This is a genomic window from Dechloromonas sp. ZS-1, assembly GCF_039649255.1.
GTDB lineage: Bacteria > Pseudomonadota > Gammaproteobacteria > Burkholderiales > Rhodocyclaceae > Azonexus.
The window spans coordinates 56,234-113,904 of sequence record NZ_JBDIYD010000005.1; the positions used below are offsets into that span (position 1 = coordinate 56,234).

Sequence of the window (57,671 nt, forward strand, 5' to 3'; positions counted from 1 at the left end):
TATCGAGAAGATTTTCGCGCCCTTCTACACGACCAAGCCGGAAGGGATGGGAATCGGCCTCGCGATCTGTCGCTCGATCATCGAGTTTCACCAGGGCCGGCTCTGGGTGGAGGCCCGCCGCGAAGGCGGCAGCATTTTCCGTTTTACCGTACCGATGATCGAGGACGACGAAACCGATGAGTGAGCTGACGCAAACGATCTATGTCATCGACGATGACGAGGCCATGCGCGACTCGATGACCTGGCTGCTGGAAGGCGAAGGCTACCGGGTCGCCTGCTTCGACTCCGGCGATGCCTTTCTCGGTGCGCTGCGCCCCGACCTGCGCGGCTGCATCGTTCTGGATGTCCGCATGCCGGACATGAGTGGCCTGGAGTTACACGAAAAACTGCTGGCGCTGAACTGCATGCTGCCGGTGATTTTCGTCACCGGACACGGCGACGTCCCGATGGCGGTCTCCGCCCTGCAACGCGGCGCCTGCGACTTCATCGAAAAGCCATTCCACAACGAAGACCTGCTCTCGCGCATTCATCGTGCGCTCGCACTGGACACGGAAATTTCCGCCCGCCGTCAGCGTGACCACGAAATCAGCCACCGGCTCGATCAGCTGACACAACGGGAACGCGAAGTCATGCACCTGGTGGTTGCGGGCAAGCTGAACAAACAGATTGCCGACACTCTGGACATCAGCATGAAGACCGTCGAAGCGCACCGCGCCCGCGTCATGGAAAAAATGGGGGTGCGCACCCTGGCCGAACTGGTCAAGGCGGTCATGAGCTTCGAGGATCAAACGCGCGGCACGGCCTGAGCCGTCGCGCCGATGACGCGGGATGCGGCAAGGCGGCCGCATCCGCGCCTGCCATCAAAGACGAATGATGTCGTCGCCGTCCCCGCCGAGGCCGCTGTCGTACTGCAGCTGATCACGCACTTCCTTGCGGCGTAGCAGCTTTTCCTGAACTTTGCCGGGCAGGTCGGTAAACAGGATGATTTCCTTGGAAATCAGCAACTCGATCGTATCTTCGATGACGCGGACGAAATCGCGGTCAAGCTGGGTCAGCTCGTTTTCGCGCCAACGGTCATGAATGAACTGCAAGACCTCCGGATTGTCCGCAGGCAAGGCCTCCTGAGCCTGACCGATCGGCATGGGATGCAACTCGCTGATCCGCCCTGCTGAATCTCTCGCTACGTACAACATCCGGACATTCTCCTATTCATCATCAACGTGAAGTCTGCAACAGACTGTAGCGCTTTGCAACGCCCACACCCCAGTTCAGTAGTTCTTGTAATTGCCTTTGGGGGGCATTTTCGGTGTGCCGAAATACGTGGCAGGCGGTACCTTGAATACCGGCTTGCCCTGCTCGTCGTAATTCAGCTGCACCGACTGGGACTGCGGCTTCTGGCGACTGGCCGAAATATCGAGGACGGGCGCCCGTGCTGCAGCCGGACGATCGAGCTCGGTACGGACAATCCGCACGCGCTCGGCAGCGATCCGCTTGTCGATGGTGTCGGTCGACATCCCTCGTGCCACCAGTTTTTCGCGCATGCCGAGCAAATCGTCCAGTTCCTTCGAGTTCTTCAACGAACGACGCGGCTCACCCCAGGTTTCCTTGGGCTTGCTCACGGCAATATTGAACTCCTCGGGATTACTCACCATACGGGCCAGCCCAAGACGGTTATGGCGCATCGCCCACTCCAGGGCACCATCACCCCAATCGTTCTTGACCGTGCGGTCCGCCCCTTTTTCGATCAGCTTGCGGGCAATATCCTCGCGCCCCTCATAGACGGCCATCATCAGGACGCTGGAGCCATTCGTCGTCTGGGCATTGATATCCGCCCCCTGGGCCATCAGGTTATCGACCAGTTCGGCATGCCCGGCAAAGGCAGCGTAATGCAGGGCTGACCATTGCTTCGGGCCGGCATTGATGCGCGCCCCCCGGTCAATCAGCCATTGCACAGCCTTGCTCTGGCCACGCCAGGCAGCAAGCGCCAATGCTGATTCACCATTGTCATTTACCCGGTTGATATCCGCCCCCCGCGAAAGAAAGAGGCGCATCAACTCCAGATTGCCTTCCCAGGCGCCAATCATCAGACCAGAACCGATACGGCTGCCCATAAAATCCGGCGGCAACCCATTGTCCAGCCAGGTTTGCGCCTGAGCGACATCTCCCAGTTCCATGTTCACGACAAAGCTCACCGGATCCGGCAGTTTTCCCGCAGAAACAGCGATGCCCGGCAAAACCAGGCCCAAGCCGATTATCATGGCGGCCAGTGCATTTCCCGGTCTGGTCGTACGTGTCCGTTTCATTCCCTCTTCCTTGCCTTGAGCAACTGCCGATTTTCTCATGACCCGGCGCGATTTTCGGCTGGCCGCCGCCCTTTTCTGCTCCCTGATGTTGCATGCAGCCCCGATGCTGCCGGCGCTGCTGAGCACGCCCTCATCCGGCAAAAACCCCCCTGCGCCGCCGTTGACCGTCGAACTCGCCCCGGCACGCCCGAGCAGCCCCGCACTCCGACTGGACCCACCGCCCAAGGCCGATACGGCAGCGACGGCGAAAGCCACGCCGCCCAAACCATTGCCGCCCACCAAAGTAGCAGCGCAGGGCCCCAACTGGGTTCGCCAGGTACGCGAGCACCTGCAGAAGCTCGATCAGCAAGGGCAGTTCTACCCGAGGGAATCCATTGCATTGGGCGAACAGGGCGAAGTGTTGGTTTTGTTAATTTTGAACAGCGAAGGCCAGGTCGTCGGCAGCCGCATCGAACAGGGTAGCGGCTACCCCCGTCTCGATGAGGCTGCCTTGCGTGCCGTCCGCTCATTGCGCGGATTGTCGGAGGATGCCCCCCGGGAAACACTGATTCCGGTCCGATTCCGTCTGAAATAGGGACTACGGGGAAATACCACTTTCCTTCCCTTCATAAGCGTGCAATGATGGGAAAACGACATTAATAACAAAACAGGAGAGGCCCTATGTTCGCAAATGCCACCCTACGCACACGCTTGTTCCTGATTGTGCTGGCCGCCTTCCTGGGCATGGCCATCCTCGCGGGGATCAGTGCCTACAACGCCCGTGAAGCCCTCATGGAGAGCCGCAAGGCGCTCATCAAGGCCGGTGTTCAAGGGATGTACAACGCGGTCGCCGAACTGCAAAAGCTCGAATCCGAAGGCAAACTGAGCAAGGAAGACGCCCAGCGCTTTGCCCGCGACACCCTGCGCAGCGCCCGCTACGGCGGTACCGATGGCAAAACCGAGTATTACTACGCGTGGACCATGGAAGGGGTTGGCGTTTCGCACATCAAGCGGGAGCTTGAAGGCCAGCTGATGATCGACAAGATCAAGGATGGCCAGGGCCGTTACACCATCCGGGACATCATCAGCGCCCTGAGCAGTGCCTCCGAAGCCTTTGTCGAAACCTCCTTCCCCCGCCCCGGCGGCAAGGAAGCCCTGCCCAAACTCCAGTTCGTCATGAAATTCCCGGCCTGGAACTGGCTGATCGGCACCGGCATCTACACGGACGATATCGACGCCGAATTCCGGCAGATTCTGATCCACCATCTCATCACGGCATTGGGACTGACGGTGCTGATCGCGCTGATGAGCTTTGCCATTGCCCGCAGCATCCTGCGTCAGATTGGCGGCGAACCGAGCGAAGCCGCCGCCGTGATGCAGCAGGTTGCCTCTGGCGACCTGACCGCAAAACTGCCGACCACCGTTCCGGGCAGCCTGATGGCGGCACTGGATGGCATGGTCAAATCGCTCCATGACCTGATTCATCAAGTGCGCGGGCACGCCAACACCCTGGTTCAGAATGCCGAGCAGATCAAGCATGCCTCGGACGAAGTCGCCGTCGCCGCCGAGCATCAGTCCGATGCCACCTCGGCCATGGCCGCGGCAATCGAAGAGCTCACCGTCAGCTCGAACCACATCTCCGACAGCGCCCGCGAAACCGAGCAGGATTCCCGGGATGCCATGTCCCTGGCCGATGAAGGTTCGCACCGTGTCGATCAGGCAACCCATGCCATCCAGAAGATCGCCAACACAGTCAGCGAGGCATCCAACCGCATCCGCGCCCTTGAAGAGCGCGCCAGCCAGGTGTCCACGATTGCCAACGTGATCAAGGACATTGCCGGACAAACCAATTTGCTGGCGCTGAATGCCGCCATCGAAGCCGCCCGCGCCGGCGAGCAGGGCCGCGGTTTTGCCGTCGTGGCGGACGAAGTCCGCAAGCTGGCTGAACGTACCGCCCTGGCCACGACCGAAATCGAGCAGATGATCAACGGCATCCAGACCGAAACGGTCGGCGCCGTCGATGCGATGAGTGCCGCCCTGCCGGAAGTCGAGCAAGGGGTGCATTTGGCGGGTCAGGCCTCCGAGTCCCTGCGCAGCATCGAAGCAGGTGCCACGCGCACCCTCGATCGTGTCGGCGAGGTCGCCAGCGCCACCCGCGAGCAAAGTGCAGCCAGCACCGCCATTGCACAGCGCGTTGAAGAGATTGCCCAGATGGTGGATGAAACGACTGCCACCATCCGGGGCACGGCGGAATCCGCCACGGACCTGGAGCACATTGCCCACGACCTGATGCGCCAGATCGACCGTTTCAAGGTCTGACCCTCCCTGCGCACATCCAAGGCCGGCTGATGCCGGCCTTTTTTATTGCGCTCGTGCTGCACCGAAATAGGGGAAATCCACAGCAGCAAGCCGGTACAAAGGCTGGCAAACTCGTCTATAACAAAAGTTATAAACCTGCCTTCCAACCCCGGAGGAGACCATGGCACTGTTCAATCGCATGAACATTTCGACCCGCATGCTCATCATCATGCTGCTGAGCGCCATTGGCTTCATCGCGCTGAGCACCATGGCACTGGTCGAGATCAAGACCACCATGATGGAGGACCGGAAGACCAAAATCCGGAATCTGGTCGAATACGCCCACACCCAGCTGGGCTTCTACGACACCCAGGTCAAGACAGGCAAACTCACGCTGGAACAGGCTCAGAGCCTGGCCAAGGATGCCCTGCGTGCCGCCCGTTACGACGGCAAGGAGTATTTCTGGATCAATGATTTCCACCCCACAACGCTGATGCATCCCATCAAGCCGGAGCTGGAAGGCAAGGACCAAACCGGCAACAAGGACGTAAACGGGAAGGCCTTGTATGTCGAATTTGTCAATGTCGTGCGCGCTCAGGGCGCAGGGTTCGTCGATTACTACTGGAGCAAGCCGGGTAGCGATGCCCCTGTTCCCAAGCTCTCTTACGTCAAAGGCTTCGAACCCTGGGGTTGGATCATCGGCACGGGAATCTACATCGATGATGTGGATGCAGCCTTCAAGAAGGATGCCCTGCTGCTCGGCAGCCTGTCAGCGGTCGTCCTGTTTGTCCTGATCCTGCTCGGTTATCTGGTCCGTACCAGCATCGTGCGCCAACTGGGCGGCGAACCGAATGAAGCGGCTGCCATCATGCATCAAGTGGCCGCAGGCGACCTGACGGCCAGCGTCAGCAATGCGCCTTCCGATAGCCTGCTGGGCGCACTGGACAACATGGTGCGCACCCTGCGCGGCCTGATTGGCGAAATCAACAGCGGCGCCAACCAACTGGTCGACAATGCCGAGCAGATCAAGCACGCCTCGGAAGAGGTGGCGATTGCCGCCGAACGCCAAGCCGATGCCACCTCGGCCATGGCCGCCGCCATCGAGGAACTGACGGTGAGCTCCAACCACATTTCCGACAGCGCACGCGAGACCGAACATGACTCGCACGAAGCCATGAGCCTTGCTGCACAAGGCAGCGAGCGTGTCGAAGAAGCCACCCTGGCGATCAAGAACATCGCCAGCACGGCGACCGAGGTCTCGGCCCGCATCCACGCCCTGGAGGAGCGCGCCACGCAGGTGTCATCGATTGCCAACGTGATCAAGGACATCGCCGGACAAACCAATTTGCTGGCCCTGAACGCCGCCATCGAAGCCGCCCGCGCCGGCGAACAAGGGCGTGGCTTTGCGGTGGTCGCCGATGAAGTCCGCAAGCTCGCGGAACGCACCTCGCTCGCCACCACGGAAATCGAGCAGATGATTTCCGGCATCCAGGGTGAAACGGTGGACGCCGTCAGCGCCATGAACACAGCGCTGCCCGAAGTCGAGCGCGGCGTTGAACTCGCCGCGTATGCCAGCGACTCGCTGCGCAGCATCGAAGCCGGGGCGCACCGGACGCTGGATCGGGTCGGCGAAGTGGCCAGTGCGACGCGCGAACAAAGCGCAGCCAGCACCTCGATCGCCCAACGCGTCGAGGACATTGCACAAATGGTGGATCAAACGACTGCAACCATCCGGGGAACCGCCGATTCAGCCGGTCATCTGGAAGGCATCGCCTTGAACCTGAAGCAGCAAATCAGCCGCTTCAAGATTTGATCCGCATCGCGGCGCAAGGGCGGGTACCGGCCCGCCCTGCCCTTCAGATGGCCCCGTCGGCGCGCATCCGGGCAATCTGTGCCGGCGGATAGCCCAAGGCCGCCAGCACGTGCTCCGTATGCTCGCCCAGCCCCGGGCCGATCCACTCGGTGCCGCCCGGCGTGGCGGACAATTTGGGCATGATGCCGGGCATCTTGAAGGGCTTGCCGTCCGGCAACTGTGCGGTTTCAAACATCTGGCGCGCGATGAATTGCGGGTCTGCAAACATGTCGACCGCCGAATAGACGCGCGATGCGGGCACTTCCGCCGCCTCCAGCACACGCAACACCTCGGCTTCGTCGTGCGCGCCCACCCAGGCATCGATCAGGGCGTACAGTTCGTCACGGCGCGCATCGCGCCCCGCATTGTCGGCCAGCCCGGGATCGTCGGCCAGATCGTTACGGCCCATGGCACGCATCAGGCGCAGGAAGATGGCATCGCCGTTGGCGCCGATCGTGACGTGCTTGCCGTCACGGGTCGTATGGGTGTTCGAAGGCGTGATCCCCGGCATGATGTTGCCGGTCCGTTCGCGCACGAAACCGAAGACATCGAACTCCGGCACCATCGACTCCATCATCGCGAACACGGCTTCATAAAGCGCCACATCGACTACCTGCCCGGCCCCGCCGTTCACTTCCTTGTGGCGCAGCGCCATCAGGGCGCCAATGGCCCCCCAGAGCGCGGCGATCGAGTCGCCAATCGAAATCCCGGTGCGTACCGGCGGGCGATCGGGGAAACCGGTGATGTAGCGTAACCCCCCCATCGACTCGCCGACTGCGCCGAAGCCCGGCTGATCCTTGTAAGGCCCGGTCTGGCCGAAGCCGGAAAGGCGGACCATGACCAGGCCCGGGTTGTCGGCCTTGAGTTGCTCCCAGCCCAAGCCGAGCTTTTCCAGCACGCCCGGACGGAAATTCTCGACCAGGATATCGGCCTCGGCAATCAGGCGGCGCACAAACTCACGCCCGTCCGGATGCTTGAGATTGGCCGTGACCGACTGTTTGTTGCGGGCCTGCACGTACCACCACAGGGAGGTGCCTTCATACAGCTTGCGCCACTTTCGCAGCGGGTCGCCGCCATCCGGCGACTCCACCTTGATCACCTCGGCGCCGAACTCAGCCATGATGCGGGTGCAGAACGGGCCGGCAATCAAGGTCCCCAGTTCAACGACCTTGAGCCCGGCCAGGGGTTTTTGTGTTTCGCTCATTTCAGGGTTCCCAATGTTCAACCTGCATTTTCTGCCCGAGCAGACGGTCGACCGTCGCCGCCACCTGCTGCGGCGCACCGCTGGTCGCGATGCGCACCTGGCCGCCCCCCTGCCCCTGCAACCCTGCCCCGGCCAGCAGCCGCTCCAGTTGGCGGGCCACGGCTTCACCGGTATCGAGCAGGCAGGTGCCGGGCGGCATACGGGCGGCGATGGCCTCGGCGACCCAGGGGTAATGCGTGCATCCGAGGACCACGACATCGGCCCCGGCCACGCGCAATGGCGTCACATAGGCATCCAGCAGGGCGGCCACGGTTGCACTCTCCGTGCCGGCTTCCTCGATGGCATCGGCCAACCCCGGGCAAGGCTGGGCAATCACCTGAATACCCTGGCCGTGGGCATCGACCAGACGGCGAAAACGCTCGCTCTGCAAGGTGCGCGTGGTCGCCAGGACGCCGATGACGCGACTTTGGGTCAGCGCGATCGCCGGTTTGACGCCGGGCTCCAAGGCCACGATGGGCAGATCGATGGCCGCCCGGATTGACTCTGCAGCGGCGGCCGTTGCCGTATTGCAGGCCACCACCAAAGCCTTGCAGCCGCGCTCGGCCAGGCGTTCGGCAATACGCACGCCACGCTCGCGCAGAAAGGCTTCCGGCTTCTCGCCATACGGCAGGAAACGGGTATCGGCAAAATAGAGAAAGTCCTCGTGCGGCAGGCGCGCCCGCAGTGCCTGCAGGACCGTCAGCCCCCCCAGGCCGGAATCGAAGACTGCAATCGGTTTGGCGTTCAAGAGTGTGTTTCTGCAAAAAAGAAGCCCCCTCACGGGGGGCTTCATTCAACCATAAAAGCGGCTGACTTACATGCGCTCGATCATCGCATCGCCAAACTCGGAGCAGGAAATCTCGTTCGCACCAGCCATCAGACGAGCGAAGTCGTAGGTCACCTGCTTGTCGCCGATGGCGGCTTCCATGCCCTTGATAACGAGGTCGGCGGCTTCCTTCCAGCCGAGATGACGCAGCATCATCTCAGCGGAAAGGATGAGCGAGCCCGGATTGACCTTGTCCAGCCCGGCATACTTGGGTGCCGTACCGTGGGTGGCTTCGAAACAGGCATACTTGTCCGAGATGTTGGCACCCGGCGCGATGCCGATGCCGCCCACCTGCGCGGCCAGCGCATCGGAAATGTAATCGCCGTTCAGGTTGGTGGTGGCGATCACGTCGTACTCGGCCGGGCGCAGCAGAATCTGCTGCAGGAAGGCATCGGCAATCGAGTCCTTGATGGTGATTTCACGCCCGGTCTTCGGGTTGGTGAAATGGCACCACGGGCCACCGTCGATGAGTTCGGCGCCGAACTCATCCTGGGCCAGCTTGTAAGCCATGTCACGGAAGAGACCTTCCGTGAATTTCATGATGTTGCCCTTGTGGACGATGGTCACCGACTTGCGGTCGTTGTCGATGGCGTACTGGATCGCAGCGCGCACCAGACGCTGGGTGCCCTCGACGGAGACCGGCTTGATGCCGATGCCGGAAGATTCCGGGAAGCGGATTTTCTTGACGCCCATTTCCTTCTGCAGGAAATCGATGACCTTCTTCACCTGCTCGCTGTTCGCGGCCCATTCGACACCGGCATAGATATCCTCGGTGTTCTCGCGGAAGATGACCATGTTGGTCAGTTCCGGATTCTTCAGCGGGCTCGGGACGCCCTTGAAATAACGCACCGGACGCACACACTGGTAAAGGTCCAGTTCCTGGCGCAGAGCGACGTTGAGGGAACGGATGCCGCCGCCGACCGGGGTCGTCATCGGCCCCTTGATCGAGACTGCGTATTCCTTGAGCGCATCGAAGGTTTCTTTCGGCAGCCACTCGTCCGGACCATACAGGCGGGTGGATTTTTCGCCGGCGAACACTTCCATCCAGTGAATTTTCTTCTGGCCGCCGTAGGCCTTTTCAACCGCTGCATCGATGACCTTGATCATCACCGGCGTGATGTCGATCCCGATGCCGTCCCCTTCAATGAACGGAATGATCGGATTGTTCGGGATCGGCTGACCCGGAACGATTTTCGCACCACCTTGCGGCACTTTGATGTGAGAAGTCATAGCCACACTCCATGGATTGTGATCGGGCGACGGTGATCGTCGGATAGCCCTGTCTGACAAGGACAACCCGGCCCCGGTCTCGGGGGCCAGTTCAGTGGCGAGATTATGCGGCAAAAACTTGGCGGCTGTCAGCCGAGGCGCCCAAACGAAAACGGCCCGCCGACCGCAGACGGTCGACGGGCCGCAGGGGCCGGATTTCAGGCTCAGGCAGCCAGCACAGCCTTCAGTGCCGCATTGAAGGTCGGGCTCGGACGCATGATCGCCTTGCACTTGTCGGAATCGGCCTTGTAGTAACCGCCGATGTCGGCCGGCTTGCCCTGAACGGTGGTGAACTCGGCCACGATCTGGGCTTCGTTTTCGGTCAGGGTCTTGGCCAGCGGGGCGAACTTGGCAGCCAGTTCTGCATCTTCGGTCTGGGCAGCCAGTTCCTGGGCCCAGTACATGGCCAGGTAGAACTGCGAGCCGCGGTTGTCCAGCTCACCGGTCTTCGGCGACGGGGACTTGCGGTTGTCGAGCAGCTTGCCGGTTGCGGTATCCAGGGTCTTGGCCAGCAGCTTGGCGCGCGGATTGTTTTCCTTGATGCCCAGGTCTTCCAGGGAGACGGCCAGGGCCAAGAACTCACCCAGGGAATCCCAGCGCAGGTGGTTTTCCTCGGTCAGCTGTTGCACGTGCTTCGGTGCAGAACCGCCGGCACCGGTTTCGTACATGCCGCCACCGGCCATCAGCGGAACGATGGAGAGCATCTTGGCGGACGTGCCCAGTTCCATGATCGGGAACAGGTCGGTCAGGTAGTCGCGCAGGATGTTGCCGGTCACCGAGATGGTATCCAGGCCGCGGGCAACACGCTCCAGCGTGAAGCGCATGGCGCGGACCTGCGACATGATGCGGATTTCCAGGCCGGTGGTGTCGTGATCCTTGAGGTAGGTCTCGACCTTCTTGATCAGCTCGGCTTCGTGCGGACGGTACGGGTCCAGCCAGAAGACGGCCGGCATGCCGGAGTTGCGGGCACGGGTAACGGCCAGCTTGACCCAGTCGCGGATCGGAGCGTCCTTGACCTGGCACATGCGCCAGATGTCGCCCTGCTCGACGTTCTGCGTCAGCAGCACTTCGCCGGTGTCGATATCGACGATGTTGGCGATGCCGTCTTCAGCGATTTCGAAGGTCTTGTCGTGTGAACCGTATTCCTCGGCCTTCTGGGCCATCAGACCGACGTTCGGCACGGTGCCCATGGTCTTCGGATCGAAGTTGCCATGCCACTTACAGAAGTTGATCATCTCCTGATAGATGCGGGCGAAGGTGGATTCCGGCATGACGCACTTGGAGTCGTACTGCTTGCCGTCGGCACCCCACATCTTGCCGCCCTGACGGATCATGGCCGGCATGGAGGCATCGACGATCACATCGTTCGGCGAGTGGAAGTTGGTGATGCCCTTGGCGGAATCGACCATGGCCAGCTTCGGACGGTGTTCCTGGCAGGCGTGCAGGTCGCGGATGATTTCGTCGCGCTTGGATTCCGGCAGGGTCTTGATCTTTTCGTACAGATCGACCATGCCGTTATTGACGTTGATGCCCAGTTCGCTGAACAGCGCGCCGTGCTTCTCGAAGGCTTCCTTGTAGAAGATCTTGACGCAGTGACCGAACACGATCGGGTGCGAGACCTTCATCATCGTCGCCTTGACGTGCAGGGAGAACAGGATGCCGGATTCGCGGCAATCTTCCAGTTCCTGCTCGTAGAAGTCGCACAGCGCCTTCTTGCTCATGAACATGGAGTCGATGATTTCGCCGGCCTGCAGGGCAACCTTCGGCTTCAGGACGGTGATCTTGCCGCCCTTGGCGATCAGTTCCATGCGCACGTTGCGGGCCTTGTCGAGGGTCATCGACTTTTCGCCGTGGTAGAAGTCACCGTGGTGCATGTGCGACACGTGGGTGCGCGACCACTGCTTCCACTCACCCATGGAGTGCGGGTTCTTGCGGGCGTAGTTCTTGACGGCGAGCGGTGCGCGGCGATCGGAGTTGCCTTCGCGCAGAACCGGGTTCACAGCGGAACCCAGGCACTTGCCGTAACGGGCAGCGACATCCTTCTCGGCGTCGCTGGTCGGGTTTTCCGGATAGTCGGGGATGGCGTAACCCTTGGCCTGGAGTTCCTTGATACAGGCCTTCAGCTGAGCCACGGAAGCCGAGATGTTCGGCAGCTTGATGATGTTGGCGTCCGGATCCAGGGTCTTCTTGCCCAGTTCAGCCAGCGTGTTCGGAACGCGCTGTGCTTCGGTCAGGTATTCCGGAAACTCGCCCAGCACACGGGCAGACACGGAAATATCCGCTTTTTCGATCTCGATGCCAGCCGGCCCCGTGAAAGCACGGACAACCGGAAGAAAGGCACAGGTCGCGAGCAGCGGTGCTTCGTCCGTGAGGGTGTAGATGATTTTCGACTTCTCACCTGCCATGAGTGTATCCCCTTGCGTTTGGATTGGATTATTCGGGCCTGCGGCGCCCGTTTTCTTGCACTTCGGAACAGCAAACCCCGAAGTTTGCGCCCCTATTCTTTCTCAGTCAACGAAATGACTTTTCACATTGTGATTCAAGGACATCCGCACAATCGACAAAGGCACTTGGGGTGTTAATATCGCCGCAGTTTTCGCCTCCCAACCCTCATGAAGATTTCTGTCGGCCTCTACGGCTCCAACGCACACCAGATTGCCCTGGCCATGATTCAGGGCTTCAACAAGCATTACACCCTGTTTCGCCAGACCTGCCGCGAGGCCAAGACGCGTTTCGAGCAGGGTGACTGGCTGGGCGTGCACAAGGCCGTCAAGGAACGGATCCGCTTTTACGACGACCGCGTCGATGAGTGCGTGGCGCGCCTGTGCAAGGAGTTCGATGCGGAAAACCTGGACGATGCAAGCTGGCAGCAGGTCAAGCTGCTCTACATCGGGCTCCTGCTCAACCACAAGCAACCGGAACTCGCCGAAACCTTCTTCAATTCGGTGACGACCAAGATCCTGCATCGCACCTACTTTCACAACGATTTCATCTTCGTCCGCCCGACCATCTCGACCGAGAATCTGGAAGGCGATATCGATGCGATCTATCGCAGCTATTACGTCCACGCGCACGGCCTGCGCGGTGCCATCCGGCAGATCGTGCAGGACTTTGGCTGGCAGCGCCCCTTTGCCGACCTCGAGCGCGATGTGAATTACGTGTATCACGCCATCCGCCGGCATCTGAAAGGCATGCCGACGCGCGACGTGAATTTCCAGATCCAGGTGCTGGGCGCGGCCTTCTACCGCAACAAGGCGGCCTACATCATCGGCAAGGCGATCAACGGCGCCACCGAATACCCCTTCGCCATCCCGGTCATGCATGACGAGGCCGGGCAGCTTTATCTCGACACCATCCTCCTCGACGCCTGGCGGATCGGCCTGCTCTTCTCGCTGTCTCGCGCCTATTTCATGGTCGATATGGAAGTGCCGTCGGGCTATGTGCAGTTCCTGCGCTCGATCATGCCCAACAAGCCGCGCTCCGAGATTTACATCATGCTCGGCCTGGGCAAGCAGGGGAAGACGATGTTCTTCCGCGACTTCATCTATCACCTGCACCACTCCGAAGACCAGTTCACCATGGCCCCCGGCATCCGCGGGCTGGTCATGCTGGTGTTCACCCTGCCCTCCTACCCCTACGTCTTCAAGATCATCAAGGATGTCTTTGGCAGCTCGAAGGAGATGGACCAGGCCACGGTGAAAAAGAAATTCATGCTCGTGAAGCAGGTCGACCGTGTGGGCCGCATGGCGGACACGCTGGAATTCTCCAACGTGATGTTCCCGCTCGACCGCTTCAGCGAAGAGGTGCTCGACGAGCTGCGCCAGCTGGCGCCTTCCAAGTTCGAGATCGACGGCGACCAGCTGATCATCAAGCACCTCTACATCGAGCGCCGGATGGAGCCGCTGAACATCCACATCGACCGGATGGACAAGAGCAACAACCAGGAAGGCCTGGAACACGCCATCCGCGAATACGGCAGCGCCATCCGCGAACTGGCCCAGGCCAACATTTTCCCGGGCGACATGCTCTGGAAGAACTTCGGCATCACCCGCTATGGCCGCGTCGTGTTCTATGACTACGACGAAATCGAATACATGACCGACATCCACTTTCGCAAAATCCCGCCCGCGCCGGATTTCGAAACCGAGATGTCCGGCGAAGTCTGGTATCCCGTCGCCCGCAACGACGTTTTTCCGGAGGAATTCGCCACTTTCCTGCTGGGGTCGCCACTGGTCCGCAAGCTGTTCATGAAGCACCACAAGGACCTGCTCACCCCCAAATTCTGGCAGGAAGCCCAACAAAAGATCCGCGACGGTCACGTCGAGGATTTTTTCCCGTATCCGCAGGAACTGCGCTTTCACCACAGCCCACCGGCTGCTGATTGACGCGGTCGACACCTAAAAAATAACTAAATCCCTTTTATTGCATTTTTTGGAGAACCCCCCATGCCGCTGACCATTGCGGTTGTACGAGAACGTGCTGCCGGCGAAAGCCGGGTTGCCCTCGTTCCCGAAACGGCCAAGAAATTTGCCGCCCTCGGCGCCGCGCTCCGTATCGAGCAAAGCGCAGGCGTGCAAAGCCACTTTCTGGATTCGGACTACGCCGATGTGCAGGCCGTACCGGGTATTGCCGACGCTTACGCCGGGGCCGACCTGATCCTGCGCGTCACCCCGCCCTCGCCGGAAGAAATCGCCGCGATGCCGGAAGGCGCCGTGCTCATCGGCCTGCTGAAGCCCTTTGAGAGCAAGGAACGTCTGGCCGCGCTCAATGCACGGAAGATCACCGCCTTCTCGCTCGAACTGCTGCCGCGCATTTCGCGCGCCCAGAGCATGGACGCCCTGTCCTCGCAGGGCGCCTGCTCGGGTTACCAGTGCGGCCTGATCGCCGCCGCCCGCTGCACCAAGTTCTTCCCGATGCTGACCACGGCGGCCGGCACCATCCGTCCGGCCCGCGTGCTGGTGATCGGGGCCGGCGTTGCCGGTCTGCAAGCCATCGCCACCTGCAAGCGCCTCGGCGCCATGGTCGAAGCCTATGACGTGCGTGCCGCCGCCAAGGAGCAGATCGAATCGCTCGGCGCCAAGTTCGTCGACACCGGCGTTTCTGCCGACGGCAGCGGCGGCTATGCCCGCGAACTGACCGCCGAAGAAAAGGCCCAGCAGGCGGAAAAACTGGCCAAGGCCGTGGCCGCCGCCGATGTGGTGATCACCACCGCCGCCATCCCCGGCAAGAAGGCCCCGGTCATCGTCACCAAGGACATGGTGGCGCGCATGAAGTACGGCGCCATCATCGTCGATATGGCCGCCGAATCCGGCGGCAACTGCGAGCTGACCCAGCCGGGCGAGCATGTCGTCGCCAACGATGTGAACATCCACGGCCCGCTCAACCTGCCCTCGCGCATGCCGACCCACGCCTCGGAGCTGTACGCAAAGAACCTGTACAACTTCCTGTCGCCGTGGATCAAGGACGGCCAGCTCAATATCGACTGGACCGATGAAGTCGTCGCCGGCACCGTGCTGTGCAAGGACGGCGCGACGGTCCACGCCACCGTGAAGCAGATTTTGGGAGACGCATGATGGACGGCCTGCTCGCACTTTACATTTTCATGCTCGCCGCCTTCACCGGCTACGAGATCATCGCCAAGGTCCCGGTCATCCTGCACACCCCGCTGATGTCCGGCTCCAACTTCATCCACGGCGTGGTCGTCGTCGGCGCCATGATTGCGCTCGGCAATGCCGACACCGTCGTCGAACAGGCCATCGGCTTCTTCGGCGTTGCCCTCGGCGCCGCCAACGCGGCCGGCGGTTACGTGGTGACCGAGCGCATGCTCGGCATGTTCAAGAAGAAGGAGGGCTGAACGTGAATTTGCCTCTCTACGTTCAAGGCGCCTGGTTCGTCGGCGCCCTGCTCTTCATCGCCGGCCTGAAGGGCATGAGCTCCCCGGCCAGCGCGCGCAAAGGCATCGTCATTGCCGGCTACGGCATGCTCATCGCCATTGCCGCCACCTTCCTCGTGCCGGGACTGAAGAACCTCGGCCTGATGGCCCTCGCCCTCGCCGTCGGCGGCGCGGCCGCCTGGATCTCCGGCCAGAAAGTCAAGATGACCGACATGCCGCAGATGGTCGCCATCTACAACGGCATGGGCGGCGGTGCCGCAGCCGCCATTGCCGCGGTGGAATTCGCCAAGGGCGACGCCCACGGCGTGGTCACCACAACGCTCGCCGTGCTCGGCGCACTGATCGGCGCGGTGTCCTTCACCGGCTCCTGCGTTGCCTGGGCCAAGCTGCAAGGCGTGCTCAACAAGGCCATCCGCCTGCCGGCGCAAAACGCGATCAACGTGCTGCTGGCGCTCAACGCCATTGGCCTCGGCATCGCGATGATCGTCATGGCCCCGGCCCAGCCCGAGCTGATCTACTTCTTCTTCGCCATCGCGCTGGTGCTCGGCCTGATCGTCACGCTGCCCATCGGCGGTGCCGACATGCCGGTCGTGATCTCGCTGTTCAACGCTTTCACCGGCCTGGCCGTGGGCTTTGAAGGCTATGTGCTGGGCAACCCGGCGCTGATCATCGCCGGTATCGTCGTCGGCGCAGCCGGCACGCTGCTCACCCAGCTGATGGCCAAGGCGATGAACCGCCCGCTCTCCAACATCCTGTTTACGCCGATGGCGGCCGCCGGTGGCGGCGAAGCGATCAGCGGCACGATGAAGGAAGTCGGCGCCATCGATGCAGCCGCCATGATGCGCTACGCCAGCAAGGTCATCATCGTGCCGGGTTACGGCATGGCCGTGGCCCACGCCCAGCACAAGGTCTGGGAAATGACCGCCCTGCTCGAAGAAGCCGGCGTCGAGGTCAAGTTCGCCATCCACCCGGTGGCGGGCCGCATGCCGGGCCACATGAACGTGCTGCTGGCCGAAGCCGGTGTCCCGTACGACAAGATCTTCGATCTGGAAGAAATCAACGGCGAATTCGGCCAGGCCGACGTGGCCCTCGTCATCGGCGCCAACGACGTGGTCAACCCGTCCGCCCGCACCGACAAGAGCAGCCCGATCTACGGCATGCCCATCCTCGATGCCGACAAGGCGCAAAACGTCATCGTCATCAAGCGCGGCAAAGGCACCGGCTACTCCGGCGTCGAAAACGCCCTGTTCTACACGGACAACTGCCGCATGCTCTACGGCGACGCCCAACCGATGGCCGGCGAAATCATCCAGCACTTGAAGGCCATGGGCTGAGTTTGCTGCCTTTCCGACGGTCGACCGTCGGAAAGGGCCAAAATCGGGGGGGAACCCCACCGTTGAAACACAAAACGCCTCGCAGATTGCGGGGCGTTTTGTTTTGGGGACTGGGAATTGCCTGGCGGGTCATGCGGGTTCTGAACGGCGGCGAGCGGCTGCCAGTAGAGAGAATTGCTTCAAAGCAGCCGTCGGCAACACAAGTTCGTCCGATGACAAACAAGAATGCCGATGGCAAAATCCTACGGCATTGAACTGCGCCACGCATGACCGCCCTCTATTCTCTTAAATATTGCCTGAAGTGTTCCGCTCACCTGTATCGGCAAGGCTTTCTAGATGCAGCTTCATCCAGAATAAACGGCAGTCGGCCAGCTTATGCGGCAATAATGCCGTCTACTTTACGTTAAGGGTACAGGAGATCACATGGCAAAGTTTCTAGGTCTAATCGCAGCGCTGGCGGTTTTCTCCGCTTGGCTCAGCGTAGTCGGCAACCCGCATGTGGTCGAAACCGTGATTGGTTTAGTCCTAGCGGTAATAGCTGGCTTTTGGGTCTTCTTCAAAGCACGGAAGTTCGGTGCGCCACCGAAGTAATTTGTCATGGCAGCGCTTCTCGTTTTCGAAGAACACCCTGATTTCGCATCAGCTTCACGCAAAGCCAAAGAACTTGCAGTCCGTTTCAAGACCAGTACTGGCATTGAGCGAAGTTCAGAGGGGTGGGCAGTTCTCGTTCCACAAGATGTACTGACGGCATTGACACCAGTTGAAGATTCCGACGCCGAATACGAGGACTACAGTGACCCCTATGATGATGACTATCAAAGGGAGGTTGTTCAAGCGCTCATTGAGGAATTCCAAGAGGACCAAGACTCTTATGCACGATCTGAAGAAGATGGCTGGTTTTATGAGGACTGATCGTCATGATGTAGGCACCAGATTCAAACCGTCAAAAGTCGGTGCTGGCGGGACGGCACCCCTAATACTGTGCTCAAAGGGGTGCTACGCGATAAAGCCGCGCAGCGCCCCTGAGCTTCGACGTTAGTCACTTCCACAAATGACGCTCACCGAACTTGCTCAAATCGCACAAAGCGTGTCAATTATCTTGGCCGCGCTCTTTGCCATCTACGGCCTCGACGCGTGGCGTCGTGAGCATGTTGGCAAACGCCGAATTGAGTTGGCAGAAGAAACCTTAGCTCTGTTCTATCAGGCAAAGGATGCCATTGAATCCATTCGAAACTCATTCGGTTACGAAGGAGAGGGAACAACAAGGGTTCCTGGACTGAACGAAAATCCAGAGCACAAGGCCGCTCTAGATCAGGCCTACGTGTTGATCGAACGCTACAACCGGCACTCAGAGCTTTTCTCCCGCATTCACTCTTTGCGCTACCGCGTTATGGCGCAGCTTGGGATAGAAGCCGCCCAACCGTTTGATGCACTTAATCGAATCGTGAACGAGTTGATCTTTTCTGCACGTCGCATGGCGAGGCTCCATACACAACGAGAAAGACCGTATGAATCAGAGGAGGCTGCGGAAAGGCGCTCTCGCGAATACTTAGAGGTAATGAGTATCTACTACTCAGGCGCAGAAGACGATCCAATCTCACCCAAGGTTCAAAAAGCTGTCGATGATATTGAGCGTACATGCCGAAAGATCATTGAGAGCAAAGGAACACTCTATGCACTTATCAATGCCAAGCTGCGAAAGCGTGACTAACACCACAGTCGAGAGGGACAACCAAAAAAAACGGCGCCCGTAGGCGCCGTTTTTTTACTTTCCATGCCGCCCCATCGCGGCAGGCTGATTTACAGCTTGCCTGCGACCCAGGCTTGAACCGAGGCCAGGGCGGCCGGGAGGTTTTCCGGCTGGGTGCCGCCGGCTTGGGCCATGTCCGGGCGGCCGCCGCCCTTGCCGCCGATTTGCTGGGCGACCATGTTCACCAGTTCGCCGGCCTTGACCTTGGCGGTCAGGTCAGCGGTCACACCGGCGATCAGGGTGACTTTACCGTCGGCCACGGCAGAAAGCACGATGGCGGCGGACTTCAGCTTGTCTTTCAGCTTGTCCATGGTTTCGCGCAGCGCGGTGGTGTCGGCGCCGTCGAGCGTGACGGCCAAAACCTTGGCGCCCTGGACGTCGACCGCCTGGCCGGCGAGGTCGTCACCCTGCGAGGCTGCCAGCTTGGACTTCAGGCGGGCGAGTTCCTTCTCCAGCGCACGCACGTTGTCCATGATGCCGACCACGCGCTCGGCGATGTCGTCCGGGGTGGTCTTGAGCAGGGCGGAGATGCCGTTGACGCGGTTTTCCTGGGCCTGCACGTAAGCGAGGGCGCGCGTGCCGGTGATTGCTTCGACACGGCGCACGCCGGCGGCGACGCCGGCTTCGCTGACGATCTTGAAGAGACCGATGTCGCCGGTACGCCCCACGTGGGTGCCGCCACACAGTTCCTTGGAGGAACCGATGGCGACGACGCGCACTTCGTCTGCGTACTTTTCGCCGAAGAGCATCATGGCGCCGGATTTCTGGGCGTCTTCCAGGGCCATGACGCGGCTGTCGGTGGCGGCGTTGGCGAGGATTTCGTTATTCACGATTTCCTCGACCTCGCGGATTTCCTCGGCGGTCATCGGCTGGGTGTGGGCGAAGTCGAAACGGGTCTTGTCGGCATCGACCAGGGAGCCCTTCTGCTGCACATGGTGGCCGAGCACTTCGCGCAGGGCCTTGTGCATCAGGTGGGTGACCGAGTGGTTGCGGGCCGTGGCGGCGCGCGCCACGGTGTCGACCTTGGCGGAAACGTCCTGGCCGACGGTCAGGCTGCCGGTCTTGAGGATGCCGTGGTGGCCAAAGACGGCGGCTTGAATCTTCAGGGTGTCTTCGACGGCGAAGATGCCGCCGGCGCCCTTCAGTTCGCCACGGTCACCGCACTGGCCGCCGGATTCTGCGTAGAACGGGGTGTGGTCGAGCACGACCACGCCGAGATCGCCTTCGTGCAGTTCGCTCACTGCGGCGCCGTCCTTGTACAGGGCCAGCACCTTGCCTTTGGCTTCGAGCTGCTCGTAACCGTGGAAGGTGGTTTCCTGACCGGCGTATTCCAGCGCGGTGGCCATCTTGAACTTGCCGGCAGCGCGGGCCTGTTCTTTCTGGCGGGCCATGGCGGCATCGAAGGCGGCGCCGTCAACGGTGACGTTGCGCTCGCGGCAGATGTCGGCCGTGAGGTCGAGCGGGAAGCCGTAGGTGTCGTGCAGCTTGAAGGCCGTTTCGCCGTTGAACACGGTGACGCCCTTGGCAGCCATGGCGGCGAGTTCGCCTTCCAGGATGTCCATGCCGTGCTCGATGGTGGCGAAGAAGCGGTCTTCTTCCTGCTTCAGGGTCGCCACGATCTTGCTCTGGTTTTCCTTGAGTTCCGGATAGGCTTCGCCCATCTCGGCCACGAGGTCCGGCACCATCTTGTGGAAGAAGGCGGCGCGGGCGCCCAGCTTGTAGCCGTGGCGGATGGCGCGGCGGATGATGCGGCGCAGGACGTAGCCACGGCCTTCGTTGCCCGGGATGACGCCATCGGCGAGCAGGAAGGAGCAGGCGCGGATGTGGTCAGCCAGCACTTTCAGCGACGGGCTGTTCATGTCGGCGTCGGCGGTTTCACGCGCGGCGGCGGCGATCAGCTTCTGGAAGAGATCGATCTCGTAGTTGGCATGCACGTGCTGCAGCACGGCGGAGATGCGCTCCAGGCCCATGCCGGTATCGACGGAAGGCTTGGGCAGCGGATGCATGACCCCGGCTTCGTCGCGGTTGAACTGCATGAACACGTTGTTCCAGATTTCAATGAAGCGGTCGCCGTCTTCTTCCGGCGATCCCGGGGGGCCGCCCCAGATGTGGTCGCCGTGATCGTAGAAGATTTCGGTGCAGGGGCCGCAGGGGCCGGTGTCGCCCATCATCCAGAAGTTGTCGGAAGCGTAGCGGGCGCCCTTGTTGTCGCCAATGCGCACGATCTTCTCGGCCGGCACGCCGACTTCCTTGTGCCAGATGTCGTAGGCTTCGTCGTCTTCGGCATAGACGGTGACCATCAGGCGATCCTTGGGCAGCTTGTAGACTTCGGTCAGCAGTTCCCAGGCGTAGGTGATGGCGTCGCGCTTGAAGTAGTCCCCGAAGCTGAAGTTGCCCAGCATTTCGAAGAAGGTGTGGTGACGCGCGGTGTAGCCGACGTTTTCCAGGTCATTGTGCTTGCCGCCGGCGCGCACGCATTTCTGCGAGGTGGTGGCGCGGGTGTAGGGGCGCTTGTCGAACCCGAGGAAGACATCCTTGAACTGGTTCATGCCGGCGTTGGTAAACAGCAGCGTCGGGTCATCGTGCGGCACGAGCGACGAAGAGGCGACGATCTGATGCCCCTTGGCGGCAAAGAAGTCGAGGAATTTCTGGCGGATTTCAGAGCTTTTCATGAGCTGATCGGCCTTAAAGGCGTTGGAATATCGAAACCCTCGATTTTAAAAGAAAAACCCGCCATGCGGCGGGTTCTTGCGGGGCGGGCCTGCGGATTAATGTCGGCGGGCCGGACGATCCTTGCGGCCGTCGTGGTTGAAATCGTGCTGGCGGTCATGCTTTTCGCGGTTGATATGGCGGCTTTGCACATCCTGAGCATGCTCGATCCGGTTCTGCTCGCGGCGCGTCACCTTGCCGTCGGCGGCAGCCCGCGCTTCCATGCGATCGACGTGGGCCTGACCGCGCTCCAGGCGGGCGGCTTCACGCGGGGTCAGGCTGCCGGAGGCTTCGCCTTGCTGAATGCGGCGCTCCTGATTCAGTTCGCGCTGCTCCATGCGCGCGGTTTGGGCCTGAGCAAAAAACGGAACGGCCAGAACGGCGGCCAACAGCAGGGTGCGGGTTTTCATGATGGGTCTCCTGTGGTGTGTGAGTGCAGTGACGCCATTACACGGTAAAACTGGGTAAAGATCACCCCATCAGTTGCAAGGGTTTGTAAGCAGTTGTTTCTGCCACGAAGGTATCCAGCGCATCGGTAAAGCAGGCGCTGACGCCCATGCCGAAGAGCATTTCGGCGGTTTCCGGGGCGTTGACCGTATAGCAGACAACAGGCACCCCGGCGGCAATGATCTCCGGCAAGCGCGGCCCGGCCGCTTCGGCGGCCGCGCAATGCAGGGTCGTCGCGCCGAGCTCCCGGACCCACTGCGCCCAGTCGGATGGCAGCCGTTCGAAGAGCACGCCGCGCGGCAGCTGCGGCAGCTGCGCCCGGCATTGCGCCAGGGCCGGCAGGGAAAAAGAGGAGATGAGGCCGGTGCCGGGCCAGTCGCGACAGTGCGCGATGACGGCATCAGCGGTGTCAATATCCTGGCCGGTCGAGGGCTTGATCTCGATATTGGCCAGCAGGCCCAGCGTCCGGCACAGCGCCAGCGCTTCGTCCAAACGCGGAATCGGTTCGCCCTGCCCGGCGTCGAGGCGGAAGAGCTCGGCATCGGCCGTCTCGGCCACCCGCCCCTGGCCATTGGTGGTGCGTTCCAGGGTTTCGTCGTGGATCAGCACCGGCGTGCCGTCGCCGGACAACATCACATCGAACTCCACCGCCCGGTAGCCCATGCGGGCTGCGAGGCGGATGCCGGCGAGCGTGTTTTCCGGCGCCAGGGCACCGCCGCCGCGGTGGGCAATCCAGCGCGGCAGCGTGAGCAGCATCAGAAGGGCTGGGCCTTCTTCAGCGCCGGCTTGGCAGCCAGCACGGCATTCCCGCGCGCCACGGCGGTATCCAGCGCGGCCTTGGCCGGCTTCTTGTCGGACCACACCTGCTCGAGTTCCTCATTGAGAATGATGCGCACCGGATCGGCGTCGGAGACATGGTTCGGCGGAATCGCGCCCTTGCCCTTGAGCGAGGCATAGGCCACTTCGAGGGTCTTGTCGCCATCCTGCAGAATCTTGCTGCGGGCTGCCGCACGGGCTGCCGGGGTGAGCGGCAGACCACCGTAGATGCGGACCAGCTCAACCTGCGCTTCCGGCGTCAGCAGGAAGGACACGAACTTCGCGGCCTGCTTGTACTCATTGGCAGCACGCCCGGCCCCCACCCACAGGGACGCGCCATCGGCCAGGGTGTGCTGGCGACCGCCATAAACGTCATCGTGGTAAGGCAGCGGCGCCACACCCAGATCGACGCCCTTGGCATCGCGGAAATACACATGCTCGGAGGAGTCGGTGGTGATCATCGCACACTCGCCATCGTGGAACTTGGCACTGGCTTCGCCACGGCGGCCGAAGAGCTTGAAGTAGTTGGCCTTGGTCCAGGTGGCCATCATCGCGACGTGCTTGACGTGCGGCAGGCCGTTGAAACTGAGCACGCCCTTCTCGTTGACCGCCGGGACGCCGGACACCGAGCTCACGTTGTCGATATGCACCCAGGTCGGCCAGGAGGTGGTGTAGGGGCAGACGTAGCCGACGTCCTGCAGCTTGTCGAGGACGCCCTGCATTTCGAACCAGGTTAGCGGCGGGCGCTCCGGATCGAGGCCAGCCTTGCGCAGCGCATTCTTGTTATAGAACAGCACGGGCGTGGCATAGACCAGCGGCAATGCGACCAAGCGGCCCTTGCCATCGACCACACCGGCCTTCAGGTCCGGCGACAGATCGAGCTTGAGCGGCTGGCCGGCCTTGGCCATCATGTCCTGCAGCGGCACGAAGGCCTTGGCGTTGCTCAGCACATCGCTCATGTCGTAGCGACGTACCAGATTGAGGCCGGCCGGGGCTTCGCCTTTTTCCAGGCGCTTCAGCTTCAGATTGCCACCTTGCTCGGCGTTGAAGCGATCGACCACGGCTTGCAACTGCGCTTCACCCGTCGGGCCGAGATTGTGGGCCAGATAGGCGTCGACCGCAGCCGCCGGTGCCGGAGCAGGCTTCTCAACCGTTTTGGCCGGTTTGGCAGCATGGGCCGAGCAGGCAAGCGCCATCCCGACAGCGATGGCAAGGGGGCGAAGGGAATGCAGCATGGATACTCCAGGACGTTCACAAAGACGACAATTATAGCCTTCCGGATACGTCAAAATGGGAATCCCGCCCCTGATCCGCGCCCAGTGTGATACCCTGCGCGCCTTATTCACGCCCAACCCAGTTTCTGTTGTTTCGTCACATCATGACCACCGAACAGACCCCGACCCCGGCCAACCCGGACCTCACGCCCCGTTCCCTGCTCAAGCGCCTGCAAACCGACTTCCCGGTTTTCCGCGATTGCCAGCCGCTCGCCATCGGGATCGACAAGCAGTTGCAGGCCCGCCTGCCGGATGTCCCGCGCAAGGTGTTGCGCATTGCCCTCGGCATCCACACCAACTCGATGCGCTACCTGCGCGCCATGGAAAAAGCCACGGCCCGCTTTGACCTCGACGGACAACAGACCGAAGAAGTGACGGAAGCCCACCGCACCCACGCCAGCGAAGCCGTGCGTGAGCGCATCAAGGCCGACATCGAAAAACGCAAGGCCCAGAAGGCCGCCGAAGCTGCTGCTGCAGCCGAAGCCGAAGCCGAGCGCCGGCGTGGCGAAAAGCTGGACAAGCTGCTGGCCAAGTTCGGTCGCCCGAACTAAATCGCGCACCGACGGTCGACCGCCCTACCCGGGCGGTTTTTTTTCGCCCATCCATTTACATACATTCGTGTATGTATATACAATGCGCAGCATACCCATTTTCTCCACCGAGGTCGTCATGCCCTTTTTCACCCTTCGCCACCCCTTGAAGCCCATCGCGCTGGGCCTTGCCACGGCATTCCTGATTACCGCCTGCGGGAAAGAAGAAGCCGCACCGCAAAAAGGCATGGGGCCGATGCCGGTCACCGTTCTCGAGATGCAGGCGCAGGCCGTCCCGAATGCGCTGGAACTGACCGCCCAGACCGAAGGCGCCAAACAGGCCGAAGTGCGCGCCCGCGTCGGCGGCATCCTGGTCAAGCAGCTGTATGAAGAAGGCCAGGCCGTGAAGGCCGGCCAGCCACTCTTCCAGATCGATCGTTCCAGTTACGAAATCGCCCTCGCCGAAGCCAAGGCCAAGGCCGAACAGACCGAGCGCGAAATGCAGCGCACAAAGAAGCTGCTCGAGGCCCAGGCGGTCAGCCGCAAGGAAGCCGATGACGCCGCCAGCGCCAACGATCTGGCCCAGGCCACGCTGCGCCAGGCCCAGCTGAACCTGTCCTGGACCACCATCACAGCGCCGGTCGATGGCATCACGGGCCGTGCCGCCAAGTCGGTCGGCAATCTGATTACCGTCGGCACCGACAGCCTGCTCACCACGGTCTACCAGCACGATCCGATGTGGGTGCGTTTCAGCGTGTCCGAGAGCGAAGCCGCCAAGCTGCCCGGCGGCCGCCTGACCCCGAAAACCGTGACCGGTGTCGAACTCGTCCTGCCCGACGGCAGCACCTACGAACAGCCGGGCAAGCTGAACTTCCTGGCCAGCACCATCGACACCACGCTCGGCACCCAGCAATTGCGCGCCGAATTCTCAAACAAGGACGGCAAGCTGCTGCCCGGCCAGTTCGTCCGCGTGCGCCTGATCGCCGGTGAAAAGAGCGATGTCTTCCTCGTTCCGCAAGGCGCCGTGCTGCAAACCGAGCAAGGCAATCTGGTCATGACCGCCGACGGGGAAAACAAGGTCGCCCCGCGCCCGGTCCAGACCGGCGAGTGGCTCGGCAAGAACTGGATCGTGACCGGCGGCCTGAAAGCGGGCGACAAGGTCATCGTCGACAACCTGATGAAATTGAAGCCGGGCATGCCGGTTGCCCCGCATGGCCCGAACCAGAAGCCGGGCGCACCCGCCGGCGCCGCCCCGGCCGCTCCGGCAAAAGAGGCCCCCGCCGCGAAGGAAGGGGCCGCACCGGCCAAGGCCGAGGCAGAAGCCGCCCCGGCGAAGAAGGACTAAGGAGACCCCATGTCAAAGTTCTTCATCAACCGGCCGATCTTTGCATCGGTCATCTCGATCATCATCGTGATCGCCGGGCTGGTCGCCTCGCGCGTGCTGCCGATCGCGCAGTATCCGCAGATCGCCCCGCCAACCGTGCTGATCAGCGCCACTTATCCGGGCGCCTCGGCCGAAACCCTGGCCCGCACCGTGGCCGCGCCGATCGAGGAGCAGTTGAACGGCGTCGAGAACATGCTGTATTTCACGTCCTCGGCCTCGGCCAACGGCAGCGTGACCATCACGGCCACGTTTGAAGTCGGCACCAACGTCGATACCGCCTCGGTCAACGTCAATAACCGCGTCAAGGCGGCCGAACCGCGCCTGCCGGAAGAAGTGCGGCGTAACGGCGTGATCGTGCAGAAGCGCTCGAACGACATTCTGCAGGTGGTGGCGCTCGACTCCGAAAAGGGCAAGTACAACACCCTCTTCCTCTCCAACTACGCCAGCCTGAACATCGTCGATGAGCTGAAGCGTCTGCCGGGTGTCGGCGACGTCACCATCTTCGGCGCACAGGATTACTCGATGCGCGTCTGGCTGAAGCCGGATCGCCTGGCCCAATTGGGGCTGACGACCAGCGATGTCGCCAACGCCATCCGCGCCCAGAACGCCCAGAACGCGGCCGGCAAGATCGGCCAGGAACCGGCACCGAGCGACCAGCAGCTGGTTTATACGGTGACCGCGAAGGGCCGCCTGCTGACCCCGGAAGAGTTCGGCAACATCATCATCCGTGCCAGCGGCCCCGGCGGCGCCCTGCGCCTGAAGGACGTCGCCCGCATCGAACTCGGTGCTTACAGCTACGACCAGAGCGTGACCCTGGATGGTCAGCCGACCATCGCCATGGGGGTCTTCCTGCAAACCGGTGCCAATGCGCTGGATGTGGCGGAGCGCGTGCGCGCCCGCATGGCCGAGCTGAAGAAGAAGTTCCCGGAAGGCATGGGCTACGTCATCCCGTTCGACACCACCAAGTTCGTTTCGGCCTCCATCGACGAAGTCGTGAAGACCCTGATCGAAGCCATGGTGCTCGTGCTGGCCGTCGTCTATCTCTTCCTGCAAAGCTGGCGTGCCACGCTGATCCCGATGGTGGCCGTGCCCATCTCGCTGATCGGCACCTTCGCCGGCCTCTGGCTGTTCGGCTTCTCGATCAATACCCTGACCCTGTTCGCCATGGTGCTCGCCATCGGGATCGTGGTCGATGACGCCATCGTCGTGCTGGAGAACGTCGAACGCCTGATGGCCGAAGAAAAGCTCGGCCCGCGCGACGCCGCCATCAAGGCCATGCAGGAAGTATCGGGCGCGCTGGTCGCCATCGTGCTGGTGCTCTGTGCCGTGTTCGTGCCGGTGGCTTTCCTGGGCGGCATTGCCGGTCAGCTCTACAAGCAGTTTGCCGTCACCGTGGCTGTGGCCGTGGTCCTCTCCGGGGTGGTCGCGCTGACCCTGACGCCGGCCCTGTGCGCCCTGCTGCTCAAGGCCCAGCACACGGAAAACAAGCTGTTTGCCCCGTTCAACCGCGCTTTTGATCGCTTCACCAATTTCTATACCAACACGGTCGGCCTGACCCTGCGCCACGGCATCATCGGTACGCTGATTTTCGGCATCGTGATCGCGTTGACCGTCGCCTTCTTCCGCATCATCCCGGGCAGCTTCGTCCCGTCGGAAGATCAGGGCTATCTGATTTCCGCCCTGATGCTGCCGGACGGCGCGACGCTCAAGCGCACCCAGACGACCGGTGAAGGCATGCGCCAGATGGTGGCCAACGACCCGGCGGTCAAGCACACCTTCGTCGTCTCGGGCTTCGACCTGATCGGCGGCGGCAACAAGCCGAACGCCGGCACCATGTTCATCCCGCTCAAGGACTGGAAAGAGCGCGATGCCAAGGCGCAGGATCTGGCCGGCAAGTTCATGGGCATGGGCATGATGCAGGCCGACGGTCTGGGCCTCGTGTTCAACCCGCCCCCGATCATGGGCCTGGGCTCCGCCGGCGGTTTCGAAGTCTATGTGCAGAACCGTGTCGATGGCGACGCCAAGAAGCTGAACGAAGTCACGCAAGGCTTCATGGCCGAACTCCAGAAGCGTCCGGAATTCACCCGTATTTCGACCTTCTTCCGACCGACCGTGCCGCAGCTCTTCGTCGAAGTCGATGAACCGAAGGCGCTCGCCCTGGGCATCCCGCTGGCCGATGTGTATTCGACCCTGCAAAGCACCATGGGCGCCTTGTATGTGAACGACTTCAACAAGGCTGGCCGCGTCTATCGCGTGCAATTGCAGGCCGAGGCGAATTACCGCATGAAGCCGGACGACATCGGCAAGGTGTATGTAAAGAGCGCAAGCAGCAATGCCATGATCCCGCTCTCCGCGATCAGCACCGTCAAGCGCGTGGTCGGTCCGGAGCAGGTGGAACGCTTCAACGGCTTCGTCGCGGCCAAGGTGATGGGTGACTCCAAGCCGGGCATCAGTTCGGGCGATGCGATCAAGATCGTCGAAGAAGTGGCGGCCGCCACCCTGCCCAGCGGCTACGAAATTTCCTGGACCGGCCAGGCCTTCCAGGAAAAGCGCAGCTCCGGCTCGTCGCTGCAGGCCTTCGGCTTCGCGATCATCATGGTCTTCCTGATCCTCGCCGCCCAGTATGAAAAGTGGTCGCTGCCGATCGCCGTCATCATGGCCGTGCCCTTCGCCCTGATGGGTGCACTCACCGCCATCTGGCTGCGCGGCATGCCGAACGACATCTACTTCCAGATCGGTCTGGTCGTGCTGATTGGTCTGGCGTCCAAGAACGCCATCCTGATCGTCGAATTTGCCGCCCAGAAGTACGCCGAAGGCAAGAATGTGGTCGAGGCCGCCCTCGAAGCAGCCCGCCTGCGCTTCCGCCCGATCGTGATGACCTCGCTCGCCTTCGTGCTCGGCGTCTTCCCGCTCGTCAAGGCCAGCGGTGCCGGTGCGGCAGCGCGCCAGTCGATGGGGACCGGCGTGTTCGCCGGGATGATCGCCGCCACCTTCATCGCCACCATCTTCATCCCCCTCTTCTTCAAATGGCTGGAGCGCGGCAAGCAGGCCGCCCCCACCGGCCAGACCACCGCCCATGCGGAGGAAAACCAATGACGTCCCAGTTCACCAAAATCCGCCTCCTGGCCACGTTGACCGCCGCCCTCGCCCTCTCGGGCTGTGCGGTCGGCCCGGACTACCTGCGTCCGGACGCCTGGCTGCCGGACATGTTCCGCAGCAAGCCGGCCGCCGAAACGCCGGTGGCCCGCGCCGAGAATCCGGCGGTCAACGCCGAATGGTGGCGTCTTTTCAACGACCCGGCGCTGGACGCGCTGGTGCAGCAGGCGCTCGCAGCCAATCAGGATCTCGCCGCCGCCGCCGCCCGCCTCGAAGCAGCCGATGCCGCTGCCCGTGAAGCCGGGGCCGATTTCCTGCCCCGCCTCGACCTGGGCGCCGGCAGCACGCAATCGCAAACCAGCGGCGATACCTTCAACGGCCGCCGCGTCGGTCAGGCCACCTACGGCAACCGCCGCGTGGCTGCCAGCGCCAGCTATGAGCTTGATGTCTGGGGCCGCATCCGGCGCAGCAACGAAGCCGCCCGCGCCGATGCGCTGGCCAGTCGCTACGCCCGCGACAGCGTCCGCCTGACCCTGCTCGGCCAGCTGACGGGGGAATATCTAACCCTACGCAGCCTCGATGCCCAGCAAGCCGTGGCGGATGACACCCTGGCCAGCCGCGAGAAGAGCCTGAAGATCGTGCTCGCCCGCGTCGAGGCCGGCGCCGGCTCGCCGCTCGATCAGGCCCAGGCGGAAAGCGCCCTCGCGGCCGCCCAGGCCCAGGTCGCCCAGCTGCGTCGCCAGCGCAGCCTGTCCGAGAGCCTGCTCGGCCTGCTGGCCGGTCAGCCCGGCCTGTCGATCCCGACTGGCAAGCTCGACACCTTGCCGCTCCCGCCCCTGCCCCCCGCCGGCCTGCCTTCCGATCTGCTCGATGCCCGCCCGGACATCCGCCAGGCGGAAGAGAAGCTGATCGCCGCCAATGCCCGCATCGGCGTGGCTAAAAGCGCCTACTTCCCAAGCATCAGCCTGACCGGCAACATCGGCAGCGAAAGCCTCGCCCTGGCCGGTCTGTTTGGCAGCAATGCCGGTTTCTGGAGCGCCGCCGTCAATCTCGCCATGCCGATCTTCGATGCCGGCCGCACCGGCGCCCGCGTCGATCAGGCCAGCGCCGCCCAGAAGGAAGCACTGGCCACTTACCGGAAAACGGTGCAAACCGCCTTCCGCGAGGTCAATGACGCCCTGGTCAGCCTGCGCGAACTCGGCGAGGAAGAAGCCGCCATGCGCAATCAGGCCACGGCCGCCAAGCGCACCCTCAGCCTGGCCCAGGCCCGTTACGAAGCCGGCTATGTCGCCTACCTCGAAGTCCTCGATGCCCAACGCACGGCCAACAGCGCCCAGCTCAGCCTCCTGAGCGTGCAGCGCAATCGTCTGGCGGCGGCAGTCGACCTCTTCAAGGCCCTGGGTGGCGGCTGGCGCGCGGAGCGCTGAGCATGGTCCGCAAAACCAAGGAAGAAGCCCTGGAAACCCGCCACCGCATCCTCGATGCGGCGGTCGAGGTGTTCAACCGGCAAGGCGTCGCGCGCACCACCCTGAACGACATCGCCCAGGAGGCCGGCGTCACGCGCGGCGCCATCTACTGGCATTTCGAAAACAAGGTCGTGCTGTTCGACGCCATGGTCGAGCGCCTGGTCTGCCCGCTCCTGATCAACTGCGAGGACCGCAACGAGCGCATGCAGGCCGACCCACTCGGCTTCATCTACAACGCGCTCGACCAGTTCATCGGCCTGATGCTCAACGACGCGAAATTCCGGCGCGTTTTCGAAATCCTCTGGCACAAATGCGAATACGTGGGCGAGATGGCCAACATCCGCGATTCGCACCTCGATGAAGGCGAAAACCACATCGACGTCCTGCAACAGGCCTTCTCGCTGGCCATCGCCCAGGGCCAGCTGCACAGCGCCCTGACGCCGCACCAGGCCACCATCGGCCTGGTGGCCGTGATCGACGGTCTACTCTTCAACTGGACCAAAAACCCGGCACTGTTTCCGCTCGACAGCTACGCCAGCCCGATCATCCGCGCCTATCTGAACGGCCTCACCCGCCCGCAGGCCTGAAAACGGCGGCAGAAGCCCTGCGGGGCCGCCGTTTTTGTCATTTTTTAGCGAAGCTGTGCGAGAATCTACGACCATGATCATGCGTCTGACGATTCTCGCCTTTTCCCTTGTCCTGCTGACGGGATGCGACCAGGTTACACAACGCCTGGGCATTGCCGATCCGGTACGTCAGGAAGCGGCCCAGCAGGCCGAAGGCAAGGCCGTGGGCGGCGCCTGCCGCCAGTCCGGCCGCGCCATTGAAGATTGCTACGCCATCTACAACTGGCTGCCCAAGGCCTCGGTCTACGACGGCTGGAAGGAAATGGACGCGTACATGCGTGAAAACCAGCTGGAAACCGTGGCCCCGCAACTGCCACCGGCCGAATCCCCCGCTGCGATCAAGAAACGCCAGAAAGCAGAAGCCGCTGCGGCCAAGGCCGCCGCCAAGGCCTCGGCAGAGACTGAGCCGGATAAAGCGGGCGCTGCCGAAGAAAAGAGCAGCAAACACTGACGCACCATGCCCCGCGAGCCCGTTAAAAAGGAGGAAACATGAAACGACCCGCCTTTCTTGACGGCATCCGGGGCAAGCTGATCGTCATCTTCGTCCTGATCAAGGTCATTCCCCTGGTCCTGCTCGCCTGGTTTGCCTGGCACGCCGCCAAACAACTGGGCGACGACGTCTCGGTGAAGGCCGGCAACATGGCCGATGCCATGCTGGAGACCATCACAGGCATCGGCAAAACCGTCACCAACGACTCAATCCGCGCGCTTGACCTGCGCTCGCGGGAAGCGATCGAGGCCCTGACGACCGATACGGCCCGGGAGATCGCCAGCTTCCTCTACGACCGCGATGCCGATATCCGCCAAGCCGCGCACCTCGATCTGAGCGAAGCCGCCTTCCGCCGCTTTCTGAGCGAGCGCAAGCGCACCCTCAACCAGCATGCTGCCTGGCAACTTGCCGAGGATGGCAAATCCTGGCGACCGGTCACCCCCGTCGAACGCGAAGCCAAAGTGACGCGTCCGGTCCTGCCGGACAACGCCAAGGATTTCCATGTCCGCCCGGCCGAATACCTCGGCGAAGCCGAACAGCGCCCGCTGTTTGTCGAAATGACCTACGTCGATCTCAATGGCCAGGAAAAGATCAAGGTCACCACCGGCAATCTGACCGAAAAAGGGCTCAAAAATGTGGTCGACCGCCGGAATACCTTTGTCCGCGCAGAAAACTACTTTCCCGAACTCAAAAAACTCAAGCCGGGCGAGATTTACGTTTCCGACGTCATCGGCGCCTATGTACCGACCCACGTGATCGGCCCCTACCTCCCCGCCGCCCTGGAGAAGGCCGGCAAGCCCTTCACGCCGGAATCCTCCGCCTATGCCGGCACGGAAAACCCGGTCGGCAAGCGCTTCCGCGGCATCGTGCGCTGGGCGACGCCGGTCGTGAAGGACGGCAAGATCACCGGCTACCTCACGCTGGCGCTGGATCATGACCATATCCGCCAGTTCTCGGACCGCCTGATGCCGACCGAAGAGCGCTATACCCCGATTGCCGATGCGATCAAAGGCAACTACGCCTTCCTGTGGGATCACAAAAGCCGCTCGATCTCCCATCCGCGCGATTACATGATCGTCGGCTACGATCCGGACACCGGCCGGCCGGCCACGCCCTGGATGGATGAAGACCTCTATGCCGAGTGGCAGGCCAGCGGCAAACCGGCCGACGAATTCCTGGCCGAGATTCCCCCCTTCCGCGACCAGAACCTGAAGCGCAAGCCGGCCAAGGAACTGGTCAAGGCCGGTACCCTGGGCCTGGACTGCCGCTACCTGAACTTCTCCCCGCAATGCGATGGCTGGAATGCCGTCACTGAACACGGCGGCTCCGGCTCATTCGTGATTTTCTTCTCGGGTCTCTGGAAACTCACCACGGCCGCTGCCATTCCCTACCACACCGGCCAGTATGGCAAGACGCCGCAAGGCTTCGGCTTTGTCACCATCGGGGCGAACGTGGATGATTTCCACAAGGCGGCGACCGATACCGCCGCCAAGATCAATACGCTGATCGGCGAAAAAGACGCGAGTTTCAAGGCCCAGCGCAACAGCATGCTGGATGACATCCAGGCCAGCCTGACCGGCACGGCCATCGGCCTCTGGGGGTCGACACTGGCCATGATCGCGCTGGTCATCGCCATTGCGATCTGGATGGCCAATCTGCTGACCCGCCGCATCACCCACATGATCGAGGGCATCCACCGCTTTCAGGAGGGGAACCTGACGCACCGTCTGGCCGTCGAGTCGACCGATGAAATGGGCGAACTGGCGCGTTCCTTCAATCATATGGCCGACTCCGTCGAAGCCTCCTTCCAACGCCTGGACGAGGCCCGCCAGAAAGCCGAAGAGGCCAACCGGCTGAAGAGTGCCTTCCTCGCGACGGTTTCGCACGAGCTGCGGACCCCGCTCAACGGCATTCTCGGTTTTGCCGACCTGCTTCAGGCGGAACTGGAGCATCCTGATCAACAGGAATACGCCCGCATCATTCACCAGAGCGGCAGTCACCTGCAGACACTGGTTTCCGAAATTCTCGATCTGGCCAAAATCGAGGCAGGCGAGCTGACCCTGACCCCCAGCAAGCTCCCCTTGCGCGCCTTCATGGAAGAAACCGCCGCCCTGCATCGTGCGGCTGCTGAAGCCAAGGGCCTGCAACTCACGCTCACCCTCGCCGAGGATCTGCCCGAGTTTTATTCAGCCGATGCCACCCGACTGCGTCAGATCCTCAACAACCTGCTCAGCAACGCAGTCAAATTCACGCCCCGGGGCAGCGTGACGCTGAGCTTGTCCGAGCGCGACAGCAACCTCGCCTTCTCGGTCCAGGACACCGGCCCCGGGATTGCGCCGGAGCATCATGAAACGGTGTTCGAGAAATTCAAGCAACTGGAGACCTTCCTGACCCGCGAACATGGCGGCACCGGGCTGGGGCTCTCGATTGTCCGCCAACTGGCCCACCTGATGGGCGGCACGATCATCCTGGATTCGGACGTGGGGCGCGGCGCCACGTTCATCCTGCTTTTACCGAAGGAAACCCCGCATGTCTGAACGGCTCGCGCTCGTCGTCGATGACCATCCGACCAACCGCTTACTCGCCATCACCCTGCTCAAGAAACTGGGTTGGCACTGTGATGAAGTGGACTGCGGCGAAGCGGCGCTGGCCCGCTTTGCGGATATCCGCTATGAACTGATTCTGCTCGATATCAGCATGCCCGGGCTCTCCGGCGAAGAGACCTGCGCCCAATTGCGCGCCCAGCCCAACGGGGCTGCCGCCAAGATCATCGCTTATACCGCCCACGCCTTTCCTGAGGAACGCGCCCGCTTTCTGGCGGCCGGCTTTGACGACATTCTCGTCAAACCGATCAACCGCCAACTGCTGAGCGATCTCATCGCCGCAGTATGAAGAGGGAAGACGCGCCAGGGCGCGCCCGCCCGTCCTGGCGGCGCGCCCTCCTCTGGCTTGCGCCGCTCGCCATCTGGCTAGCCCTGGGCGGTCTGACCGAATGGCTGCACCGGGAAACCCAGGCACGCCAGCAGAGCGAAGCACGGCAGGCTGTCCTGCGCCATGCCGGCGTCCTGCGCGCCATGCTGGAATCCGAGCTGAACGCGACGGTCCACCTCGCCACCGGGGTCGAATCCTATATCGTCGCCCGCAACGGCCGTATCGATGGTCGCGACATGGATCAGATGCTGTCGGTCATCTACGCACGCGGCCACCACTACCGCAATGTCGGCATCGCGCCGGGCAATCGCCTCAGCTACGTGTACCCGCACGCCGGCAACGAGAAAGCGATCGGTCTCTATTACCCGGACAACGCGGCCCAGTGGCCGGTCATCCAGCGCCTGATCACTGAACAACGGGATGGGCTGGCCGGCCCCATCAAACTTGTCCAGGGCGGAGAAGGCCTCGTCTATCGGCTACCGGTCTATATCGAAGATACCTATTGGGGCCTGATCAGTACCGTCATCGATGTTCACTCCCTGCTCGGCATCATCACCCCGGTTGCCGAGGCGAGCAACATCCGCTTTGCCCTGCGCGGCACGGATGGCACTGGCGCACAAGGCCCCGTGTTCTTCGGCGATGCGGGGCTCTTCAGCGACCAATCCAGCCTGCTCGACATCACGATCCCCGGCGGCAGCTGGCAGCTGGCCGTACAGGCCGAGGCCACGCCACGCACCTTGTCGCAGTTAGTGCGCCTGGGCGGCTGGCTGGGCGCCCTCGCCTTCGCCATCCTGCTCGCCTATCTGATCCGTGCTCACCTGCGCCAGCGCGACATGGTGCAGGCACTCTCCCGCGCCCATGCCACGCTCGACCAGCATCGATACACGCTGGAGCAAACCGTGGCGGAACGAACGGCAGCCCTCACCGACAGCAACCATGCCCTGATGCAGGCCAAGGAGGCAGCCGATGCGGCCAATCACGCCAAATCGGCCTTTCTCGCCAACATGAGCCACGAAATCCGGACGCCCCTCAACGGCGTCATCGGCCTCAGCCATATCCTGCGTCGCCAGTCCCCGCGCCCGGAACAGGCCGACCGCCTGGACAAGATCATCGCGGCGGCCGACCACCTGATGGCCATCCTGAACGACGTGCTCGATCTCTCGAAAATCGAGGCGGGCAAGCTCAGCATCTCGATCGAATCCTTCGATCGCGCGCGCCTGACCGAGCGCCTGCATGCCCTGTTCGACGAACCGGCGCGCCAGAAAGGACTGGCCCTGCATCTTGAATTCGAGACGCTGCCCATGCAACTGATCGGCGATCAGACCCGAATCGCACAAATCCTGATCAATTTCATCGGCAATGCCATCAAATTCACCGAGCAGGGCAGCATTCACATCCATGGCCGCTGCCTGCCCGACACTCCCGATGTCCAGCACCTGCGCTTCGAGGTCCGCGACACCGGGATCGGTCTGGATGCGGCCCACTGTGCCCGGATTTTCGATGCCTTCGAGCAGGTAGACAATTCCAGCACCCGCCGCCATGGCGGCACCGGGCTCGGCCTGGCCATCAACCGCCGCCTGGCCCGACTGATGGGCGGCGACACCGGCGTCGAGAGCACTCCGGGAGAAGGCAGCACGTTCTGGTTTACCACCCGGCAGACTCTCCCGGCCCAAGCCTCACCCCAGCCCCTTGCCGCCACGCCGCACCCACCTGCGGAACAACGCCTGAAAACGGCACACGCCGGCAAGCGGGTGCTGCTGGCCGACGACAACCGAATCAACCTGGAGGTCGCCAGAGAGCTGCTGGAGGATGCCGGACTCAGCGTGACCTGCGCCGACGATGGTCAGGCGGCGGTCGACCTCGCCCAGAGCACCGATTTCGATCTGATCCTGCTCGATGTGAACATGCCGGGCATCAATGGCCATGATGCGGCACGCCTGCTGCGCGCCCTGCCTCACCTGAGCAGCACCCCCATTCTGGCCATGAGTGCCAACACCAGCCCGAGCGACCAGGTGGCCAGCGAAAATGCCGGCATGAACGCGCATTTGGGCAAACCCGTTGCCCCCGACCGGCTCTACGAAGCCCTGCTTTTCTGGCTGGAAAAATCGGCAGAAAGCAAATCCATTGCGTGAGGGGGGGTATAATCCTGCCCCATGTCTGAAATCAATACCTTAGCGAGCGAAGCCGCTCTGCCTGCCGCTGCCGAAGCAGCCCCCGAAATCACCTTTGCCGACCTGGGCCTGGCGCCGGAGATTCTCCGTGCCGTGACCGAAATGGGTTACAACAAGCCGACGCCGATCCAGGCCAAGGCCATCCCGCTGGTCATCAGCGGCAAGGACATCATGGGGGGCGCCCAGACCGGTACCGGCAAGACGGCGGCCTTCACGCTGCCCATCCTGCAACGCATCCTCCCCTTTGCCAGCAGCAGCCCGTCGCCGGCCAAGCACCCGGTGCGCGCCCTGATTCTCGCCCCGACGCGGGAACTGGCCCTGCAGGTGTACGAATCGGTCAAAGCCTACAGCAAATACACCCCGATCCGCGCCATGTGCGCCTTTGGCGGCGTGGATATCAAGCCGCAGATCGCCGAACTGAAAAAAGGCGTCGAAGTCCTCGTCGCCACGCCGGGCCGCCTGCTCGACCATGTGGAATCGAAGAGTGTCAGCTTCAATTCGGTCCAGGCCCTCGTTCTCGACGAAGCCGACCGCATGCTCGACATGGGCTTCATCCCGGACGTCACGCGCATCCTGAAAATGCTGCCGGCGCAACGCCAGAGCCTGCTCTTCTCGGCAACCTTCTCGGACGACATCAAGAAGCTCGCCGACACCATGCTGCAAGCCCCGACCCTGGTCGAAGTGGCGCGCCGCAACCAGGTCTCGGACACCATCACGCACCGCGTGCACCCGGTTTCGGAATACGGCAAGCGCGGTCTGCTGACCAAGCTGCTGAAATCCGGCGAAATCCGCCAGTGCATCGTCTTCATGCGGACCAAGCAGGGCTGCTCCCGCCTCTCCCGCGAACTGCAGCGGGCCGGCATTCACGCCGACGCGATCCACGGCGACAAGAGCCAGCTCGACCGCATCAAGGCACTCGATGCCTTCAAGGCCGGCCAGACCCTGGCCCTGGTCGCCACCGACGTCGCCGCGCGCGGCCTCGATGTCGATGACCTGCCCTACGTCATCAACTACGAACTCCCGCATGTGCCGGAAGACTACGTGCACCGCATCGGCCGCACCGGTCGTGCCGGCAAGACGGGCAACGCCATCTCCCTGGTTTCGGCACACGAAGTCGGCTACCTGGTCGAGATCGAAAAGCTGATCAAGCGCCCGATCGAGCAGATCGAAGTCGCCGGCTTTGCCCCGGAACCGGAATACGAATACCCCCCGGGCAACAAGAAAAAGCGCCCGGCCCCGCCGCCGGCTGCGGCCCCGGTCTCGCACAAGCCGGAGCGGAGCCATGGCCGACGCCAGCATCCGCGGGATCCCTACCCGATGATTGCGGCGGACGGCTTCGACTTCAGCAAGCCCTACGAATCCGGCACGCACGGCGATCTCCCGGACTCGCCCAAGGCACCGGCGAAAGCCGATCCGCACAAGCCGCGCAAGGTCGTGGCCGCCCTGCTCGGGGGCCTGGGCCGCAAGTAAGTCGGCGCGCACAGCAACAACAAAAACGGCACCGAAAGGTGCCGTTTTACATTGCCCAACCAGACGCTGCCGACAGAAAGCGCCTTAGACGCTTCCCACCTTCTGCTGCGGACGTCCTGCGAACCCCGGGAAAGGCTTGGGCTTGGCGGCCACTTCCTTTTCCTTCAATTTCACGATGGCAATCGACAGGTTGTCGCCATGCCCGCCGGCCCGCAAGCGCGCCTGCTCAACCAGCTTTTCGCAGGCTTCCCGGGCGGTATGGCTGGCCACGATGCCCCCCAGTTCCTCATCCGAGAAATAGGCCCACAAACCGTCCGAGCACAGTACATAGGCGTCGCCGGATTGCAGATCGGTGGTTTCGGCATAGTCGAAGAGCGGCTCATCATTGCCACCCACCGACGTCAGCAGCACATTGCGGCTCGGGTGGACCAGCGCCTGCTCCGGCGTAATCCGGCCACGCGAGAGCAATTGCTCGACATAGGAATGATCCTTTGTCCGCCCGATGAGGGCCTTGTCCCGGAAATGGTACAGACGGCTGTCGCCGCAATGCAGCCAGCTCATGCGTCCCGGCTGGATGAGCATCATGACCACCGTGCTGTGCGGGTTCATTTCGTTCATCAGGCGCGAGGCCTTGATCAGCATGTGCGCCTCATGCAGGCAGCTGCGCAGCATTTTTTCCGGCGTTTCTTCCTCGGGTGAAAACTGCGTCAGATTCTGACGCGCGGTATGCACCATCTGATCCGCCGCCAGCGCGCCACCGGTGTGACCGCCCATCCCGTCGGCCACCACCGCCAGGGCCACGCCGCGCAAATTCGTATGCGGCACGATCAAAACCCGGTCCTGCTGTTCCTTGCGATCCCCCTGATGCTGGGCAGCACAGGCATCAATCACCAAAGCCATGCTTCTTCAACTCCCCCTGCAAACCACAACCGGCCTCGGCGAATCAATGCTGGCTGGCATGAAAACGTTCAATCACGATATCGACAAACTCGGGCAAGGTGTCGTCACCCAGCCCCAACTCCGGCATGACCTCATCCTTGATGCGCGCCCATTCAGGGTTCGGCACATGTTGGTCACGATAGTAAATCTCGATTGCCAGTTGCAGGATCGCAATCATGGAGCGGGCCTCGTGATCGCCCATTTCCGTGATGTGATGATGCAAGCGGATGGCATCGCAAATGAATTCCGGCAAGCGCCAGTAACGGGACACGATGTAGCCCACGACGCTGTGGTCTGCGCTGAATTTGCGATCCTCTTCGTCGAGGTCGACCCAGCGGCCCGGCTCGCCCAGATGCATCTCGGCGCAATACGCCGGGAAACGCTGCAAGAGGAGCAAGACACCACAGTCATGGAAAATCCCGGCCAGGTAAGCCTGATCCGGGAAAATGTTGCACACGGCCACACGGTCATCGGCAATCAGCATGGCGATCTGCGCCACGGCCTGCGAACGCGCCCAGAACGCCTCGTAGGCCGCCTGATTCTTGTCGACCTTGACCAGCCCGGCCAAAACGATGGCCTGCATCAGGTTGACCGTCTGACGGATGCCCACGGCGTGCAGAATCTGCTCGACGGAGTCGAAAGGCTGATGCTGCGCATAGGCAGCATTCGTCACGACCTTGAACAGCATGGCGGTCGCACCGGGATCCTGATTGATCACCCGGGCCAGCACGCGCACATCCTGCTCCTTGCGCCGGATGCATTGACGCAACTCTTCCAGCACCCGGGGCTGCGGCGGGATTTTCACCCCGCGCTCCATCAGGCGACGGAACTTGCGGCCTTCTTCTTCTCCCAGTGCTTTGGCTGCTTCAGCCAGCGATACCCCGGTCACCCATCACCTCGTCGATCAGTTCAATCCAGTGCCGGACGGGCACGCTGCACCCGGCCTGCAAATGCGTCAGGCAGCCGATATTGGCTGTGGCAATCACGCCAGGATTGCCGGCGGTCAACGCGGCCAGCTTCCGCGTTCTCAGCGTTGAAGCCAGCGCTTCCTGCAAGACCGCGTAAGTTCCTGCCGAACCACAGCACAAATGCGACTCCGATACCGCGACCAATTCAAAGCCTGAGCGCTGGAGTACGGTCTCCACAGCCCCCCGGATCTTCAGGCCATGCTGCAAGGTGCACGGTGTATGAAATGCTAGTTTACCCCGCGAATTCGTGCTTTGTGGCAAAAATGAAAGCAACTTTTCCATCTCTGCCAGAACGATTTCGCTGGGGTCCCGACACAAGGCACTGATTCTCGCGGCCTTTTCGGCATAGTCCGGATCGTCATTTAAAACATGGGCATAATCACGCACCTGCACGCCGCAGCCCGACGCCGTGACGACAATGGCCGCCACGCCCGCTTCGACATGCGGCCACCAGGCATCGATGTTGCGCCGCATGTCCGCCTTGGCCGCTGCCGGGTCGTTCAGGTGAAAGCGCACGGCCCCGCAGCAGCCGGCCTTCTTTTCCTCAAAGAGGCTGATGCCAAGCCGATCCAGCACGCGCGCCGTCGCCGCATTGATGTTGGGCGCCAGACTGGGCTGCACGCAACCGGCCAGGGCCAGCATGCGCCGCGGGTGCCGATCCGGTGCCGGCCAAGCTCCGGCCGGACGCGCGTCTGGCAATTTGTCGGCCAGCACATTGGGCAACAGGGGACGCACCGCCCGACCCAGCCCGACAGCGGCACCAAACAACGCCGGCCGGGGCAGGACGGCCTTGAGCAAGGCACGCGGCACGGCCTCCTTGAGCGGACGTTTGAGACGGGACTCGACCACCTCGCGTCCGATATCGAGCAAATGGCTGTATTTGACGCCGGACGGGCAGGTGGTCTCGCAGGAGCGGCAAGTCAGACAACGATCCAGATGCAGGCGGGTTTTCTCCGTCACCGGCTGACCTTCAAGTACCTGCTTGATCAGGTAAATGCGGCCGCGCGGCCCATCGAGTTCATCGCCCAGGACCTGATAGGTCGGGCAGGTCGCCGTGCAGAAACCGCAATGCACACATTTGCGCAGGATCTCTCCGGCGATTTTTCCGGCCCGGGTATCCCGGATGAAGTCGGCAAGCTGGGTATCCATCAGAACTCCGCGTAGAGACGACCGGGATTGAGTATGCCCTGCGGGTCGAACGCCTTTTTCAGGCGCCGGTGCAGGGCCAGCAAGGCCGGATTGAGATCGGTAAAGCAGCCTTCGCGCAGGCGCAGGGATTCAGGCGCACGATACAGCACGGCATGGCCCCCAAGGCGAGCCGCCGCCCCCCGGATGGCCGCCAGATCGCCGGCATACCAGCGCAGGGCGCCGCCCCATTCGATGGCGCGCAGATCGTCGAGACCGGGGTCGGCCGCACTGGAAGGCAGCGCGAGGCGCCACAGGATCGGCCCGGCAAAAGCGGGATGCGTCTGTTCGCGCACGGATTCCCAGTGTTTTTCGGCGTCGACCGTCGGACTGCCGCCCAGGCGCTGAACGGCGGCCTCCACGGCCGATGCGGCACCGGAGAGGCGCACCCAGAGTTGGCCGCCATGCCAGAACGAAGCCGAAATCGGCACGGGCTGCCCGCCCCAGCGGTTCAGCCAGTGCACGCTCTCTTCCGCACTGCACTCGAACAGCCGCGTCGTTTCGGCCACCGGCCGCGGCAGGACTTTCAGCGTCACCTCGGTGAGCACGCCCAGGGTCCCCAGGCTCCCGGCTAGAAAGCGCGAGACATCGTAACCCGCCACATTTTTCATGACCTGGCCGCCAAATCGGAGCATTTCGCCCCAGCCGTCGATCAGACCGACACCCAGCACGAAATCGCGCACGCCCCCGGCCTGCATGCGGCGCGGCCCGGACAAACCGGCCGCCACGCAGCCGCCCACGGTCGCCGTTCCCAGACGGGGCGGTTCGAAGGCCAGCATCTGACCACGCTCGGCCAGCGCCGCCTCAACCTCAGCCAGCGGCGTCCCGCCCTTGGCCGTGATGTAGAGCTCGGTCGGTTCGTACGCCACAATGCCGCGATATCCGCCGACATCCAGCACCTCGCCGGCCAGCGAGGCACCGTAGAAATCCTTGCTGCCGCCCCCCCGGATGCGCAAGGGCGTTCGGGTCGCCTGCGCCGCGCGGATGGCCTCGACCATATCCTGAAGATCCATCAGAAGCGCTCCAGTTCGGGAAACTTGAGTTCGCCGCGATGCACATGCATGCGGCCATATTCGGCACAGCGGTGCAGGCTGGGAATGGCCTTGCCCGGATTGAGCAGGCCGGACTCGTCGAACGCTGCCTTGATGCGCCGGAAGGCAGCCAGCTCCGGGCCGCCGTATTGCACGCACATCTGGTTGATTTTCTCGACGCCGACGCCATGTTCGCCGGTGATCGAGCCACCGAGCGCGACCGACAATTCAAGAATCTCCACCCCGAAGGCCTCGGCCTTGTCCCACTCGCCGGGCTTGGCAGCGTCGTACATGATCAGCGGATGCAGATTGCCGTCACCGGCATGAAAGACGTTGGCGCAACGCAAGCCATACTTGCGCTCCATCTCGGCAATCGCGCTCAGCATCTCGGCCAGCCGCTTGCGCGGAATGGTGCCGTCCATGCAGTAGTAATCGGGCGTGATCCGTCCCACGGCGGGGAAGGCCGCCTTGCGCCCGGCCCAGAATTTGAGCCGCTCGGCCTCGGATTGCGACACGCGCAGATCGCGCGCCCCCGCCGCAGTGAGCACCGCCGTCACCCGGGCGATTTCCTCGGCCACCTCCTCCGGCGTGCCATCCGACTCGCAAAGCAGGATGGCCGCGGCAGAAAGATCGTAGCCGGCCTGCACGAAGGGTTCGACCGCAGCCGTCGCCGGCTTGTCCATCATCTCAAGGCCGGCCGGAATGATGCCGGCGGCGATGATCGCCGCCACCGCATCGCCCGCCTTGCCGACATCGTCAAACGAGGCCATCACCACCTGCGCCAAGGCCGGCTTGGGCACGAGTTTGACGGTAACTTCGGTGACCACGCCGAGCAAGCCTTCGGACCCGATGAGCAGCGCCAGCAGGTCGTAACCGGGGGCATCCGGCGCCTCGCCGCCGATCTCGAAAACCTCGCCCTCGATGCTGACCACGCGCACCCGCAGCACGTTATGCACGGTCAGGCCATATTTGAGGCAATGCACGCCGCCCGAGTTTTCCGCCACATTGCCGCCCAGGGTGCAGGCAATCTGCGACGAAGGATCCGGTGCGTAATACAAGTCGTACGGTGCCGCCGCCTCGGAGACCGCGAGGTTGCGCACGCCGGGCTGGACGATGGCGAGGCGTTGCTGACGGTCGACCTGCAAAATCCGGTTAAAACGGGCCATCGACAACACCACGCCTTCCGCATGCGGCATGGCGCCGCCGGAGAGGCCGGTACCGGCCCCGCGCGCCACCACCGGGACGCCCATCTGGTGACAGGTACGCAGCAGGTCGATCACCTGCTCCTCGGTCTCCGGCAGACACACGGCCGCCGGCACGGTCCGGAAGGCGGTGAGGCCGTCGCACTCGTAAGGCCGCAGGTCTTCCTCGTCAAGAAGCAGGCAATGCGGCGGCAAGATCAGTTGCAGCCGCCGCGCCAGCGCGCTGCGATCTGTTTTGAATCCCGGTTCCTGCTCGCTCATGGCGATGTCTCCTCGTTGTTTTGACCGGTTTTTCGGGGGCTGGAACGCTAATCGCCGCCTGTCGGGGTAATCAGGATGGCGCGGAAGTCATTCACATTGACCCGCGTCGGCCCGGTCACCAGCAGATCACCGAGCCCGTTGAAAAAGCCCCAGGCATCGTTGTCGGCCAGGTGCGCCCGGGCATCCAGCCCCAGCGCCCTGGCCCGCCCCAGCGTGTCCGGCGAGATAAAGGCCCCGGCATTGTCGCAAGTGCCATCGATCCCGTCCGTATCGGCGGCCAGCGCATGAATGCCCGGTGTTTCGCCCAGGCCCAGCGCAAGGCCAAGCAGGAATTCGGTATTGCGCCCACCCACGCCCTGGCCGCGCACGGTCACCGTGGTTTCACCGCCCGAAAGCAGCACACAGGGGCCGGACAGCGGCTGACCGTGCTGCAGGCAGGAGCGGGCAATGCCAGCCATGGCCTTGCCCACTTCCCGCGCCTCGCCCTCGATGGCATCGCCCAGAATCAGCGGCGTCACGCCCTCGGCGCGCGCCGCCTCGGCGACGGCGGCCAGCATCTGACGCGGACTGGCCAGCAAGTGGTAACGCGCCAGCGACAAACGCGGATCGCCCGGCTTGGGCGTTTCCAGCGCGCCGGAGAGCAAGCCCGCCCGGACGGAGGCTGGCAGCGCCACGCCATAGAAATCGAGGATGCGCAGGGCGTCGACCGTCGTCGTCGGATCGGCGACCGTAGGGCCGGAGGCGATCACGCTTGGATCATCACCCGGCACATCGGACATCGAGAGGGTGTAGACCGGTGCCGGCCAGGCCGCCACGGCAAGTTGCCCGCCCTTGAGGGTCGACAGGTGCTTGCGCACGCAATTGATGTCGCCGATACCCGCACCGGAGCGTAGCAAAGCCTGGGTAATGGCCTGCTTTTCGGTCAGATCCAGACCGTCGACCGGCGCCGGCAGCAAGGCCGAACCGCCGCCGGAGAGCAGCACGAGCACGCGGTCATGCTCGGTCAGACCGGCCACGGCGCCCTTCAGACGCACGGCGGCCAGCAAGCCCGCCGCATCCGGCACCGGGTGGGCAGCCTCCAGAATTTCGATCCGTTCGCAGGGCACGGCATGGCCGTAGCGGGTCACGACGACGCCGGTCAACGGCCCGGACCAGGCCATTTCCACGGCCCGCGCCATGGCGGCCGAGGCTTTGCCTGCGCCCACCACAACCAGGCGACCGCCCGGCCCGGGCGGCGGCACGGCGGCCAGGGCCGGCGGCACAATCCGGGCCGGATCGGCCGACGCCACCGCCACATCGAACCAGCGACGCAACACCTCACGCGGCAACATGAACCACCTCCATCGCACGCAGCCAGCCCAACCCGGCCAGGGTATCGGCCTGCGGCTTGTATTCGCAACCGACCCAGCCGGCGTAGCCCAGACGGTCCATTTCCCGGAACAGGAAGGGATAGTGGATTTCGCCCGTCCCCGGTTCATGCCGCCCCGGGTTATCGGCAATCTGAATATGGCCGACCCGCGGCAGCTGCGTCGCCAGCGTGCGGGCCAGATCGCCCTGGATGATCTGGACGTGATAGAGATCGAGTTGCAGGCGCACGTTGTCACGGTCAATCTTGTCCAGCAGGCGCACGGCCTGATCCACGCTGTCCAGCCAGTAGCCGGGCATGTCGATGCGGCTGTTGATCGGCTCGATCATCACCGTCACCCCCGCGGTCGCCAGATGATCGGCGGCATGACGCAGGTTGGCGATGTAGTTCTCCTCCAGCACCGACTCCGCCACGCCCGCCGGACGCAGGCCGGCCATGCAATGCACCTGCCGGCAATCGAGCAGCATGGCGTACTCAAGTGCCTGCTCGACGCTGTCGGCAAAGTCGCCATGACGGTCGGGCAGACAGGCCAGACCGCGCTCGCCCGCCGCCCAGTCGCCCGGATGCAGATTGAACAGCACCTGCTCGACGCCCGCCGCCGTCAGCCAGCCGGCCACCTCGGTGGCCGGCCAGTCATAAGGAAAGAGGTATTCCACGCCCTTGAAGCCGGCCTGGGCTGCCGCCTGAAAACGCGCCGGGAACGGCTGGTCGGTAAAGAGAAAACTGAGATTGGCGGCGAACTTTGGCATGGGGACGACAGTCAGTGATCAGGCAGAAACGTATAATCGTGCAGAACATCAGGAGAACGCAACGTGAGCACCGATACGACACAACAAGAAACCGAACGCAAGGGTAACCGCCTCTCGAAAATCGTCACTCGGACCGGCGATGCCGGCACCACCGGCCTTGGTGATGGCAGCCGCACCACCAAGGACAGCCTGCGCATCGACGCCATCGGCGAAGTCGACGAACTCAACTGCACGATCGGCCTGCTGCTCTGCGAAGACCTGCCGGAAGCCGTCCGCGCCGCCCTTTTCGACATCCAGCACGACCTCTTCGACCTCGGCGGCGAACTCTGCCTGCCGGGCATGGCGGTCATGAAGGACACGCAGGTGGGGCGCCTGGAAGAACTGGTCGAGACCTTCAATGCCGACCTGCCGATGCTCAAGGAATTCATCCTGCCCGGCGGCACCCGCCCGGCCGCCGTGGCCCACCTGTGCCGCACGGTGGCCCGCCGTGCCGAGCGCGCCATGGTCCGCCTGAACACCGAAGAGCCCTTGTCCGATGCGGCCCGCCGCTACATCAACCGCCTCTCCGACCTGCTGTTCATCCTGGGCCGTCTGCTCAACCGGGCCGGCGGGCGCGGCGATGTGCTGTGGCAAAAAGGCAAGAATGCGGCCTGATTAAAGCCGTGCCATAATCTGCGCCATGTTCCGCGTCATCACCACCTATCGCACAGGCGGCCCCTATCCCGTGGTTGAAAAGGGGCCGTGGCACCCGGATCGGCAAAATGCCGAGACCTGGGCTGACCGCTTGCGCACATTGGGTTACGTGGTCCGTATCGAAAGCCAGTTCAACGCCGTGTCCGAGGATAACTCGGCGCTCGCGGATGCCCTGGCCAGCATGGCCTGATCGGCAAGGGACAATCGCCCGCAGAATCACGTACTATCTCCGGTTCATAACACCTTATAACCGGAGACAGCCCGATGACCACACCGTCATTCACCACGCTCGCCGTTCACCAGGACGGCGCCGTGGCCCATATCCAACTCAACCGTCCCGACAAGTCGAACGCCCTCAATGCGGCGATGTGGCAGGAGATCCGTGCCGCCTTCGAGTGGGTCGATCAGAGCCCGACCATCCGGGTCGCCCTCCTTTCCGGCGCCGGAAAAAACTTCTGCGCCGGCATCGACCTCGCCATGCTGGCGGGGGTCCAGCAGCAAACCGCACACCCCGACGGCGCCCGCAGCCGTGAAAAGCTGCGCCGCCTGATCCTCGATCTGCAGGACTGCCTGAGTAGCCTGGAGCGCTGCAGCAAGCCCGTCATCGCCGCCATCCAGGGCGCCTGTGTCGGCGGTGCGCTCGATCTCGTGACCTGTTGCGACATGCGCTATGTGACCGACGATGCCGTGTTCTCGATCAAGGAGATCGATATCGGCATGGTGGCCGATGTCGGCACGCTGCAACGCCTGCCGCGCCTGATCGGCGACGGCATGACGCGGGAACTGGCTTATACCGGCCGCAACGTGGAGGCGGACGAAGCCGTCCGGCTCGGTCTGGCCAACCGGAATTTCGGCACCGCCGAGGCGTTGACCGTCGGCGTGCAGGCCCTGGCTGCCGAAATTGCCGGCAAATCGCCCCTCGCCATTCGCGGCAGCAAGGAAATCCTCAATTACAGCCGCGACCACTCGGTGGCCGACGGCCTCAACTATGTCGCGACCTGGAATGCCGCCATGCTGATTTCCGCCGACCTGCAGGAAAGCATGCAGGCCAAGCTGGAAAAACGTGCGCCGCGTTTCGCCGACTGAGTGTGAACGGGCGGGCCCGGCCCGCCGCCCTGGCCTGCGCGGCCTGCTTGGCGTGCTGGGCCTGTTCGGCGCGCTCAGCCTCGCCTCGCTCGCCCAGGCCGGTGGCTGCCCGCCACTGCCGCCCCCGAGCGTCAGCCTGATCCGCATTGACCCCGAAGTCAGCATCAATACCCAACTGACGCACATGCAGATCCAGGCCCTGATCCCGCCCGCCCAACGCAGCGGCAACCCGGTGCCGGGTTTGACACAGGCCAATGCCCATGTGCGCTACCGCCTCGAACTACGCACCCTGCCCAGCCTGGACGGCCAGGGTGAATGCACCAGCCCGAAGCTCGTCATCCACTACGGCTTCACCCCCATAACCCTGTACATCAGCCGGGAACTGCTGCCCCCGCAATGTGGGTACCGGGAAATCCTCGCCCATGAGGAACGCCATCTGGCAGCCTATCGCACCCATGCCGACGCCATCGAACCGGCGCTGCGACGCACGCTGGAAGCCCGCTTTCTGAACAGCCCGATCACCCCGCAGCCCCCCGGCGCCGCCCAGCGCAGCCTGCGGGAGGAACTACAGCAGCACTGGAAACCCTACCTCCGGCAACAACTCGCCGACGCACAAGCCGCCCAGCAGCACATCGACACCGACAGCGAATATCGCCGGCTGAATGCCGCCTGCCAGGGGGAAATTCGGGAAAAACTCAGGCCTTGAGGCGAAACATGCGCCGGCCAGAGCCGTCCTCACCCGATCAAGCGAGACGAAAAGCGCTGATCAGCCCCATGCCTGACCACACCCCAAGCGCACTTACCAGGTGAAGTCATCCGGAATCTTGTAATCCGCATACGGATCGTCTTCCGCAGGCAGCGTCTCGGCGCTGGACTTGCTCACCCGCACGACAATTGCCGGGTTGCGCTCGGCAATCTTGTCGGCAACGATCTTCGGGACAAGTTCAAACACCTCGCCCTGGCAAATGATGACCAGGCGCCCAGCCGTCAGGTGAGCCTGAACCGGGGCTGAAACATAGATGCGTTTGACCTTGTTTTCATAGGTGAAGTTGTAGGCAATATCGCCGTTACCCTTGCTTTGACGGCTTTGCTGCACCATCTGTGCAATTTGGGCGGCGACTTCCTTTTCCCGATTGGCCGCCACCCGTTGCGCGTTCAGTTCCCGCGCCCGTTCCGCTTGCTTGCGCTGCGCCTCAGCGGCAGCCTGCCGGACATCATCCACAACTTTGACACCCGTGCGACGCTCTTCCTTTTTTTGCTTATTCTGATCCTGCTTGGCCTGATTCACTTTCTTCTGGCTGATCAAACCGGCTTTCAAAAACTGATCCTGCAACGAGGCCATGCCCGCACTCCATCCGTGAAAATCGACAAACGGCACCCAATATGCCGCGCCGGGGACGCTAGCTTAGCAAAACAGCCCCGCGCCTTCGCTGAAATCCGCAATAAAAACCCCGCGCAACCATCGGGTTGGCGGGGTTGATCCGGTATCGCACGGAGAACGAACGCGCGCAGGTCCAGCAGGGAATTAGCCCAGCATGTCGTCCCGCAAGCCCATCGGCGCATCCTGGAAAATCCGGGCGTCCATCAGGACAGGAGGACGATCCATGACCGGCTTGAACGCCATTTTGTCGAGGATATCCCGCTGCAAATCGACGCCCGGTGCAATTTCAATCAACTCCAGCCCGGCTTCGCACAGACGGAAAACACAGCGCTCCGTGATGTAGAGCACGGTTTTGCCCCACTTCACGGCTTGCGGACCGCTGAAGGTCCGGTGTTCGACGGCATTGACGAATTTTTGCGCCTGCCCGTCCTGAAGGATGCGCAGCATGCCGTCTTCCAGCGCAATATTCAGATCCCCTGCGGTGAAAGTACCGACAAACACCACCTTCTTGGCATTCTGGGAAATATTGATGAATCCCCCGGCTCCGGCCAGGCGCGGACCAAATTTGGACACATTCAGATTTCCCTCCCGATCAGCCTGAGCCAGCCCAAGGAAAGCGATGTCCAGCCCGCCGCCATCGTAAAAATCAAACTGGCTGGGCTGATCGATGATGGCCTGCGTATTGATGGCGGCGCCAAAGCTGAGCCCTCCGGCAGGAATGCCGCCGATGACCCCGGGTTCCGCCGTCAGCGTCATCAAATCGATGACCTGCTCTTCCGCTGCCACATTTGCCACGCCCTCGGGCATACCAATGCCGAGATTCACAATGGCCCCGGACCGCAACTCCATCGCGGCCCGACGCGCGATGATCTTGCGTTCGCTCATGCCCATTTCAGGAATCGCGGAGAGGGGCACCCGAATTTCGCCTGCGTAGGCCGGGTTGTACTGCTCGCTGAAGGTCTGCATGTGATATTCGGGCTTTTCGGCCACCACCACACAATCCACCAGCACCCCGGGAATCTTGACTTGGCGGGGGTTCAAACTTCCCCGCTCAGCCAGGCGCTCAACCTGAACGATGACGATGCCGCCGGAATTCTTGGCAGCCATCGCAATGGCCTGTGCTTCGAGCGTTAACGCTTCCTTTTCCATGCTGACATTGCCATCTGGATCGGCCGTTGTGCCCCGGATAACGCCCACATGGATCGGAAAAGCCTTGTAGAACAGATAGGGTTCGTCATCAATCTGCATCAGACGAACAATATCCGTCGTGGTTTTTTCATTGAGCTTGCCGCCACCAAAACGCGGATCGACAAAAGTGCCCAGGCCGACATGGGTCAAGGTCCCCGGTTTGCCGGCCGCGATGTCACGAAACAAATGGGCAATCACCCCTTGCGGCAGGTTGTAGGCCTCAATCCGGTTCGCCACGGCAAGGGCCTGTAATTTCGGCACCAGTCCCCAATGACCGCCAATCACTTTGGCCACCAGCCCCTCATGGCCCAGATGATTCAGGCCACGCTCTTTGCCATCGCCTTGCCCTGCGGCATAAACCAGGGTCAGATTGCGTGGCCCGCCGGCACCATTGTCCCGTTGCGCATCGAGAAAGCGTGCCTCGAGTGCGACGGCAATATTTTCAGGGAAGCCGATTCCGACGAAACCGCCTGTGGCAAGCGTATCGCCATCGCGAATCAGGCCCACCGCCTCTCGCGCGGATACAACCTTGCCGCGCCCTACAGTGCGCTCATGCGCACTTTTTTGCTCTTGCTTGATGGACATTCATGTGTCTCCAACCGAATCGGGGCGTGCCCAGGCCGACCCCATGTCATGTTCCCGTATCTTAACGAACGGGGGCGCAAAGCGGGGGCAAGATCAGCCCCCCGCGATCGCACGTGATGCCTTAGACAATACCAAACAGGTAGAAGGCGGCAATGACGACGAATACGGCCGCCGTCTTGATCAGGGTAATGGCAAAAATGTCCTTGTATGCCACGCGATGCGTGAGGCCCGTCACCGCCAGCAAGGTGATCACGGCCCCGTTATGCGGCAAGGTGTCCATCCCGCCCGAGGCCATGGAGGCCACTCGGTGCAGCACTTCCAGAGGAATGCCGGCAGCTTGCGCATTCTGGATGAAGGTTTCCGCCATGGCAGCCAGGGCGATACTCATCCCCCCCGAGGCTGAGCCGGTAATCCCGGCCAGCGAGGTGACGGTAATCGCTTCGTTGATCAAGGGATTGGGGATCGCCGTCAGCGCGTTCGCAACGACCAAAAAGCCGGGCATCGCCGCAATCACGGCACCAAAACCGTATTCGGAGGCGGTGTTCATCGAGGCCAGCAAGGCCCCTGCAATGGCCGACTTCGAGCCTTCGGCAAATTTGCTCACCACGGTTTTTCCGGCAAACACGAAAACCGTCAGAATCCCGACCAGCAGCGCGCCTTCCACCGCCCAGATCGCGGCGATTTTGGTCACATCCTGAACCACCGGCGCCGCCTTGCCCACCACGGCAGGAATAAACGAGTGCGACTTGCCATAAACCTCGGGAATCAGACGGGTAAAGGCCCAGTTCGTCACGCCGACCAGCACCAGCGGCAAAATCGCAATCAGCGGATTGGCCAGCTTTTCGTGTTCAAACGGCTCCGGTTCATTCACGAGATCCGTGCCATAGCCCTCCCCGGCACGCGCAGCCTGGCGACGACGCCATTCCAGATAAGACAAGCCGCAGACGATGATGAACACAGCACCGATGATGCCCAAGGTGGGCGCGGCATAGATATTGGTCTTAAAAAAGGTGGTGGGGATGATGTTCTGAATTTGCGGCGTCCCTGGGAGAGAATCCATGGTGAAAGTGAAAGCACCCAGCGCAATCGTCCCGGGAATCAGGCGTTTCGGAATATCGCTCTGACGGAACAACTCGGCCGCGAACGGATACACCGCAAACACCACCACAAACAGGGAAACACCAAAATAGGTGAGCAAGCCGCAGACGGCCACAATGGACAGCATGGCACGCTCTCGACCGAGCATGTTGATCACCGAGGAAACAATGGCCTTCGAAAATCCGGAGAGTTCGATCACCTTGCCAAAGACGGCGCCCAACAGGAAGACCGGGAAATACAATTTGACGAAGCCAACCATCTTGTCCATGAACAAGCCGGTGAACATCGGCGCAACCAGACTGGGGTCTGTCAGCAAGACCGCACCAAGTGCGGCAATCGGGGCAAAAAGAATCACGCTGTAGCCGCGATAGGCCACGAACATCAGGAAGCACAGTGCTCCCAGGACGATGAGAAAGTCCATGTATATGTCTCCTTGTTTTTGCATGGGTAAAACAAGGAGCGAATTGCAGCTTCCGTGCCAAACGACTACATCGTTGAATTAAAACGAAAATCAAACCAACAACCGCGCCCAGGGCAGCAGAAACTGTCTGCTGCTGAAGACAGCCTGTCTGCAAAAGCAGACAACGCTACAACGCAGGCGCCATCTCAGCCCGGCGTGCTAGTCCTGTTCACTGCGGGTATCCAGGCCCAGTGCCGCAATTTTCTCGTAGAGCGCGGCGCGTGAGATGCCCAGCAACTTGGCAGCTTGTGCCTTGTTACCGTGCGCCTCCCGCAAGGCCTGAAGAATGGCACTGCGTTCCGCATTAGCGACCACCATGCCGAGGTTGACGGCAGCACTCACCGGCTCCGCCTGACCGGCGGGATGCGCTCCCCGCGCCTGCGGCATCATCCGATCAATCTCCCCCCGCTCCAGACAATCGCTATCGGACATCAGCAAGACACGTTCAAGCACATTCGCCAGTTCCCGGACGTTGCCCGGCCAATCGTGTTGGCGAAGACGCTCGATGGCACTGGCACCGAGCACCCTGGGCGGCAGCCCCTGCTCCCGGCAGATCGCATCCACCAGATGTTCGCCCAGAAGCGGCAGGTCATCCATGCGCTGACGCAAGGGGGGCGTGACCAGGCTGATCACGTTCAGGCGATAAAACAGATCCGCTCTGAATTGTCCTGCCGCCACCATGGCCTCCAGATTACGGCTCGTCGCCGCAATCACACGCACGTCGACAGGTTGCAAATGATTGGAGCCCACCGGCTCAATCTCTCGTTCCTGGAGCGTACGCAGGAGCTTGGCCTGCAAGGCGAGCGACATATCGCCGATTTCATCGAGAAACAGGGTGCCGCCATCCGCCAGTTTGAATTTCCCGTCCCGTCCCTTGCGCTCGGCCCCCGTATAGGCGCCGGGTGCCACACCAAAAAATTCGGCCTCCAGCAAGGTTTCCGGGATGGCCGCAATATTCACTGCGACAAAAGGCCCCTCTGCACGCGGACTATCGGCATGAATGGCCTGGGCCAGGAGCTCCTTGCCCGTGCCGGTTTCGCCCAGGATCAAGACGGGAGAGGTGGTCCGTGCAGCACGGCGCGCCGCCTGCTTCAGTTCGAGGCAGGCAAAATTGACCCCCACGAAACTCGCGAAGGTATAGCGGGTTCGCCGTGCTTCCGCGAGTCGGCGCTGAGCATCTGCCAACTCGGCCCGTAGCCGCTGGTAGCGGGCCACCACCGGCGCCAGGCGCCGCGGATCATCGTAGAGCACCATCCCGACCGCACCGAGAATCCTGCCTTCGGCATCCTTCAGCGGCAAGCGGGTCACCACGAAGGATTGGCTGCCAAAATCCATGATATCCAGCATGATGGGCTTACCGGATTCGACCACCTGACGCATCAGGCTGTTTGGAATGGCCGCCTCGACCGGTGACCCGATCATGTCCTGGGTCCCCAGCAGACCAAGGCGCTGCGGATAGCTGTCGTTCATCCAGACAATCCGCGCCTGGGCATCGACGATCACCAGGCCATCGCACAGATCGGCAAAATGAGACAACAGCGACTGCCGCGCCAATTCGATCAATTCGTCGCTGTTACGACCGCCCAAGGCCTGCGGCACACATACACGGTCTAGCTGATTTCTGGAACCCATCGCCACTCCACTGCCGAAACGGAGAGAAACAGCGCCCCCAGTCCAGGCCGGCATCGCAACCGACTCACGCAGGAAACGGGCAGTCTCCACCCGATATATTTTGGGCGCCCATCATCCGGCAAGTTTCGGGAAAAAGCCACGCTTTTACCGCAGCAGCGTGATGCAAAGCCAAGGCGCAGCTCATGCAGCACGCACTCAGCGGAGCAGGCAGATCGCCTAATCCTCGGCCTTATGCCACCCCTTGCTTTCGAGGCAAAGGTGCATGCGACGGACCTGGGCCTGGGTCACCATGCCATCCGCCGTGGTGTAGACCAATTGCTTGCATGTCAGCTCGTCACGCGCGTAGTCTGCATCGCTCGCACCGGCCTTGGCCCAGTGCCAGGTCGGCCAGAGGACACAGCCGCCGAGCAGGCTGGCGGCGAAGGCAAGAAAAAGGGCCGGGCATGAAGCCGGCCCTGATCCTGAACGCGGCATGCGTTTAAGCCGAGGCTTCCGCCACGCGGCGGGCACGCACAGCGGCAGCCAGCTGGTCGAGCACCGTCAGGCTGTCCTCCCAGTTGATGCAGGCGTCGGTGATGCTCTGACCGTAGGTCAGCGGCTTTTCCGGGGAGAGGTCCTGACGGCCTTCGACCAGATGGGATTCGACCATGACACCCATGATGCGCTCTTCGCCGGCGGCAATCTGCGCGGCCACGCTGTCGGACACTTCCATCTGCAGCTTGAACTGCTTGCGGCTGTTGCCGTGCGAGAAATCGACCATGAGGCGGGCCGCGAGACCGGCCTTGGCGATTTCGGCACTCGCTGCCTCAACGCTCGGCGCATCGAAGTTCGGCTCCTTGCCGCCACGCAGGATGACGTGGCAATCCTCGTTGCCCATCGTCGAGACGATGGCGGTATGGCCGTTCTTGGTCACGGACAGGAAATGGTGCGGCGAATTGGCCGAACGAATGGCGTCGACCGCAATCCGCATGTTGCCATCGGTCCCGTTCTTGAAACCGACCGGACAGGACAGTCCGGAGGCCAGCTCGCGGTGCACCTGCGACTCGGTGGTGCGTGCACCGATGGCGCCCCAGGCGATCAGGTCGGCGGTGTATTGCGGGGTGATGGTGTCGAGGAATTCCGTGGCGCAGGGCAGATCCATCTCGTTGATTTCGAGCAGGATGCGACGGGCCAGGCGAATGCCTTCATTGATGCGGAAGGTGTTGTCCAGGCGCGGATCGTTGATCAGGCCCTTCCAGCCCACCGTGGTACGCGGCTTTTCGAAATACACGCGCATCACGACGATGAGATCGTCACGATACTTTTCGGCTTCGCGCGAGAGCTTCTTGGCGTACTCCATCGCGGCGTCGTAATCGTGGATCGAGCAGGGCCCGATCACGACCAGCAGGCGGTCATCGGCACCATGCAGGACACGGTGAATGGCCTGACGGGCGGCGTAGGTGGTCTGCGCCGCGCGGTTGGACAACGGATATTCCCGGAAAACGTGGGCCGGCGGCACCAGTTCCTTGATTTCCCGGATGCGGACATCATCGGTATTCGGTTTGCTCATTTGCGTGCTGTGCGGCGACATGGCCACCCCAAGTCAATATTGCCTAAAACCCAACATTCTACCGGATGCACATCGAAGAATTCGACCTCTCACCCGCCAAAACGCGGGCAAGCACCGCAGACACGGGGAAAAAATAGACGCTGCCCCGCGTCGGCCATTCCGATTCAGGGGCTTGTCAGACGGTCAACGGCAGCAAACGGGCACATTTGCACCGGCATCCCGGTGCATCCCTTACTTGCCGAGCTTCTCGATCTGATTGACCACGCTTTCCATCTCTTCCAGGATACGTTCGCTGGTCGTGGCCACCGCCGCCTGCGCACGCCGGTCGGCACTGCCTTTTTGATTGAGCGCGTTGTCGAAGAAGAACCACTGCTGACGGACCAGTTCCAGGCCATCGCGGATCGCGGGCGTCATGGCCGGTGCGGCCGAGAGCTCCTGCAGGCTGCCGGCGAACTCGCGACGTGCCTTGTCGAGCTCCGCTGCACCAGAAGTGTCACCGATGCCCCAGGATTGGGCCTGGTAAAACTTCGCCATGCGCTGCGAGAGCATGCGTTGCCGGCCGGCCAGGTTGAGCAGATGCCCAGTGGTACTCCCCGCGTGTTTTTCCAGTTGCACCGTCCCTTGATGCGCGAGCCCCAGCACCTGCTCCGACAACTGCAAGACCTGGCGCCCTTGCTGCTGCGACGGGGCGCTGCCCAACAAGGCGTCCTTGTAGGCCAGCCAGGCTTTCTCCAGTTTCAGGTAGGTATCCTTGATTTCCGGGGTCGGCGCGTAGTTTTTCAACTCAACCAACTGGCGGTCGAAGACGGCGACCGATTGATCCAGCACGCGCCGGGAACGCTCGCCATCGACCTGCTGGCCCAGCTGAAAGTAAGCTTTGGCCATCCGCTGCGACAACATGCGTTCGCGGCCCGCCTTGTTGATGGCGGCATTCAGGTCGGCAATCTGGGCCTCAGCCCCGGCGGAGAGACAGAGCAGGACGAGGCACAAGGCACGGGAAAAGCGTCGCATGATCGAGGGGCCGAAAAAAACATGACGCCACCCCCCTAGCAAACCCGGGGCCATGATGCGGATCAAGCGCGCTCAGGGGAGCTGGGCGAGGTAGGCGGCGACCGCCTGCACGTCCTCATTTTTCAGCGTGGACGTAGCAATGCTCATGAGCTGATTGTTGCGAATCCCCGTGCCGTCGCGATAACGGATGATCGTCGTTTGCAGGTAGGCGGCCTTCTGGCCGGCCAGGCGGGGATAGGTTTCGTGGCCGCGCGCCTGCTCGCCATGGCAGCGCACGCACAGTTTGTCGAACAGCACCTTGCCGCGTGCGGCCAGCGTGGCGTCAGTACGGACCGGCGGCACCGGATTAGCCGCATAGAACAGGGCAATCTGAAGGCGCTCTTCGTCTTTCAGCACCTTGATCAGGCCTTGCATGAAGGCATCCTTGCGCTCGCCGCTGCCGAACTTGCGGATCTGCTCGAGCAGGTAGGCCGGATTTTGCCCGGCCAGATTCGGCACATCGCCTTGCTTGCTGATCCCTTCTTCGCCATGGCAGTTGGCGCAGAAGAAACTGGCCTTGCGCCCGGCGTCGACCGCCGCCTTGAGGGCGACCGGATCAGCCTGGATGGCCTTCAGGCGCTCCTGAATGGAAGTTTGCGCCTGGGCCAGCCCAACACAGCCCCACAACAGTAACGCCGGAAAAAGGAATCGCACGACACATCACTAGGCAAAATGGATTAGTGATTATGCCGTACCCCCCACGGTCAGTCCATCAATGCGCAGCGTCGGCTGCCCCACGCCCACCGGCACACTCTGCCCATCCTTGCCGCAGGTGCCGACGCCCGGATCGAGCTTGAGGTCGTTGCCAATCATCGAGACGCGGGTCAGCGCATCCGGGCCGTTGCCGATCAGGGTGGCGCCCTTGATCGGGCGCGTCACCTTGCCGTCTTCGATCAGATAGGCCTCGCTCATCGAGAAAACGAACTTGCCGCTGGTGATATCGACCTGGCCGCCGCCAAAGTTGGCAGCATAGATGCCTTTCTTGACCGAGCCAAGAATGGCCTGCGGATCGTGCTCGCCGGCCAGCATCATGGTGTTGGTCATGCGCGGCAGGGGCAGGTGGGCGAAGGATTCACGACGCCCGTTGCCGG

General features: G+C 62.5%; 52 protein-coding genes (2 of these 52 running past the window's edge). 26 read left to right on the forward strand and 26 right to left on the reverse strand.

Annotated elements, in window-relative coordinates:
- Positions 1-184, forward strand: the end of a protein-coding gene (locus AACO21_RS08895) for a PAS domain S-box protein (protein WP_346192163.1). It extends 2,177 nt beyond the left edge of the window; the window shows 184 of its 2,361 coding nt (coding positions 2,178-2,361); the start codon falls outside the window, past its left edge; its stop codon occupies positions 182-184.
- The gene (locus AACO21_RS08900; protein WP_346192164.1) at positions 177-806 is read left to right on the forward strand and encodes a response regulator transcription factor; all 630 of its coding nucleotides are present in this window, start codon (positions 177-179) and stop codon (positions 804-806) included. Before AACO21_RS08895 ends, AACO21_RS08900 begins: the two co-directional genes overlap by 8 nt.
- 54 nt (positions 807-860) lie before the next feature.
- Here the strand turns inward: AACO21_RS08900 and AACO21_RS08905 are convergent, their stop codons facing one another.
- Positions 861-1,142 (reverse strand): hypothetical protein, encoded by a 282-nt coding sequence (locus AACO21_RS08905; RefSeq protein WP_346192165.1) that lies wholly within the window; start codon positions 1,140-1,142, stop codon positions 861-863.
- 126 nt (positions 1,143-1,268) lie between these two features.
- Positions 1,269-2,258 (reverse strand): ankyrin repeat domain-containing protein, encoded by a 990-nt coding sequence (locus AACO21_RS08910; RefSeq protein ID WP_346192166.1) that lies wholly within the window; start codon positions 2,256-2,258, stop codon positions 1,269-1,271.
- Positions 2,259-2,340: 82 nt separating this feature from the next.
- Here AACO21_RS08910 and AACO21_RS08915 point away from each other — a divergent pair, with 82 nt between their 5' ends.
- The 3 genes from AACO21_RS08915 to AACO21_RS08925 all read left to right on the forward strand — a co-directional run bounded on the left by AACO21_RS08915 (position 2,341) and on the right by AACO21_RS08925 (position 6,393).
- Positions 2,341-2,877, forward strand: a complete 537-nt coding sequence (locus AACO21_RS08915) for an energy transducer TonB (RefSeq protein WP_346192167.1) — start codon at positions 2,341-2,343, stop codon at positions 2,875-2,877.
- An 86-nt stretch (positions 2,878-2,963) separates the two neighbouring features.
- Entirely contained in the window at positions 2,964-4,601 is a 1,638-nt protein-coding gene (locus AACO21_RS08920; RefSeq protein WP_346192168.1) for a methyl-accepting chemotaxis protein, read from the forward strand.
- A gap of 160 nt (positions 4,602-4,761) precedes the next feature.
- Positions 4,762-6,393: a methyl-accepting chemotaxis protein gene (locus AACO21_RS08925; RefSeq protein ID WP_346192169.1), complete on the forward strand. Its 1,632-nt coding sequence runs from the start codon at positions 4,762-4,764 to the stop codon at positions 6,391-6,393.
- A 43-nt stretch (positions 6,394-6,436) separates the two neighbouring features.
- Here the strand turns inward: AACO21_RS08925 and AACO21_RS08930 are convergent, their stop codons facing one another.
- From AACO21_RS08930 to AACO21_RS08945, 4 genes are all read right to left on the reverse strand, one after another.
- Positions 6,437-7,636 (reverse strand): CaiB/BaiF CoA-transferase family protein, encoded by a 1,200-nt coding sequence (locus tag AACO21_RS08930; protein ID WP_346192170.1) that lies wholly within the window; start codon positions 7,634-7,636, stop codon positions 6,437-6,439.
- 1 nt (position 7,637) lies between these two features.
- Positions 7,638-8,423 carry a glutamate racemase gene (murI, locus tag AACO21_RS08935; protein ID WP_346192171.1) on the reverse strand — a complete coding sequence of 262 codons (786 nt, stop codon included), beginning with the start codon at positions 8,421-8,423 and terminating at the stop codon, positions 7,638-7,640.
- Positions 8,424-8,489: 66 nt separating this feature from the next.
- Entirely contained in the window at positions 8,490-9,731 is a 1,242-nt protein-coding gene (icd, locus tag AACO21_RS08940) for an NADP-dependent isocitrate dehydrogenase (RefSeq protein WP_346192172.1), read from the reverse strand.
- Between the two features lie 203 nt (positions 9,732-9,934).
- Positions 9,935-12,175 carry an NADP-dependent isocitrate dehydrogenase gene (locus AACO21_RS08945; protein ID WP_346192173.1) on the reverse strand — a complete coding sequence of 747 codons (2,241 nt, stop codon included), beginning with the start codon at positions 12,173-12,175 and terminating at the stop codon, positions 9,935-9,937.
- A 207-nt stretch (positions 12,176-12,382) separates the two neighbouring features.
- Between AACO21_RS08945 and aceK the strand changes: the two genes are divergently transcribed.
- The 7 genes from aceK to AACO21_RS08980 all read left to right on the forward strand — a co-directional run bounded on the left by aceK (position 12,383) and on the right by AACO21_RS08980 (position 18,708).
- The gene (gene aceK, locus AACO21_RS08950) at positions 12,383-14,155 is read left to right on the forward strand and encodes a bifunctional isocitrate dehydrogenase kinase/phosphatase (protein ID WP_346192174.1); all 1,773 of its coding nucleotides are present in this window, start codon (positions 12,383-12,385) and stop codon (positions 14,153-14,155) included.
- 60 nt (positions 14,156-14,215) lie between these two features.
- Entirely contained in the window at positions 14,216-15,343 is a 1,128-nt protein-coding gene (locus tag AACO21_RS08955; protein ID WP_346192175.1) for an NAD(P) transhydrogenase subunit alpha, read from the forward strand.
- Positions 15,343-15,624 (forward strand): NAD(P) transhydrogenase subunit alpha, encoded by a 282-nt coding sequence (locus AACO21_RS08960; RefSeq protein ID WP_346192176.1) that lies wholly within the window; start codon positions 15,343-15,345, stop codon positions 15,622-15,624. The genes AACO21_RS08955 and AACO21_RS08960 overlap by 1 nt, the downstream gene beginning before the upstream one ends.
- Positions 15,625-15,626: 2 nt before the next feature.
- A complete protein-coding gene (locus AACO21_RS08965) occupies positions 15,627-16,997 on the forward strand; it encodes an NAD(P)(+) transhydrogenase (Re/Si-specific) subunit beta (RefSeq protein ID WP_346192177.1) in 1,371 nt (456 codons plus the stop codon).
- A 423-nt stretch (positions 16,998-17,420) separates the two neighbouring features.
- Positions 17,421-17,588, forward strand: a complete 168-nt coding sequence (locus AACO21_RS08970) for a hypothetical protein (protein WP_346192178.1) — start codon at positions 17,421-17,423, stop codon at positions 17,586-17,588.
- Between the two features lie 6 nt (positions 17,589-17,594).
- Positions 17,595-17,909 carry a hypothetical protein gene (locus tag AACO21_RS08975; RefSeq protein WP_346192179.1) on the forward strand — a complete coding sequence of 105 codons (315 nt, stop codon included), beginning with the start codon at positions 17,595-17,597 and terminating at the stop codon, positions 17,907-17,909.
- Between the two features lie 139 nt (positions 17,910-18,048).
- Complete coding sequence (locus AACO21_RS08980; protein WP_346192180.1) at positions 18,049-18,708, forward strand: hypothetical protein; 660 nt, start codon at positions 18,049-18,051, stop codon at positions 18,706-18,708.
- 89 nt (positions 18,709-18,797) lie between these two features.
- On the opposite strand, the gene alaS is transcribed toward AACO21_RS08980, so the two are convergent.
- The 4 genes from alaS to AACO21_RS09000 all read right to left on the reverse strand — a co-directional run bounded on the left by alaS (position 18,798) and on the right by AACO21_RS09000 (position 23,954).
- The gene (gene alaS / locus AACO21_RS08985; protein ID WP_346192181.1) at positions 18,798-21,419 is read right to left on the reverse strand and encodes an alanine--tRNA ligase; all 2,622 of its coding nucleotides are present in this window, start codon (positions 21,417-21,419) and stop codon (positions 18,798-18,800) included.
- 96 nt (positions 21,420-21,515) lie between these two features.
- Positions 21,516-21,866 (reverse strand): hypothetical protein, encoded by a 351-nt coding sequence (locus AACO21_RS08990; protein ID WP_346192182.1) that lies wholly within the window; start codon positions 21,864-21,866, stop codon positions 21,516-21,518.
- A gap of 61 nt (positions 21,867-21,927) precedes the next feature.
- Complete coding sequence (ugpQ, locus tag AACO21_RS08995; protein ID WP_346192183.1) at positions 21,928-22,659, reverse strand: glycerophosphodiester phosphodiesterase; 732 nt, start codon at positions 22,657-22,659, stop codon at positions 21,928-21,930.
- Positions 22,659-23,954: an extracellular solute-binding protein gene (locus AACO21_RS09000; protein ID WP_346192184.1), complete on the reverse strand. Its 1,296-nt coding sequence runs from the start codon at positions 23,952-23,954 to the stop codon at positions 22,659-22,661. The genes ugpQ and AACO21_RS09000 overlap by 1 nt, the downstream gene beginning before the upstream one ends.
- Before the next feature lie 143 nt (positions 23,955-24,097).
- Here AACO21_RS09000 and AACO21_RS09005 point away from each other — a divergent pair, with 143 nt between their 5' ends.
- From AACO21_RS09005 to AACO21_RS09050, 10 genes are all read left to right on the forward strand, one after another.
- A complete protein-coding gene (locus AACO21_RS09005; RefSeq protein ID WP_346192185.1) occupies positions 24,098-24,544 on the forward strand; it encodes a ProQ/FinO family protein in 447 nt (148 codons plus the stop codon).
- Positions 24,545-24,662: 118 nt separating this feature from the next.
- Positions 24,663-25,868, forward strand: coding sequence for an efflux RND transporter periplasmic adaptor subunit (locus AACO21_RS09010; RefSeq protein WP_346192186.1), 1,206 nt, complete (start codon positions 24,663-24,665; stop codon positions 25,866-25,868).
- 9 nt (positions 25,869-25,877) lie between these two features.
- Positions 25,878-29,003: a multidrug efflux RND transporter permease subunit gene (locus tag AACO21_RS09015; RefSeq protein ID WP_346192187.1), complete on the forward strand. Its 3,126-nt coding sequence runs from the start codon at positions 25,878-25,880 to the stop codon at positions 29,001-29,003.
- Positions 29,000-30,430 carry an efflux transporter outer membrane subunit gene (locus AACO21_RS09020; protein ID WP_346192188.1) on the forward strand — a complete coding sequence of 477 codons (1,431 nt, stop codon included), beginning with the start codon at positions 29,000-29,002 and terminating at the stop codon, positions 30,428-30,430. Before AACO21_RS09015 ends, AACO21_RS09020 begins: the two co-directional genes overlap by 4 nt.
- Positions 30,431-30,432: 2 nt before the next feature.
- A complete protein-coding gene (locus AACO21_RS09025) occupies positions 30,433-31,056 on the forward strand; it encodes a TetR family transcriptional regulator (protein WP_346192189.1) in 624 nt (207 codons plus the stop codon).
- A 79-nt stretch (positions 31,057-31,135) separates the two neighbouring features.
- A complete protein-coding gene (locus AACO21_RS09030; RefSeq protein WP_346192190.1) occupies positions 31,136-31,546 on the forward strand; it encodes a hypothetical protein in 411 nt (136 codons plus the stop codon).
- 38 nt (positions 31,547-31,584) lie between these two features.
- On the forward strand, positions 31,585-34,122 hold the full coding sequence (locus tag AACO21_RS09035; RefSeq protein WP_346192191.1) for an ATP-binding protein: 2,538 nt from the start codon (positions 31,585-31,587) through the stop codon (positions 34,120-34,122).
- Entirely contained in the window at positions 34,115-34,477 is a 363-nt protein-coding gene (locus tag AACO21_RS09040; protein ID WP_346192192.1) for a response regulator, read from the forward strand. Before AACO21_RS09035 ends, AACO21_RS09040 begins: the two co-directional genes overlap by 8 nt.
- Positions 34,474-36,648, forward strand: a complete 2,175-nt coding sequence (locus AACO21_RS09045; protein ID WP_346192193.1) for an ATP-binding protein — start codon at positions 34,474-34,476, stop codon at positions 36,646-36,648. Before AACO21_RS09040 ends, AACO21_RS09045 begins: the two co-directional genes overlap by 4 nt.
- A gap of 87 nt (positions 36,649-36,735) precedes the next feature.
- Positions 36,736-38,157, forward strand: a complete 1,422-nt coding sequence (locus AACO21_RS09050; RefSeq protein WP_346192299.1) for a DEAD/DEAH box helicase — start codon at positions 36,736-36,738, stop codon at positions 38,155-38,157.
- Between the two features lie 84 nt (positions 38,158-38,241).
- Here AACO21_RS09050 and AACO21_RS09055 read toward each other — a convergent pair whose 3' ends face one another.
- Genes AACO21_RS09055 through otnI form a run of 7 tightly spaced genes read right to left on the reverse strand, consistent with a single transcriptional unit; the run spans position 38,242 to position 45,858 of the window.
- Positions 38,242-39,057 (reverse strand): protein phosphatase 2C domain-containing protein, encoded by an 816-nt coding sequence (locus AACO21_RS09055; RefSeq protein ID WP_346192194.1) that lies wholly within the window; start codon positions 39,055-39,057, stop codon positions 38,242-38,244.
- A gap of 43 nt (positions 39,058-39,100) precedes the next feature.
- On the reverse strand, positions 39,101-39,985 hold the full coding sequence (locus AACO21_RS09060) for an HDOD domain-containing protein (protein ID WP_346192195.1): 885 nt from the start codon (positions 39,983-39,985) through the stop codon (positions 39,101-39,103).
- Complete coding sequence (gene glcF, locus AACO21_RS09065; protein ID WP_346192196.1) at positions 39,963-41,213, reverse strand: glycolate oxidase subunit GlcF; 1,251 nt, start codon at positions 41,211-41,213, stop codon at positions 39,963-39,965. The genes AACO21_RS09060 and glcF overlap by 23 nt, the downstream gene beginning before the upstream one ends.
- Entirely contained in the window at positions 41,213-42,262 is a 1,050-nt protein-coding gene (glcE, locus tag AACO21_RS09070; RefSeq protein WP_346192197.1) for a glycolate oxidase subunit GlcE, read from the reverse strand. Before glcE ends, glcF begins: the two co-directional genes overlap by 1 nt.
- Positions 42,262-43,743 (reverse strand): FAD-linked oxidase C-terminal domain-containing protein, encoded by a 1,482-nt coding sequence (locus AACO21_RS09075; RefSeq protein WP_346192198.1) that lies wholly within the window; start codon positions 43,741-43,743, stop codon positions 42,262-42,264. Before AACO21_RS09075 ends, glcE begins: the two co-directional genes overlap by 1 nt.
- A 47-nt stretch (positions 43,744-43,790) precedes the next feature.
- On the reverse strand, positions 43,791-45,074 hold the full coding sequence (locus AACO21_RS09080) for a glycerate kinase (protein ID WP_346192199.1): 1,284 nt from the start codon (positions 45,072-45,074) through the stop codon (positions 43,791-43,793).
- Positions 45,061-45,858, reverse strand: a complete 798-nt coding sequence (gene otnI / locus AACO21_RS09085; protein ID WP_346192200.1) for a 2-oxo-tetronate isomerase — start codon at positions 45,856-45,858, stop codon at positions 45,061-45,063. Before otnI ends, AACO21_RS09080 begins: the two co-directional genes overlap by 14 nt.
- A gap of 63 nt (positions 45,859-45,921) precedes the next feature.
- Between otnI and AACO21_RS09090 the strand changes: the two genes are divergently transcribed.
- The 4 genes from AACO21_RS09090 (at position 45,922) to AACO21_RS09105 (ending at position 48,343) form a co-directional block, all read left to right on the forward strand.
- Positions 45,922-46,512: a cob(I)yrinic acid a,c-diamide adenosyltransferase gene (locus tag AACO21_RS09090; protein ID WP_346192201.1), complete on the forward strand. Its 591-nt coding sequence runs from the start codon at positions 45,922-45,924 to the stop codon at positions 46,510-46,512.
- A gap of 25 nt (positions 46,513-46,537) precedes the next feature.
- Entirely contained in the window at positions 46,538-46,741 is a 204-nt protein-coding gene (locus tag AACO21_RS09095) for a hypothetical protein (protein ID WP_346192202.1), read from the forward strand.
- Between the two features lie 74 nt (positions 46,742-46,815).
- On the forward strand, positions 46,816-47,637 hold the full coding sequence (locus tag AACO21_RS09100) for a crotonase/enoyl-CoA hydratase family protein (protein WP_346192203.1): 822 nt from the start codon (positions 46,816-46,818) through the stop codon (positions 47,635-47,637).
- On the forward strand, positions 47,615-48,343 hold the full coding sequence (locus AACO21_RS09105) for a hypothetical protein (RefSeq protein ID WP_346192204.1): 729 nt from the start codon (positions 47,615-47,617) through the stop codon (positions 48,341-48,343). Before AACO21_RS09100 ends, AACO21_RS09105 begins: the two co-directional genes overlap by 23 nt.
- 93 nt (positions 48,344-48,436) lie before the next feature.
- Here AACO21_RS09105 and AACO21_RS09110 read toward each other — a convergent pair whose 3' ends face one another.
- The 9 genes from AACO21_RS09110 to tldD all read right to left on the reverse strand — a co-directional run.
- Complete coding sequence (locus AACO21_RS09110) at positions 48,437-48,979, reverse strand: DUF2058 domain-containing protein (protein ID WP_346192205.1); 543 nt, start codon at positions 48,977-48,979, stop codon at positions 48,437-48,439.
- A gap of 183 nt (positions 48,980-49,162) precedes the next feature.
- On the reverse strand, positions 49,163-50,791 hold the full coding sequence (locus AACO21_RS09115; RefSeq protein WP_346192206.1) for an acyl CoA:acetate/3-ketoacid CoA transferase: 1,629 nt from the start codon (positions 50,789-50,791) through the stop codon (positions 49,163-49,165).
- Positions 50,792-50,912: 121 nt separating this feature from the next.
- Complete coding sequence (locus AACO21_RS09120; RefSeq protein ID WP_346192207.1) at positions 50,913-52,310, reverse strand: GntP family permease; 1,398 nt, start codon at positions 52,308-52,310, stop codon at positions 50,913-50,915.
- A 198-nt stretch (positions 52,311-52,508) separates the two neighbouring features.
- Entirely contained in the window at positions 52,509-53,981 is a 1,473-nt protein-coding gene (locus AACO21_RS09125; protein ID WP_346192208.1) for a sigma 54-interacting transcriptional regulator, read from the reverse strand.
- A 216-nt stretch (positions 53,982-54,197) separates the two neighbouring features.
- Positions 54,198-54,455, reverse strand: a complete 258-nt coding sequence (locus tag AACO21_RS09130) for a hypothetical protein (protein ID WP_346192209.1) — start codon at positions 54,453-54,455, stop codon at positions 54,198-54,200.
- A 4-nt stretch (positions 54,456-54,459) separates the two neighbouring features.
- Positions 54,460-55,530: a 3-deoxy-7-phosphoheptulonate synthase AroG gene (gene aroG / locus AACO21_RS09135; protein ID WP_346192210.1), complete on the reverse strand. Its 1,071-nt coding sequence runs from the start codon at positions 55,528-55,530 to the stop codon at positions 54,460-54,462.
- A 231-nt stretch (positions 55,531-55,761) separates the two neighbouring features.
- Complete coding sequence (locus AACO21_RS09140; protein WP_346192211.1) at positions 55,762-56,541, reverse strand: type IV pili methyl-accepting chemotaxis transducer N-terminal domain-containing protein; 780 nt, start codon at positions 56,539-56,541, stop codon at positions 55,762-55,764.
- 72 nt (positions 56,542-56,613) lie between these two features.
- The gene (locus AACO21_RS09145) at positions 56,614-57,207 is read right to left on the reverse strand and encodes a c-type cytochrome (protein ID WP_346192212.1); all 594 of its coding nucleotides are present in this window, start codon (positions 57,205-57,207) and stop codon (positions 56,614-56,616) included.
- A 57-nt stretch (positions 57,208-57,264) separates the two neighbouring features.
- Positions 57,265-57,671: the end of a metalloprotease TldD gene (gene tldD, locus AACO21_RS09150; RefSeq protein ID WP_346192213.1), read on the reverse strand. It continues 1,039 nt past the right edge of the window; 407 of the gene's 1,446 nt are visible here — the last part of the coding sequence; its start codon lies off the right edge, out of view; its stop codon occupies positions 57,265-57,267.

Bases quoted from the DNA above. Each gene is read 5' to 3' on its own strand.
- AACO21_RS09140 (WP_346192211.1), bottom strand. From the start codon at position 56,541: ATGCGACGCTTTTCCCGTGCCTTGTGCCTCGTCCTGCTCTGTCTCTCC.
- icd (WP_346192172.1), bottom strand. From the start codon at position 9,731: ATGACTTCTCACATCAAAGTGCCGCAAGGTGGTGCGAAAATCGTTCCG.
- AACO21_RS09095 (WP_346192202.1), top strand. From the start codon at position 46,538: ATGTTCCGCGTCATCACCACCTATCGCACAGGCGGCCCCTATCCCGTG.
- AACO21_RS09075 (WP_346192198.1), bottom strand. From the start codon at position 43,743: ATGAGCGAGCAGGAACCGGGATTCAAAACAGATCGCAGCGCGCTGGCG.
- AACO21_RS08905 (WP_346192165.1), bottom strand. From the start codon at position 1,142: ATGCCGATCGGTCAGGCTCAGGAGGCCTTGCCTGCGGACAATCCGGAG.
- AACO21_RS09130 (WP_346192209.1), bottom strand. From the start codon at position 54,455: ATGCCGCGTTCAGGATCAGGGCCGGCTTCATGCCCGGCCCTTTTTCTT.
- AACO21_RS09040 (WP_346192192.1), top strand. From the start codon at position 34,115: ATGTCTGAACGGCTCGCGCTCGTCGTCGATGACCATCCGACCAACCGC.
- aroG (WP_346192210.1), bottom strand. From the start codon at position 55,530: ATGAGCAAACCGAATACCGATGATGTCCGCATCCGGGAAATCAAGGAA.
- AACO21_RS09020 (WP_346192188.1), top strand. From the start codon at position 29,000: ATGACGTCCCAGTTCACCAAAATCCGCCTCCTGGCCACGTTGACCGCC.
- AACO21_RS08955 (WP_346192175.1), top strand. From the start codon at position 14,216: ATGCCGCTGACCATTGCGGTTGTACGAGAACGTGCTGCCGGCGAAAGC.
- AACO21_RS09125 (WP_346192208.1), bottom strand. From the start codon at position 53,981: ATGGGTTCCAGAAATCAGCTAGACCGTGTATGTGTGCCGCAGGCCTTG.
- glcF (WP_346192196.1), bottom strand. From the start codon at position 41,213: ATGGATACCCAGCTTGCCGACTTCATCCGGGATACCCGGGCCGGAAAA.
- AACO21_RS09030 (WP_346192190.1), top strand. From the start codon at position 31,136: ATGCGTCTGACGATTCTCGCCTTTTCCCTTGTCCTGCTGACGGGATGC.
- AACO21_RS09005 (WP_346192185.1), top strand. From the start codon at position 24,098: ATGACCACCGAACAGACCCCGACCCCGGCCAACCCGGACCTCACGCCC.
- AACO21_RS09025 (WP_346192189.1), top strand. From the start codon at position 30,433: ATGGTCCGCAAAACCAAGGAAGAAGCCCTGGAAACCCGCCACCGCATC.
- AACO21_RS09035 (WP_346192191.1), top strand. From the start codon at position 31,585: ATGAAACGACCCGCCTTTCTTGACGGCATCCGGGGCAAGCTGATCGTC.
- otnI (WP_346192200.1), bottom strand. From the start codon at position 45,858: ATGCCAAAGTTCGCCGCCAATCTCAGTTTTCTCTTTACCGACCAGCCG.
- AACO21_RS08900 (WP_346192164.1), top strand. From the start codon at position 177: ATGAGTGAGCTGACGCAAACGATCTATGTCATCGACGATGACGAGGCC.
- AACO21_RS08960 (WP_346192176.1), top strand. From the start codon at position 15,343: ATGGACGGCCTGCTCGCACTTTACATTTTCATGCTCGCCGCCTTCACC.
- ugpQ (WP_346192183.1), bottom strand. From the start codon at position 22,659: ATGCTGCTCACGCTGCCGCGCTGGATTGCCCACCGCGGCGGCGGTGCC.
- AACO21_RS09110 (WP_346192205.1), bottom strand. From the start codon at position 48,979: ATGGCCTCGTTGCAGGATCAGTTTTTGAAAGCCGGTTTGATCAGCCAG.
- AACO21_RS09080 (WP_346192199.1), bottom strand. From the start codon at position 45,074: ATGTTGCCGCGTGAGGTGTTGCGTCGCTGGTTCGATGTGGCGGTGGCG.
- AACO21_RS08970 (WP_346192178.1), top strand. From the start codon at position 17,421: ATGGCAAAGTTTCTAGGTCTAATCGCAGCGCTGGCGGTTTTCTCCGCT.
- AACO21_RS09010 (WP_346192186.1), top strand. From the start codon at position 24,663: ATGCCCTTTTTCACCCTTCGCCACCCCTTGAAGCCCATCGCGCTGGGC.
- alaS (WP_346192181.1), bottom strand. From the start codon at position 21,419: ATGAAAAGCTCTGAAATCCGCCAGAAATTCCTCGACTTCTTTGCCGCC.
- AACO21_RS08990 (WP_346192182.1), bottom strand. From the start codon at position 21,866: ATGAAAACCCGCACCCTGCTGTTGGCCGCCGTTCTGGCCGTTCCGTTT.
- AACO21_RS09120 (WP_346192207.1), bottom strand. From the start codon at position 52,310: ATGGACTTTCTCATCGTCCTGGGAGCACTGTGCTTCCTGATGTTCGTG.
- AACO21_RS09055 (WP_346192194.1), bottom strand. From the start codon at position 39,057: ATGGCTTTGGTGATTGATGCCTGTGCTGCCCAGCATCAGGGGGATCGC.
- AACO21_RS09100 (WP_346192203.1), top strand. From the start codon at position 46,816: ATGACCACACCGTCATTCACCACGCTCGCCGTTCACCAGGACGGCGCC.
- glcE (WP_346192197.1), bottom strand. From the start codon at position 42,262: ATGGATCTTCAGGATATGGTCGAGGCCATCCGCGCGGCGCAGGCGACC.
- AACO21_RS08925 (WP_346192169.1), top strand. From the start codon at position 4,762: ATGGCACTGTTCAATCGCATGAACATTTCGACCCGCATGCTCATCATC.
- AACO21_RS08945 (WP_346192173.1), bottom strand. From the start codon at position 12,175: ATGGCAGGTGAGAAGTCGAAAATCATCTACACCCTCACGGACGAAGCA.
- AACO21_RS09115 (WP_346192206.1), bottom strand. From the start codon at position 50,791: ATGTCCATCAAGCAAGAGCAAAAAAGTGCGCATGAGCGCACTGTAGGG.
- AACO21_RS08980 (WP_346192180.1), top strand. From the start codon at position 18,049: ATGACGCTCACCGAACTTGCTCAAATCGCACAAAGCGTGTCAATTATC.
- AACO21_RS09000 (WP_346192184.1), bottom strand. From the start codon at position 23,954: ATGCTGCATTCCCTTCGCCCCCTTGCCATCGCTGTCGGGATGGCGCTT.
- AACO21_RS08910 (WP_346192166.1), bottom strand. From the start codon at position 2,258: ATGATAATCGGCTTGGGCCTGGTTTTGCCGGGCATCGCTGTTTCTGCG.
- AACO21_RS09015 (WP_346192187.1), top strand. From the start codon at position 25,878: ATGTCAAAGTTCTTCATCAACCGGCCGATCTTTGCATCGGTCATCTCG.
- AACO21_RS08975 (WP_346192179.1), top strand. From the start codon at position 17,595: ATGGCAGCGCTTCTCGTTTTCGAAGAACACCCTGATTTCGCATCAGCT.
- AACO21_RS09045 (WP_346192193.1), top strand. From the start codon at position 34,474: ATGAAGAGGGAAGACGCGCCAGGGCGCGCCCGCCCGTCCTGGCGGCGC.
- aceK (WP_346192174.1), top strand. From the start codon at position 12,383: ATGAAGATTTCTGTCGGCCTCTACGGCTCCAACGCACACCAGATTGCC.
- AACO21_RS08930 (WP_346192170.1), bottom strand. From the start codon at position 7,636: ATGAGCGAAACACAAAAACCCCTGGCCGGGCTCAAGGTCGTTGAACTG.
- AACO21_RS08915 (WP_346192167.1), top strand. From the start codon at position 2,341: ATGACCCGGCGCGATTTTCGGCTGGCCGCCGCCCTTTTCTGCTCCCTG.
- AACO21_RS08920 (WP_346192168.1), top strand. From the start codon at position 2,964: ATGTTCGCAAATGCCACCCTACGCACACGCTTGTTCCTGATTGTGCTG.